The sequence below is a fragment of the Bacillus horti genome, assembly GCF_030813115.1.
GTDB classification, from domain to species: Bacteria; Bacillota; Bacilli; order Caldalkalibacillales; family JCM-10596; genus Bacillus_CH; species Bacillus_CH horti.
This window is the reverse complement of the sequence record NZ_JAUSTY010000025.1, coordinates 1-57,671: the sequence shown is the minus strand read 5'-3', so window position 1 is coordinate 57,671 and position 57,671 is coordinate 1. Positions and strand designations below refer to the sequence as shown.

At 37.4% G+C, this 57,671-nt stretch carries 64 protein-coding genes, 1 tRNA gene and 1 other annotated feature (1 of these 66 running past the window's edge); of the genes, 29 read left to right on the top strand and 36 right to left on the bottom strand.

Annotated elements, in window-relative coordinates; genetic code table 11:
* The 3 genes in view from J2S11_RS20455 to J2S11_RS20445 are tightly spaced (at most 27 nt apart) and all read left to right on the top strand, a layout consistent with a single transcriptional unit that may run on beyond the window.
* A protein-coding gene (locus tag J2S11_RS20455; protein ID WP_307397800.1) for an ABC transporter ATP-binding protein crosses the window boundary here: on the top strand, positions 1–725 show its 3' portion. Its footprint begins 211 nt before the window's first position; only the last 725 of its 936 coding nucleotides appear in the window; its start codon lies beyond the left edge, outside the window; its stop codon occupies positions 723–725.
* A gap of 27 nt (positions 726–752) precedes the next feature.
* On the top strand, positions 753–1,871 hold the full coding sequence (locus tag J2S11_RS20450) for an ABC transporter permease (protein ID WP_307397798.1): 1,119 nt from the start codon (positions 753–755) through the stop codon (positions 1,869–1,871).
* A gap of 1 nt (position 1,872) precedes the next feature.
* The gene (locus J2S11_RS20445) at positions 1,873–3,021 is read left to right on the top strand and encodes an ABC transporter permease (protein WP_307397796.1); all 1,149 of its coding nucleotides are present in this window, start codon (positions 1,873–1,875) and stop codon (positions 3,019–3,021) included.
* Between the two features lie 144 nt (positions 3,022–3,165).
* On the opposite strand, the gene J2S11_RS20440 is transcribed toward J2S11_RS20445, so the two are convergent.
* From J2S11_RS20440 to J2S11_RS20340, 21 genes are all read right to left on the bottom strand, one after another.
* A complete protein-coding gene (locus J2S11_RS20440) occupies positions 3,166–3,957 on the bottom strand; it encodes a phosphotransferase (protein ID WP_307397794.1) in 792 nt (263 codons plus the stop codon).
* A 126-nt stretch (positions 3,958–4,083) separates the two neighbouring features.
* Entirely contained in the window at positions 4,084–4,755 is a 672-nt protein-coding gene (locus J2S11_RS20435) for an SOS response-associated peptidase (protein ID WP_307397792.1), read from the bottom strand.
* 444 nt (positions 4,756–5,199) lie between these two features.
* Positions 5,200–6,336: an Ig-like domain-containing protein gene (locus J2S11_RS20430; protein ID WP_307397790.1), complete on the bottom strand. Its 1,137-nt coding sequence runs from the start codon at positions 6,334–6,336 to the stop codon at positions 5,200–5,202.
* Between the two features lie 449 nt (positions 6,337–6,785).
* Positions 6,786–7,124, bottom strand: coding sequence for a hypothetical protein (locus J2S11_RS20425; RefSeq protein ID WP_307397788.1), 339 nt, complete (start codon positions 7,122–7,124; stop codon positions 6,786–6,788).
* A gap of 139 nt (positions 7,125–7,263) precedes the next feature.
* Entirely contained in the window at positions 7,264–8,208 is a 945-nt protein-coding gene (locus J2S11_RS20420) for a hypothetical protein (RefSeq protein ID WP_307397786.1), read from the bottom strand.
* 136 nt (positions 8,209–8,344) lie between these two features.
* On the bottom strand, positions 8,345–8,662 hold the full coding sequence (locus J2S11_RS20415) for a hypothetical protein (RefSeq protein WP_307397785.1): 318 nt from the start codon (positions 8,660–8,662) through the stop codon (positions 8,345–8,347).
* 503 nt (positions 8,663–9,165) lie between these two features.
* Entirely contained in the window at positions 9,166–10,473 is a 1,308-nt protein-coding gene (locus tag J2S11_RS20410) for a phage portal protein (RefSeq protein ID WP_307397784.1), read from the bottom strand.
* Positions 10,474–10,524: 51 nt separating this feature from the next.
* A complete protein-coding gene (locus J2S11_RS20405) occupies positions 10,525–12,126 on the bottom strand; it encodes a terminase large subunit domain-containing protein (RefSeq protein ID WP_307397782.1) in 1,602 nt (533 codons plus the stop codon).
* A gap of 148 nt (positions 12,127–12,274) precedes the next feature.
* Positions 12,275–12,679, bottom strand: a complete 405-nt coding sequence (locus J2S11_RS20400) for a hypothetical protein (protein ID WP_307397780.1) — start codon at positions 12,677–12,679, stop codon at positions 12,275–12,277.
* Positions 12,679–12,864, bottom strand: coding sequence for a hypothetical protein (locus J2S11_RS20395; protein ID WP_307397779.1), 186 nt, complete (start codon positions 12,862–12,864; stop codon positions 12,679–12,681). The genes J2S11_RS20400 and J2S11_RS20395 overlap by 1 nt, the downstream gene beginning before the upstream one ends.
* A gap of 140 nt (positions 12,865–13,004) precedes the next feature.
* On the bottom strand, positions 13,005–14,492 hold the full coding sequence (locus J2S11_RS20390) for a TOTE conflict system archaeo-eukaryotic primase domain-containing protein (RefSeq protein ID WP_307397777.1): 1,488 nt from the start codon (positions 14,490–14,492) through the stop codon (positions 13,005–13,007).
* 13 nt (positions 14,493–14,505) lie between these two features.
* On the bottom strand, positions 14,506–14,700 hold the full coding sequence (locus J2S11_RS20385) for a DUF5659 domain-containing protein (RefSeq protein WP_307397773.1): 195 nt from the start codon (positions 14,698–14,700) through the stop codon (positions 14,506–14,508).
* Positions 14,701–14,753: 53 nt separating this feature from the next.
* Positions 14,754–15,566 (bottom strand): hypothetical protein, encoded by an 813-nt coding sequence (locus J2S11_RS20380; protein ID WP_307397771.1) that lies wholly within the window; start codon positions 15,564–15,566, stop codon positions 14,754–14,756.
* 194 nt (positions 15,567–15,760) lie between these two features.
* Positions 15,761–15,940, bottom strand: coding sequence for a helix-turn-helix domain-containing protein (locus tag J2S11_RS20375; RefSeq protein WP_307397812.1), 180 nt, complete (start codon positions 15,938–15,940; stop codon positions 15,761–15,763).
* Positions 15,941–16,025: 85 nt separating this feature from the next.
* Positions 16,026–16,895, bottom strand: a complete 870-nt coding sequence (locus J2S11_RS20370) for an SU10 major capsid protein (RefSeq protein ID WP_307397769.1) — start codon at positions 16,893–16,895, stop codon at positions 16,026–16,028.
* Positions 16,896–16,916: 21 nt separating this feature from the next.
* Complete coding sequence (locus J2S11_RS20365; RefSeq protein WP_307397767.1) at positions 16,917–17,342, bottom strand: hypothetical protein; 426 nt, start codon at positions 17,340–17,342, stop codon at positions 16,917–16,919.
* Between the two features lie 31 nt (positions 17,343–17,373).
* Entirely contained in the window at positions 17,374–17,580 is a 207-nt protein-coding gene (locus J2S11_RS20360) for a BhlA/UviB family holin-like peptide (RefSeq protein ID WP_307397766.1), read from the bottom strand.
* 1,735 nt (positions 17,581–19,315) lie between these two features.
* On the bottom strand, positions 19,316–19,522 hold the full coding sequence (locus J2S11_RS20355; protein WP_307397763.1) for a hypothetical protein: 207 nt from the start codon (positions 19,520–19,522) through the stop codon (positions 19,316–19,318).
* Position 19,523: 1 nt separating this feature from the next.
* Positions 19,524–19,766, bottom strand: coding sequence for a hypothetical protein (locus tag J2S11_RS20350; protein WP_307397762.1), 243 nt, complete (start codon positions 19,764–19,766; stop codon positions 19,524–19,526).
* A 13-nt stretch (positions 19,767–19,779) separates the two neighbouring features.
* Entirely contained in the window at positions 19,780–20,685 is a 906-nt protein-coding gene (locus J2S11_RS20345; protein ID WP_307397760.1) for a tyrosine-type recombinase/integrase, read from the bottom strand.
* A gap of 125 nt (positions 20,686–20,810) precedes the next feature.
* A tRNA-Val gene (locus J2S11_RS20340) sits at positions 20,811–20,885 on the bottom strand.
* 285 nt (positions 20,886–21,170) lie between these two features.
* Here J2S11_RS20340 and J2S11_RS20335 point away from each other — a divergent pair.
* Together J2S11_RS20335 and J2S11_RS20330 are read left to right on the top strand one after the other, a co-directional pair.
* Positions 21,171–22,364: a DUF5780 domain-containing protein gene (locus tag J2S11_RS20335; RefSeq protein ID WP_307397759.1), complete on the top strand. Its 1,194-nt coding sequence runs from the start codon at positions 21,171–21,173 to the stop codon at positions 22,362–22,364.
* Between the two features lie 575 nt (positions 22,365–22,939).
* Positions 22,940–23,356 carry a hypothetical protein gene (locus tag J2S11_RS20330; RefSeq protein WP_307397757.1) on the top strand — a complete coding sequence of 139 codons (417 nt, stop codon included), beginning with the start codon at positions 22,940–22,942 and terminating at the stop codon, positions 23,354–23,356.
* Positions 23,357–23,771: 415 nt separating this feature from the next.
* Here J2S11_RS20330 and J2S11_RS20325 read toward each other — a convergent pair whose 3' ends face one another.
* Entirely contained in the window at positions 23,772–24,311 is a 540-nt protein-coding gene (locus tag J2S11_RS20325; RefSeq protein ID WP_307397756.1) for a GrpB family protein, read from the bottom strand.
* Positions 24,312–24,385: 74 nt separating this feature from the next.
* Here J2S11_RS20325 and J2S11_RS20320 point away from each other — a divergent pair, with 74 nt between their 5' ends.
* Positions 24,386–24,631: a hypothetical protein gene (locus J2S11_RS20320; RefSeq protein WP_307397754.1), complete on the top strand. Its 246-nt coding sequence runs from the start codon at positions 24,386–24,388 to the stop codon at positions 24,629–24,631.
* Between the two features lie 102 nt (positions 24,632–24,733).
* A complete protein-coding gene (locus tag J2S11_RS20315; RefSeq protein ID WP_307397752.1) occupies positions 24,734–25,105 on the top strand; it encodes an iron chaperone in 372 nt (123 codons plus the stop codon).
* A 100-nt stretch (positions 25,106–25,205) separates the two neighbouring features.
* On the opposite strand, the gene J2S11_RS20310 is transcribed toward J2S11_RS20315, so the two are convergent.
* Both J2S11_RS20310 and J2S11_RS20305 read right to left on the bottom strand, forming a co-directional pair.
* The gene (locus tag J2S11_RS20310) at positions 25,206–25,421 is read right to left on the bottom strand and encodes a helix-turn-helix domain-containing protein (protein WP_307397750.1); all 216 of its coding nucleotides are present in this window, start codon (positions 25,419–25,421) and stop codon (positions 25,206–25,208) included.
* A gap of 13 nt (positions 25,422–25,434) precedes the next feature.
* On the bottom strand, positions 25,435–25,911 hold the full coding sequence (locus J2S11_RS20305; RefSeq protein WP_307397749.1) for a DUF2975 domain-containing protein: 477 nt from the start codon (positions 25,909–25,911) through the stop codon (positions 25,435–25,437).
* Positions 25,912–26,154: 243 nt separating this feature from the next.
* On the opposite strand from J2S11_RS20305, the gene J2S11_RS20300 reads away from it, so the two are divergent.
* From J2S11_RS20300 to J2S11_RS20280, 5 genes are all read left to right on the top strand, one after another.
* Positions 26,155–28,044 carry an SLC13 family permease gene (locus tag J2S11_RS20300; RefSeq protein ID WP_307397748.1) on the top strand — a complete coding sequence of 630 codons (1,890 nt, stop codon included), beginning with the start codon at positions 26,155–26,157 and terminating at the stop codon, positions 28,042–28,044.
* A gap of 442 nt (positions 28,045–28,486) precedes the next feature.
* The gene (gene trhA, locus J2S11_RS20295; RefSeq protein ID WP_307397746.1) at positions 28,487–29,131 is read left to right on the top strand and encodes a PAQR family membrane homeostasis protein TrhA; all 645 of its coding nucleotides are present in this window, start codon (positions 28,487–28,489) and stop codon (positions 29,129–29,131) included.
* A gap of 308 nt (positions 29,132–29,439) precedes the next feature.
* Positions 29,440–30,189, top strand: a complete 750-nt coding sequence (locus J2S11_RS20290) for a hypothetical protein (protein WP_307397744.1) — start codon at positions 29,440–29,442, stop codon at positions 30,187–30,189.
* A 6-nt stretch (positions 30,190–30,195) separates the two neighbouring features.
* Positions 30,196–30,570 carry a GntR family transcriptional regulator gene (locus J2S11_RS20285; protein WP_307397743.1) on the top strand — a complete coding sequence of 125 codons (375 nt, stop codon included), beginning with the start codon at positions 30,196–30,198 and terminating at the stop codon, positions 30,568–30,570.
* A complete protein-coding gene (locus tag J2S11_RS20280) occupies positions 30,570–31,262 on the top strand; it encodes an ATP-binding cassette domain-containing protein (protein ID WP_307397741.1) in 693 nt (230 codons plus the stop codon). Before J2S11_RS20285 ends, J2S11_RS20280 begins: the two co-directional genes overlap by 1 nt.
* A 124-nt stretch (positions 31,263–31,386) precedes the next feature.
* Here the strand turns inward: J2S11_RS20280 and J2S11_RS20275 are convergent, their stop codons facing one another.
* Entirely contained in the window at positions 31,387–31,734 is a 348-nt protein-coding gene (locus J2S11_RS20275) for a YflT domain-containing protein (protein ID WP_307397810.1), read from the bottom strand.
* Positions 31,735–31,950: 216 nt separating this feature from the next.
* Here J2S11_RS20275 and J2S11_RS20270 point away from each other — a divergent pair, with 216 nt between their 5' ends.
* Together J2S11_RS20270 and J2S11_RS20265 are read left to right on the top strand one after the other, a co-directional pair.
* Positions 31,951–32,238: a hypothetical protein gene (locus J2S11_RS20270; RefSeq protein WP_307397739.1), complete on the top strand. Its 288-nt coding sequence runs from the start codon at positions 31,951–31,953 to the stop codon at positions 32,236–32,238.
* A 70-nt stretch (positions 32,239–32,308) separates the two neighbouring features.
* Entirely contained in the window at positions 32,309–33,397 is a 1,089-nt protein-coding gene (locus tag J2S11_RS20265) for a superoxide dismutase (RefSeq protein ID WP_307397736.1), read from the top strand.
* Between the two features lie 53 nt (positions 33,398–33,450).
* Here the strand turns inward: J2S11_RS20265 and J2S11_RS20260 are convergent, their stop codons facing one another.
* Complete coding sequence (locus tag J2S11_RS20260) at positions 33,451–33,999, bottom strand: L,D-transpeptidase (protein WP_307397734.1); 549 nt, start codon at positions 33,997–33,999, stop codon at positions 33,451–33,453.
* 103 nt (positions 34,000–34,102) lie between these two features.
* Between J2S11_RS20260 and J2S11_RS20255 the strand changes: the two genes are divergently transcribed.
* Positions 34,103–34,321, top strand: coding sequence for a DUF2905 domain-containing protein (locus tag J2S11_RS20255; RefSeq protein WP_307397733.1), 219 nt, complete (start codon positions 34,103–34,105; stop codon positions 34,319–34,321).
* Between the two features lie 43 nt (positions 34,322–34,364).
* A complete protein-coding gene (locus J2S11_RS20250) occupies positions 34,365–35,180 on the top strand; it encodes a histidinol-phosphatase HisJ family protein (protein ID WP_307397732.1) in 816 nt (271 codons plus the stop codon).
* Between the two features lie 468 nt (positions 35,181–35,648).
* Here J2S11_RS20250 and serA read toward each other — a convergent pair whose 3' ends face one another.
* The gene (serA, locus tag J2S11_RS20245; protein WP_307397730.1) at positions 35,649–37,235 is read right to left on the bottom strand and encodes a phosphoglycerate dehydrogenase; all 1,587 of its coding nucleotides are present in this window, start codon (positions 37,233–37,235) and stop codon (positions 35,649–35,651) included.
* Positions 37,225–38,376 carry a pyridoxal-phosphate-dependent aminotransferase family protein gene (locus J2S11_RS20240; RefSeq protein ID WP_307397728.1) on the bottom strand — a complete coding sequence of 384 codons (1,152 nt, stop codon included), beginning with the start codon at positions 38,374–38,376 and terminating at the stop codon, positions 37,225–37,227. Before J2S11_RS20240 ends, serA begins: the two co-directional genes overlap by 11 nt.
* Positions 38,377–38,489: 113 nt before the next feature.
* Positions 38,490–38,724, bottom strand: a binding site (T-box leader).
* A gap of 243 nt (positions 38,725–38,967) precedes the next feature.
* Here J2S11_RS20240 and J2S11_RS20235 point away from each other — a divergent pair.
* The 4 genes from J2S11_RS20235 (at position 38,968) to J2S11_RS20220 (ending at position 43,221) form a co-directional block, all read left to right on the top strand.
* Complete coding sequence (locus tag J2S11_RS20235; RefSeq protein ID WP_307397726.1) at positions 38,968–40,119, top strand: YpbB family protein; 1,152 nt, start codon at positions 38,968–38,970, stop codon at positions 40,117–40,119.
* Positions 40,120–40,157: 38 nt separating this feature from the next.
* Positions 40,158–41,768 carry a RecQ family ATP-dependent DNA helicase gene (locus J2S11_RS20230; RefSeq protein ID WP_307397725.1) on the top strand — a complete coding sequence of 537 codons (1,611 nt, stop codon included), beginning with the start codon at positions 40,158–40,160 and terminating at the stop codon, positions 41,766–41,768.
* A 1-nt stretch (position 41,769) separates the two neighbouring features.
* Positions 41,770–42,354 (top strand): CPBP family intramembrane glutamic endopeptidase, encoded by a 585-nt coding sequence (locus J2S11_RS20225; protein ID WP_307397723.1) that lies wholly within the window; start codon positions 41,770–41,772, stop codon positions 42,352–42,354.
* Positions 42,355–42,423: 69 nt separating this feature from the next.
* Positions 42,424–43,221 (top strand): LysM peptidoglycan-binding domain-containing protein, encoded by a 798-nt coding sequence (locus J2S11_RS20220; protein ID WP_307397721.1) that lies wholly within the window; start codon positions 42,424–42,426, stop codon positions 43,219–43,221.
* Positions 43,222–43,371: 150 nt separating this feature from the next.
* Here J2S11_RS20220 and J2S11_RS20215 read toward each other — a convergent pair whose 3' ends face one another.
* Complete coding sequence (locus J2S11_RS20215; RefSeq protein WP_307397719.1) at positions 43,372–44,658, bottom strand: glycoside hydrolase family 18 protein; 1,287 nt, start codon at positions 44,656–44,658, stop codon at positions 43,372–43,374.
* Between the two features lie 204 nt (positions 44,659–44,862).
* On the opposite strand from J2S11_RS20215, the gene J2S11_RS20210 reads away from it, so the two are divergent.
* The 4 genes from J2S11_RS20210 to J2S11_RS20195 all read left to right on the top strand — a co-directional run bounded on the left by J2S11_RS20210 (position 44,863) and on the right by J2S11_RS20195 (position 48,586).
* Positions 44,863–45,126, top strand: a complete 264-nt coding sequence (locus J2S11_RS20210) for a phage holin family protein (protein WP_307397716.1) — start codon at positions 44,863–44,865, stop codon at positions 45,124–45,126.
* Between the two features lie 269 nt (positions 45,127–45,395).
* Entirely contained in the window at positions 45,396–46,637 is a 1,242-nt protein-coding gene (locus J2S11_RS20205) for a mechanosensitive ion channel family protein (RefSeq protein ID WP_307397714.1), read from the top strand.
* A 130-nt stretch (positions 46,638–46,767) separates the two neighbouring features.
* Positions 46,768–46,923: a hypothetical protein gene (locus tag J2S11_RS20200; RefSeq protein ID WP_307397713.1), complete on the top strand. Its 156-nt coding sequence runs from the start codon at positions 46,768–46,770 to the stop codon at positions 46,921–46,923.
* A gap of 304 nt (positions 46,924–47,227) precedes the next feature.
* Positions 47,228–48,586, top strand: a complete 1,359-nt coding sequence (locus tag J2S11_RS20195) for a hemolysin family protein (RefSeq protein ID WP_307397710.1) — start codon at positions 47,228–47,230, stop codon at positions 48,584–48,586.
* Between the two features lie 127 nt (positions 48,587–48,713).
* Here J2S11_RS20195 and clpP read toward each other — a convergent pair whose 3' ends face one another.
* The 3 genes from clpP to J2S11_RS20180 form a co-directional block, all read right to left on the bottom strand.
* Entirely contained in the window at positions 48,714–49,289 is a 576-nt protein-coding gene (gene clpP, locus J2S11_RS20190) for an ATP-dependent Clp endopeptidase proteolytic subunit ClpP (RefSeq protein ID WP_307397708.1), read from the bottom strand.
* A 99-nt stretch (positions 49,290–49,388) separates the two neighbouring features.
* Positions 49,389–50,153, bottom strand: a complete 765-nt coding sequence (locus J2S11_RS20185) for an RNA polymerase sigma factor (protein WP_307397706.1) — start codon at positions 50,151–50,153, stop codon at positions 49,389–49,391.
* Between the two features lie 176 nt (positions 50,154–50,329).
* Positions 50,330–51,652 (bottom strand): lysine N(6)-hydroxylase/L-ornithine N(5)-oxygenase family protein, encoded by a 1,323-nt coding sequence (locus J2S11_RS20180; protein ID WP_307397704.1) that lies wholly within the window; start codon positions 51,650–51,652, stop codon positions 50,330–50,332.
* Between the two features lie 128 nt (positions 51,653–51,780).
* On the opposite strand from J2S11_RS20180, the gene J2S11_RS20175 reads away from it, so the two are divergent.
* Positions 51,781–52,143, top strand: coding sequence for a hypothetical protein (locus J2S11_RS20175; RefSeq protein ID WP_307397702.1), 363 nt, complete (start codon positions 51,781–51,783; stop codon positions 52,141–52,143).
* A 42-nt stretch (positions 52,144–52,185) separates the two neighbouring features.
* On the opposite strand, the gene J2S11_RS20170 is transcribed toward J2S11_RS20175, so the two are convergent.
* The 3 genes from J2S11_RS20170 to J2S11_RS20160 all read right to left on the bottom strand — a co-directional run bounded on the left by J2S11_RS20170 (position 52,186) and on the right by J2S11_RS20160 (position 54,280).
* A complete protein-coding gene (locus J2S11_RS20170; RefSeq protein ID WP_307397701.1) occupies positions 52,186–53,190 on the bottom strand; it encodes a serine hydrolase domain-containing protein in 1,005 nt (334 codons plus the stop codon).
* Positions 53,191–53,558: 368 nt separating this feature from the next.
* The gene (locus tag J2S11_RS20165; RefSeq protein ID WP_307397699.1) at positions 53,559–53,948 is read right to left on the bottom strand and encodes a spore coat protein; all 390 of its coding nucleotides are present in this window, start codon (positions 53,946–53,948) and stop codon (positions 53,559–53,561) included.
* 23 nt (positions 53,949–53,971) lie between these two features.
* Positions 53,972–54,280, bottom strand: a complete 309-nt coding sequence (locus J2S11_RS20160; RefSeq protein ID WP_307397697.1) for a ferritin-like domain-containing protein — start codon at positions 54,278–54,280, stop codon at positions 53,972–53,974.
* Between the two features lie 147 nt (positions 54,281–54,427).
* Between J2S11_RS20160 and J2S11_RS20155 the strand changes: the two genes are divergently transcribed.
* Genes J2S11_RS20155 through J2S11_RS20140 form a run of 4 tightly spaced genes read left to right on the top strand, consistent with a single transcriptional unit; the run spans position 54,428 to position 57,064 of the window.
* On the top strand, positions 54,428–55,240 hold the full coding sequence (locus tag J2S11_RS20155) for an SDR family oxidoreductase (RefSeq protein WP_307397696.1): 813 nt from the start codon (positions 54,428–54,430) through the stop codon (positions 55,238–55,240).
* 18 nt (positions 55,241–55,258) lie between these two features.
* Positions 55,259–55,759 carry an NUDIX domain-containing protein gene (locus J2S11_RS20150; RefSeq protein ID WP_307397695.1) on the top strand — a complete coding sequence of 167 codons (501 nt, stop codon included), beginning with the start codon at positions 55,259–55,261 and terminating at the stop codon, positions 55,757–55,759.
* 41 nt (positions 55,760–55,800) lie between these two features.
* A complete protein-coding gene (locus tag J2S11_RS20145; RefSeq protein ID WP_307397694.1) occupies positions 55,801–56,253 on the top strand; it encodes a hypothetical protein in 453 nt (150 codons plus the stop codon).
* A gap of 1 nt (position 56,254) precedes the next feature.
* The gene (locus J2S11_RS20140; protein ID WP_307397692.1) at positions 56,255–57,064 is read left to right on the top strand and encodes a metallophosphoesterase; all 810 of its coding nucleotides are present in this window, start codon (positions 56,255–56,257) and stop codon (positions 57,062–57,064) included.
* 240 nt (positions 57,065–57,304) lie between these two features.
* Here the strand turns inward: J2S11_RS20140 and J2S11_RS20135 are convergent.
* Positions 57,305–57,671 (bottom strand): polysaccharide deacetylase family protein (locus J2S11_RS20135; protein WP_307397690.1); only part of this gene is annotated, 367 nt, incomplete at its 5' end.

The following is a 57,671-nucleotide window of genomic DNA, read 5'->3' as shown; positions in this document are numbered from 1 at the left end:
GCACTTTTGCTAAAAACAACATTGGTATTGTCCCACAGGAGCTAGCGATTTATGAAGATATGACGGCAGATGAAAATGTGAGTTTTTTTGCCGGGCTATATGGCTTGCGAGGAGCACAACTGAAGAAAAGGACAGATGAAGCACTGGAGTTTGTGGGGCTTAAAGATAAGGCTAAAAGCTTTCCAAAAAACTTCTCTGGAGGGATGAAGAGAAGGCTTAATATCGCTTGTGCTATCGCTCACAGACCAAGGCTGCTTATTATGGATGAACCGACCGTAGGGATAGATCCTCAATCCAGAAGCTATATTCTGGAATCTGTCAAAAAGCTGAATAAGCTGGGCTGTACCATTATCTATACAAGCCACTATATGGAGGAAGTTGAAGAGATTTGTAGCAGCATTGCCATCATCGATCATGGCAAAATTATTGCCGAAGGAACGAAGGAGCAGCTCAAATCGATTATTACGAATACAAAAGATATTTGGATCGAGGTTACATCTACAGAAGCATTAAAAGCGGAAAAAATAAAAGAAATAAACGGTGTAAATACGGTAGAAGTGGAAGAGAATCTGATAAAAATTAACTTCAATGCTGAGGTTAACAGCTTAAACAAAGTCATTCAGAAGTTGATGGAGAACGACATTGAAATTCGTTCGCTTGACGCTCATGAGCCAAATTTGGAAACGGTGTTTCTGACGTTGACCGGAAGGAACTTAAGGGATTAGCTAATCACGGTGAAAGGAGGTAGCCCCTTGAAAATTTTACACATTGCCCTAAAAGAATTAAAAGCGTTACGGGATTTACGTTTAACCATTTTTCTACTGATTCTGCCTAGTATAATCGTTCTGATTCTAGGAACCGCACTGTCGAACCTTTTTACAGGTCATGTGACAGTAGGTGACATTCGGGTGCTATATAAAAATACGGCTGCAGATCATGTGTTAGGAAAGCAGTGGGACGAATTTATGGAAGAAATGAATCAATCGGGTGTTCAAGTAGAACCTTTAGCCAATTTAATGGATGGGAAAAAGGAGGTTCAGACCAACCGTTACACAGCTTATATTGAAATGAATGATCAGGGTATCCATTATTATGATAGCCCAGTAAATCCAATAGAAAGCCATATTGTTCAGGGTATGCTTACTCAGTTTAAAGATCGCTATAACTTGGCTACAGAGGTGGCTCAGCTTGGCATAAGGCAGGACAGCCTGCCTCAATCTAGCGAGGGGGCTGCGTATATCCTGGAAACGTCACTGGATACCACAAAACAACCTAGTTCAATGGATTATTACGCGATTGCAGTGACAACATTGATCATTTTTTTCGGTGCAGCAGGAGCGGGTAATCTAATTGATGGCGAAAGAAAAAGAAATACGGCGATCCGTTTATTGGCCGCTCCGATTACAAAAGTTGAGATTTTTGCAGGAAAAATACTAGGAACAATCGCTCAGTACATCCTTTCCGCTCTCGTCGTTGTCCTCATTACTACATTCGTTTTCGGAGTGAACTGGGGAGGGAGCTATTTTGTTGTGGTGTTTTTTATCCTGTTGTCGCTCATTATTTTTGTGCTTAGCTTAGGGCTTGGAGTCAGCCATTTGATAAAAGGTGAAACAGCAAAGGTCGTCATTATGATCTTTATCCAGTACTCCTTGTTTTTTGGTGGGTCCTATTTTCCAGTAGATAGCATGACAGGACTAATGAAATGGTTAGCTTATTTGTCTCCGTTATACTGGACAAACACAGGAATCATGCAAACCATCTATGCCCATAATGTGCTGGCTTCGATTCCGGCAATCTTATTAAATGTAGGGCTAGCTGTATTATGTTTATTCAGCACAGTTTTATTGAATAAAAGAAGGGAGGGGCTATAACATGAAGCATATTGGCTGGTTAATCCGAAAAACATGGAAGACCACATTCCGTAACTATAGAAACTTACCCTTATACTTTGCTTTTCCCTTACTGGGTATCCTTTTGTCTACATTGATTCATGGAGCTTCGGGAGAAACAACCTTAAACGTTGGTATACTGAATCATGACGTAAATCAGAGGATTACTGAAGATACAATTAAATTCATAGAAGAATTGAAGCACGTGCAAATCCATACAGTTGATGAAACGGAGCTCAACGCTGCTATTGTGTCAGGAGAGCTTGATCTAGCCCTTATTTTAGCTAACGGATTTGCAGAAAGTGTACAAAATGGTCGCCCTCATCCCCTTCAAATTGTATCTATTAAAGGGGCGGAAGCTACAGGATACGTAAAGGCCTACTTGAATCAATATATGGACAATCTTGCTACCATAGGTCAAGTGACCGAAGGAAATCAAGAAGAGTTTAAGCAGCTGTATACAAATTATTTGGCCTCAGATTTTAAGCTATCAACAGAAACGCTAGAAGATATATCCGCTACCCAGAACATGAGCACTCAAACGGTAGGGTACCTGATTACAATTATGCTATTCTCTGCCGGGACATTATCTGGAATGATCTTGAAAGAAAAAGAGAATCGAACGTATTTCCGACTGTTAGCGTCCCCTGTTACATCAAGAGCGTATGTACTATCTAATATGATCGTTAATTTAGCAGTCATGACTCTACAGATTGCTTTAACCCTTGTGGTGATGGAGCGATTGTTTCAAATTGATACAGGGGTCCCGTTTTGGCAGGTATTCCTGATTCTAATCCTCTTTGCCCTGATTGCCATTAGCATTTCTCTTACCATTGTAGCCTTCGCCAAGAGCTCTAGCCTTGCCACGGCCATACAAAACTTGATCATTATGCCAACCAGCTTCCTCGCCGGGTGCTTTATTCCAATTGAAGTTATGCCTTTGGCGTTTCAGAAAATGGCTGACTTTCTACCACAGCGCTGGTTGCTTGATACGTTCGACAAGCTTCAGCAAGGAAGCAGCTTTGAGAGCATGTACCTAAACATCATTATTCTTTTTGCCTTTGTCGTAACCTTTTCTTTAATCGCGGTATATTTATTTGAGCGAAATAAAGATACCAGAACGTTTATTTAATCTTTTCACGCACCGCTCCAGTTCCCAGCGTGTGGTGTTGTGCTGTATGTTGGATGACGATTTACTTTATCTTGATTCTAATCACTAATATTAGAGAATTGTATTATTATTAAGAATACGGAGCTGGAGGGAACTGTTTAGCAATTAGCTCCACTCCTTTCCACGCTCCCTGAGAAATTGAATATCTTTTTGATAATGCCTAAGATGTCCTTGCTCAATCATCCTTTGAAACGCTAGATCACCTTCACTGGCTTTTCTAATCATTAATTGGCACAGCCCTTCTAGTCGAAGGATGACCATATCTACCAAATCATCCTTGAGCTCTTCACCGTACGCATCGAAAAACAATTGAATTCGTTTCCTTATACGCTCAGCATCTTGTGAAGGGGTGTATCTCTTTTTTTCACCTGTTTCCAAAAGGTAAAATCTACTTAAAGGGGCACATGTATAAAGAGTATAAGCGATATCCCATAGCCTAGGTCCAGGAGCCGCTACATCAAAATCAATAACACCTACTGGCTCTTGCTCCCTAAAGATAATGTTGTAGATAGCAAAATCATTATGACATATGATCTCATGCTGTAGAGGTGTGTTATCGAGTGGTGTCCAGCTATCGTCAAAGAGAAAGTCACTTACAGCATCATGATACAGTCGAAGCATTTTAGCCACTTTCATCAAGGTCTCGTCAGACCACATATATTCTTTTAAAGGATAATTGCCAGCTTCACCTTCAATATAGGATAAGACTTCTCTACCTTGATCATCAATTCCTAAGAACCTTGGTGAGAACTCATATCCTTTGCTCTCAAGGTGTTTTAAGAGAGAGTGCACCATAGGATTGGTAGGTTTTAAATCCCTTCTGACTGTATTGCCTGAGCGATAAACGTTAGAGATATTCCCTCCGGTTAATAGCTCCTCATTAGAATGCTTAGACACACAAGCCCTCCTTACTAGAAAAATAATAGATACAATAGCCTAAGTTCTCTAACATCAAATGTCAACAGAAACCCATTGAATTAAGAGATGCTCATCAATATTTGATTTAATCGTTTTTTAATCACTTTAAACCGCTTTTATTAAAGAAGGGTCATTATTTTTAGGAGAATTTACCGCATTTGATACAGGATGAGCCTTCATCTGATCCGCTGGAAAAGGTCGAAGTAACGTGTCTAACTGATTTGTGTCCTGAACCTCTCTATTTAGCCAAAGCTCAATTTGTTCAGCATCTAAAATAACTGGCATCCTATCGTGTATATCCTGCATCAGCTCATTAGGTTCAGTAGTAATAATGGTAGCTGTTGTGAGTGCTTTTCCATCAGCATCGACCCACCGCTCCCACAATCCAGCTAAAGCTATAGGCTCTTTATTTTTTAGTTGAATAAGCATAGGAGTTTTCTTTGAGCCTTCCTTTTTCCATTCATAGAATCCACTGGCTATAATGATGCAGCGTCTTTTTTTATAAGCCTCAGCAAAGCTAGGTTTTGAAGCTAAAGTTTCCACTCGTGCGTTAATTAATTTGTGACCCAGAGAAGCATCCTTTGCCCAGTACGGAACAAGTCCCCACTTTAAGAAGCCCATGCGATTCTGCTTCCCATCATTGACCACAGCAAGTAGCTGCTGAGAAGGAGCTATATTATAGCTTGGTGTTACCTCTAAATCAAAGGCTAATTGATCGACATAGAAACGTTCATAAAGCTCCATTAATGGGTGGTAGAGCAGGAATCTTCCGCACATGGTTTGGTCTCCTTGTTTGTTGGTGGATGGTATGTAAAGCAGTAATCTAATTTAATGGATTAATTTGTAATTAACAAAAGTGCATTCAATTATTTCTATTTTAACTTGTTTATTAAATTTGCCCAAGCATTAGAAGGAACATTTATCATATACGGATTAATTACTAAAATTAAATGAGGCAATATAAGATTAAGATGTTATTAAACAAAAAAACCTTGCTGTGCAAGGTTTTAATTAATAATTTAAATTATGAATGGTGACCCGGACTGGGTTCGAACCAGCGACCCCCACCCTGTCAAGAATGACAGGAATAATTCGTCATCACATTTAAGGATTAATAATACATAATTATCTACTGAATACGATCTAATTTAAATGTTAATTCCTATTATAAAGTAGTCCTTTTATTTGTCAAGTAGTTCCAATTAAATCTAAAACTCTAACTTAAAACACTCCCCGTAGTTGAATTCTCTTCCATGCGACAATACTGTTGTCACTATTTAATGTTGCTCTTAATTGAACATATCCACTGTTAGAATCGTTTCTTATCGAGCAACTGTTAGCATTTTGTGATGTAATTACTGCTGATGTAGTAGTGCTAGATTGATTGTCAGCAAATAGAGCGAATGTAACTGGCTCTGTGACTTCTTGGGCATTGTTATAAACAGTAGCAGCGTAAGTTAAAGTTTGTCCTTGTCTAATTGAATCTGAACCGTTAATGTGAATGGAATAATCATCTTCAACTATTTCCTCTACATTTATCTGAATAACATCATATACTCTAGGATCTCTTTGTAACCTTGCAGTAATTGATACGTTTCCTTCCTCATGTGCTGTAACAAGTCCATTCGTTCCAACTGAAGCAATTAATTCATCACTGGATTCAAATAAAACATTTTCACTAACAATTTGCCCATTAGCAGTAACAACAACATTTAATTGGAGTGTAGCACCTAGAATCATTGAAATATTATCGCTCGTAAAATAGACATTATAAGTAACCAATCGATCAGCATTTGCTATTTCATTTTCGATATCATCACCAGGAACAAATACATCTACATCACACGTTAAACGAATAAGGCCTTTTTTACTTTTATCCACTCCTACAACTTTCCAAGGACTACCCATTTTAATGAAACGTTGGTCACGTTCAATGTTATCAGTGATCTCGTTTTGTTGATGTGTAACAAGTATTTTACCTGTTGGCATAGTAATGTACTGCCCATTGTCAACATCAAACGTCCTAGATTCGATTATGCTTAGACCTTCATGCAATTGCCCATTTAATACAAACTTAATTGAATAGTTGCAGTTACGTATTATGGACTTGTATTTACTGTGTCTAGGTGAAACCGTTTCTGTGATGACAAAGTATTTATTATCGATATAATCAATCACATCACCACGTTTTATAGGCGAAAGAGTAGAGATATATCTATCATCATAATCAATTATCACATTAAGTTTAGGGTTCGTTATAATGGCTCTAGCAGGTGTATTGTTGATTAATATATCCTTCCCTGCCATTTGAAGAAGATTGTTAAAATCCTCATTGTCATTGTCAAATAGGTTGAACATATGCTTACCTCCTTATATTGATAATCTATAAAGTATCATTTTGTACACGGCTAAGGTTGAACTTCAACCTAACCTCTGCAATTTTGCCGACGTCGGCATATTTCGGTGATATGTGTCACCCAACCTGCAAAATTGCAGAGTCCTCGGCTTTGGCAAATCACCATATCCGAATCAGAAGAATATAATATTCGGCACTTCTGACGAAAGAAAAAGGACTGCTCAAAACTGAGCAATCCCAAAACTTAACAATCTCAACATCTTATCATATTTTTTGCTAATCTTCTTAGATGACTGTCTGATCAATGCCTTACGATCTATATCATTCATTTTTGTACCCCCATTCTGACTTCGTACAAGCCCCATACAGACGTTTTACATGTACTAGTTAAATTGTTACGAACTGTATGGAATGATCACTAGGATTAAACATATGGAAGCCTAGAAGTGATTTATGAGTTGAACAGCATGAAGAAGTTACTATCCGACTGTTCATCAGTTTTCATTGAGCGTATCTTGCGTTCTAACTGGTCAATTCTCGCCTGAACATTCTCCGCAAATTGACTTACACTCATATCATCTTGTTTATAGTCCTTCATATTAGATGGATTGTTAGCAATAGATTCAAGAATAGAGAGTGCTGCACGATAGATATTACGCTTATTTGTGGCTGATTGGGCTTGATAAGGTGAACTAGGAGTTAAATCTGATTCCATTAGGTAAATGGATAATTCATCTTCTGATAAGTTGATTCCCTTAGTTTCAAGGGATAAGCGTTCTAAATTTGTCATAGGTAAATCCTCCTTATAAAATATAGTTAGTGATGATCGACAAGACAATGCAGAATACAAATAAGATATTTTGACCTTTCATTTGTTAGCCTCCTTAGGTTGGAAATATTGACATAAAAAAAAGAGCCGTGATTGGCTCTTACTGACGAGTAGAAATGGAATCTAAAATACCGTCTCTAAAGTATAAATAATTTCCATTTCCATATACCCATTGTTCTCTTGTACCATATCTTGTTGAAGAATTATTTTTCGATTGTGGCTCACCCCAAGATGATTTTAATACATCTTCAGCAGCCATTCCAATAATGACTCCAAATTTTCCTTCATTCCCTTTCTTTCGTTCCTCAATCAAAATCTCTAATGAAGTTTTTAAATCCTTAATTTCATCTATCGGATCAATTATTTTTTCTAGAGAATACTCTGGTAATGATGGTATTCCAGGAATATACATATCATCATCTTCTTCAACATACCATCTATAAGCACTAGCAAGATTATATAAATCTTTAAAAGTTTCATTAGTACTAGACACAGTTGCCATAGTGACTTCACTATATTTTCCATCTTTGATTTGTTCAATATATTTATCAATTAATTCTTTTTCTCGTTGTTTTGCTATTTCTGCTAATCTTTTTTGCTCATCTTTCTCTTCTTGTATTAATTTTTGTTCAATGTCGCTTAATTCTTGCTTTATACCTTGATCCAGTTTGTCATAAAACGTCTTTGCATTTCCCCACTTTCCATCACTTATTAACTCATTTAATGATTCCGATACTATTTCAGTAAGTTTTCTAGTAAGATATTCGTCTTGGAGCGGATTGTCTTCAAATACTTTGAACATTAAAGTGTAATCATGAGTTTCAAATAATTTCACTACCTCATTAAACTGTGATATTTCATGATAGTTGTATTTATGTACATCTAGTTCCTTATTAATCAAATCGTATTCCTGTATTTTTGTTTCTGCTTCAGCCCATTTTTCCTCTTCGATTAATCCATTTACCTCTTCTACTTGTTTTTGTGTCTGACTACATGCTGTTAATAAAAACAAAATTGATACAAATACAAATACTCTTTTTAACATTCATCCACCCCCATTAGTAATTTTCCATGTAAATAATACCATTGTATAGTTCATTTGTCCTTATATTTCTGAAAATTTTTCCATTAAAGTGGTCAAAAGAAAAGCACTCGGTTAGGAGTGCCTAGTAATACGAGAATTAACTATTAAGTCCTTTAAAAAATTGTGCAGTTTTCTTACCCTGTTCAATCTTAGCGTCTTCTAACTTTTTAACGGATTTAACAGTTGCAGCGAGTGAATCAAAATTTACTAATGAGTAGGCTCCATAAGAGATGATTGAAGTTTTGAATGCTTCCTTTTCTGTTATAAACTGTTTAGTGAATTCTAGTTTGCTATGATTACTTTCTAGAAACACTTGGCAATCCGATAACCATTCAAAAATATCTAGGTTATTATTCTCGTGCTCAACATTCTTTCGTACTTCATCAATTCTTTCAACCAAGTTATTAATATCCATATCTTTCACCTCCCTTCTGCCTACATTATTAGACACGAGAGAGGAAATTCCTGCTAGTTTGTGTAAACTTTTAGGATGTGAAAAATTGAGTATACTAGGGCGAATATTTATCACTTAGGGGTATCGCCTAAACTAGTCAAAACACGAACATTAGCCCATATACTGGCAATGAATCAAGGGTATAATTGACGTTATACCTGCGATTCGTTTGATTGGCATTAATTAGGTCAAAATAAGACCACAATCTACCATAGAAAGTGGTCAAGATAGGAGGGAAGGGACGAAATTCAGATAATTACCAAAAATCCCCATCAAATTCGACTATGACCACCAATTTTTAAGTATAATAAAGCCCCATATAACAGGCGAAAAATTCTCAGTATCTTACCTTTACACTCAATCCCATGTTTCATCTACCTTCATAGTTCATCTATATATAATATATAAGTCAAATCAAACCACCATATATAGAATTAGTACCTACTACTAATTTGAATCCTACATCAATCCTCATCATCACTCTGATCAATGCTTTTATTATCCCCAAGTCTTAATAACTCAGATTGAACATCAGTTGTATAAGGACTATGATTTAATATACTCTCTAAACTAATGGCTTCCATATCATCCAACACTTTTAGATTGTCTATGATCTCCTTGTTGTTACTTGGCATAGCATACGAGAACACCATATCCAACGTATCATAATCTTCATCTTTAAATGTTATATTCCTATATGATAATAATCTTCTTATCTTATCATGTCTTTGTTCTATACCTTCACGCATAAACATTTCATTCCATCCTGCTTTAACACTAGCCAATGAGAACAGAAGTTTAATACTAACCTCACTCAGATTGCTTATGTCCGTCTTATTCATGCTGACAGCAGGAGTAGAGGAGATGTCCAAAAGGGCTTGAAGTAGAGTCTTATAGATATTTTCAAACGTACTAGAATCCAATTGATTCCCAACCATTTTAAAATCTGAACCATCATCAAGATTAATGCCACCACCAACAACTTGAGTAGGCAATCCACCGCCTTTTAATTGTTGTCCAATGGCTACAGGGATAGGATTCATAAACTTATAAAATCCATCTGTATATTTACTAATTAAATCTTCCATTGAATCAAGAATACTAATAATATCCTCTAACTCTGATTTACCGTCTGTATCGCTCAGTTCATTCTGAGAATGATAAATAATAGGGAGACCACTTACATTTGAATATTGCCCTGTAAGAGTCAATGAACCACCTCTATTATCATATTTCTCAACTACGTCATCCTTAATGACTGTATAGTAATCTACACCATCTACAGTATAGTACTCAATGAAAGCAATCAAATTGTTCTCATGATCATAGACAGGGTATGAGTCAGCAGGATCAATTACTTTACTTTTAATCTGCTTTCCATCTAAGTAAACATACTCTGCTACGATACCGTATTTAATTACCTTATCAAGAAGGTTAAAATTCAACCTGTCATACTTACCTTGCTTATGAATGCTCTTATACTCATGAACAACATCTTCACTACCTGTAAGAGTAATAGGATGCTGTAGTAAATAAGCGGTTTGATAGTTGAGAAGCGTCTTAGCATACTGTAAAACTATCTTACGAGGATAGAACTTCTTTCCGTTGTACTCTTCGACTTGTCTATTTAAAATGGCATGTTTACCACTTAGATATTCTTTCATGTCGATAATCCTATTAACTCTTTGTTGATTGTGAATGCTCTTTACTTCCTCAACAAACCAATCAGACCGTCCTTCATGATACTCATTAATATATTTTTCGATATTCATTATTTAGCCCCCTTATAAATAAAATAACCACCGTAAAATTACAGTGGTTCTCTAAGCAACATCTACATACCATTTTCCTGTTTTCATTCCTTGAATAGCCAATGCGCTACTAATAACTAAATCATCATGGTTATTTTCACCTTTCTTGTTACCCATTTTTCCGTCAGATTCCTGAAAAATCTGCATCTGCTGAAGTGTCTCTTTACATTCAAGATTAATCATTCCACACTCAAATTGTTCCTTGTAGTCACTTATTAAAATGGATTTGTTTGCTGCGGTTGTAGTCCAACCTAATTGAAGTTTCCTTTTACCTTTCATATCGAAAAGTTTTTGCTTATAAAGATTCATATATTGGTACTCTTTCCGCAATCTTTCAATGACAGGGAGACCATATGAATTTCTTTCCACACATAAAAACGCTTGGTAGTAATATCTCCCCAAAGCGTCAACAATCTCAGCAAATTTATAGATAGGTACTTTATTAGAATAGAAACTAGCCACTTGTTGACCTTCACTATTGAATATACTAATACTAGATGCGTCATTACTGCCCCCTGAACCGCTTGCAGAATCACAGCCAGCGTAGTAGCGTCCACGTTTAGGCAAATGATAAATATATAGCCCCCGATTAATAAACGCTCTCAGAACCTCTGGTAACTCGTCATACACTTCATTAGTTGCTAATGGATCTATGACATAGTTTAATCTTTCTAATACTTTAGATTGATCAAATACACTTTGACCTGTGCTTATGAAACTTTCCATTGGATTAGAAGGGTACTCCTGGTAAAACTCTTGTAATGACATATCGGTAAGTTTCCACCTACGCCACATCAAAAATCTTAAATTAGCACCCTTATCATATAGAACTTTCTCATCGGGTTCTAAATCCTTTGCTTGCAATCTCTTTCCCTTATTCTCTGATCTATACCATTTTTCCGCTTCATCATGTTCATGTTTAAATTGTATCTTATACAAAGAAGCATAGAAGGGGACGAAGAACGCTTTATACTTACTACCTTGTCCCTTGTATGCTTTCATAAATACCTTCTGATAGTTGTTGAATCCATTTGAAGTTGTTTCAATGACAACTCTTGAATTTTCATTTTTAGCCAGTGATTGTTCGGCAGATAATAATACCTTCTCCTGATTCTGATAGAATGCATACTCAGAAAGGAGAATATACTCATAAGTTGAGCCACGACCAACATCTTTGTTACCTGCTACAATACAAGTGATACGGCTGCCATTATCAAATAGCAACTCATTTCTATTGTCACGTTTTACCGCAGGAAAGAGAGAAGGATATTTATCTCTTTGGAGATATGTATTCATCATCTTTAAACGCTCAAATAGGGCACTAGATGAATCACCTTTATAGGAGACAATCAAATAGTTAGTATTAGGTTTAGTCAACGCATAAAAAAGGCACAGGCCAAGGGAGAGAGTAGAGAATCCTCCTTGACGTGCTTTACTAATGATATTAAATTTAGTCATTCCATCTACAAATTCATTCTGCTGATCATTTAATTCAAACTGAATCAAATCACCATTGTTATCTATTATTTTTAAGAAGTTCTTAGCATATTTTTTAAAATCAGATATGATAATCTGCAACTTTTCTTTCTTGCTTAATTGCTTTGTCCTAGCCATACTCTAACCTCCAATATAAAAAGGGATTGCAGATTTGCAACCCCTGCTTGAAATTTCAAGCACCATTTACTGGAACACGAAATTTAGTGTCCAATATAAAAAGGAGTGCCGTATTAGACACCCCTTAACCAACGGAAAAAGTCGTTTGTCACAACTCTAATCCATCATCTTCATCCTCAGTTTCATCGTTATCAGATATATCTTTAAATGCTTTATCCGCATTCTTTGCATGTTGCTGTATCTCCTTATGCAATGATAGAAACAACTTCACACTATTACTATCGCCTTCCTTTGCTTTAGTAGATACAACGCTATATATTTCCTCTAGGTCATTAGCCATCCTGCTATCAAGGTATATCGCTAATAATCCTTTGTATTCAGGTGACCTCTCCCACGCAAGATAAGGATTCATCGTTTTCTTATCTACTGATTTAAGAAACTGTTCCTCTGTTTTCTTCTCTAAACGCTGATCATATCGAATATCATGTTTCCACTTAAAGTATTCTCTTTTCTTCCAATCACGTACATTTTTTAAAGCGTCATATATATTCATTATTGCTCATCCTCCAATCGATCTAAGTTATCCTTAACCATTGAGCGAATATCCTCTAGCATTTCTTTCACCTGTTTAATGTCATTTTGTATTTCATCATTTATCTCGTTAAACTCTTGAAAGTCATCTTTGATCTCTTGGTAAAATTCTATCTTCTTGCTTTTAGATTTGAATAGGTTAAACACTTAATCATCCTCCATTAGATTAATATAATTTATCAGAATATTCACTCTTCCTCATTTTACCTATAATAGATTATTATTATATCTTTCCTGTATCCCATTAGTTAGGGAAGGCAAGTATTCCACCTATATCTAATACACTATTATCCTATACCTCTAAGATTCTTAAATTCATAGTATTGATTCTTCGTACATAATACTTGTAATTGCTTATCATCAAATAATTGTAAGATACAGTCATTGAATGAATCAGAATAATCCATATCATCACATACAAGTTTAAATGTTAAATTGTCTGCTGATTCTAATTGAATGTTAACCTTGTACTTGTTAGGCTTCTTAGTGACAAATTGACCTTTATTACCTTTGACCATTTGATTCCGTTCAACAACTTCTATAATTCCTTGTTCAGCAAGTTTACCTAATAAATTTCTAGCAGATTTCTCAACTAATCCACTTGCTTCAGCCATTTGTTTATAGGACATATAAAAAACGCCATTCTCCAATGAATAGCGTTTACTGTGAATCAGCATACAATATGCAATTAATTTTTCATTTTTACTTTTTAGCCCCATAATCTGTTCCATTTCGGAAAAGTCTACTTCGATTTCATTTTTGCTAATAGTCATTGATATTTCATTGTCATAAATGTACTGGACAATTAACTCAATATCCTTTAAGCAATCATCCCATTTAGTTGTATAGAATTTCTCATCCTGCTTATTCATCCACTCAATCAGCATATCCTTACATTCATCCCTTGTTACTCCAAGATAACGGTAATACTTAGCCAACTTGTACAATGAATTATGTCTCATGCCTGTTTGGGTAAGCCCATCACGTTCTAGTTGCTCAATGGCTTCAATTGTTGCAGATTCATCTACATTCTGTTTGTAAATGTCTAATGCTTGATACTGGCTGTCAATGTAACCCTTGGATTCCTCAACTTGTTCCGCTACAATTTCATCTAGCATATTATCACTTTGACGCTGAAGAATGTCATAGATTAATTGACTATCAATCTTTTCAATAGATAGGAAATAATCCATATTTCTAATTGGCTCTAAGCCCTTGTTATAATCAACATACCAGCATTTATTAGTAAACATATTACCATTCTTAAAATTGATGCCTAGCGGTAATTTAACGCCTTGTCCGTCTGTTGGTCTATATTCCACTTGTCCATAGTCAATATTGAGTAATTCAGATTGATTCATGACTAGCAGATATAAACTTTTAACATGTCTATTTTCTATAGGACTAGAAAAGTATAGATCAACATGATAACCTTTATTTCCGCTATGAGATATATAAATCTTATCCTGTGGTATGCCAATTTCAATTAGCGCATGAACCAGTTTATAGACCGCCCATTTAGCCTTTTCCTTATCTGGTACATCTACATCAAAACATAAAAACTTAGTCAAATATTGGCCTGCAAACACGCCTAGCGTTGCCTTACCTTCTAGGTGACGTTTAACAATTCCATCATTTAATTTAACCGCTTTTTTAGATTGATAGGTATTGATAGTCATATATTCGGCTTTATCATTCATGATTAGATACTTAAATCTGGGTAATATGAACAAGTCATTTATTTTATCTATAATTAGTTTTTGGTTATTCTTCATTGGCAATCCCCTTTTATTTTAATTTCCTATAATCCTCAATTCTATTGAGTAAATCCTGACTTTTAGTAAAGAAGAAAACATTCCTACCGCTGCCACAATCGGATTCTTTTAAAGCATGTAACTTAAAACCTTGCATCATTAAAAAACCTGCTAACCGCTGTGATCTTACGATATAAGTTAAAAATGGCTGTTCTATAGATTGATTCATTGTTTGTTCCTCCAATTATTAAAGTGAAAGAGGGCAGGAAAATTCCCACCCTTTTACGCAATTGTATATTTGAATTTCTTTTTACCAGTTAAAGCAAAACTGATAATTTTACCTTTTAATTTACTCTTAGATTCAATGGAATGAGTATTTCCTATATGATCTCTAAGTTCCCTCAGTAACGTAAATTGTCTTTTTGGCAGTTCTATCGGAACATCAAAAAACCCCTGCAAATCTGCAAGGGGTAAGGTAGTTTGTAAATATCCTTCACTATTCAGTTGTATTCTTGCTTTAGTTTTGTAACATTGCTGAATACTTTCAAAGTCACTTTTACTATGTGCTTTGAGTAGATCAATTAATTTTGTAAACCCCATAATTTCCAAGTATTTAGTATGAACATCTTTAAACCTATCGTCATAATGTCCTAAATAGCCACTATCTATGCCTAATAGAAGGGCTTTTCCTTCATCACTTTTAGGTAAAGGTAAGTCATAGTATGACCACATGGTTAGAACTGTACTCATAGCATATTTATTAAAATAATTTCCACTATGAATATTATATATTGCGTTGATATTGGCTGTCTGAGGATTGACGTAATCATCCTCATGTATCCGAACAACATGATTGCACCAGGATTTACCTTTGTGAAGTGCTAAATCAATACCAATTGCTTTACGTTTATCTGATTGTTGTTCTACATACAAATTACTAAAGTTATAAAAATAATTAATATCATTTCCTTTTACCATTTTTTCAATAGAGCAACCTAGTAAACTATCTAGATCATCCTGTAAGATTGTAGTGTGTTGACCTTGGCTGTAATCATTACACCACTCAGGGAATTTTTCTTTTAATTCTTGCTTCATATTTTAGCGAAAGAGGAAACTCTCCCACTACCTTCAACTTTATAAATCCTTATCCTCTAACCGTCATATTTGACGACCAGATTCCTCCTTTTTCTCCATCAGTCATTATCCTTTATGACTGACCATTAAAAGAAGGAAGTGGTCATGACGAATTTATTACTACTTTCACTTTTTCACCGACCTTTCGTTATTATTTATTCGTTATCAATATAAGTTTGATATTTTTCTAACTTGTCTGGATGTAGGCCTGTTTCTCCCATTTCAAATCGAGATAGAAGGGACTGACTACATCCGATTACTTTGGCTATCTGTGTTAAACGTATCTTTTTGCGTTTACGTTTTATTGTGTATATTTCTCTCTGTTTCAAATCCATTAACTCCACTTTCTTTAACCTTCCTTTCAGAATTATGAATAAAAAAAGAGACAGGTAAGAATTTACCCATCTCTTAGCCTATAAATTAAGCAACGGTTACTACTGCTACACCTTTAGGAGAACCTACTTTTAAAGTTGCTTCAGCAATAACATGACCTTTAATAGAGTCACCCGTTTTTGCTAACGGCTCAAAGTGTGGCTCACGAAGATATACAAGATCAACATAAGCATCATTAAATACAACCATCTTATCAGCAGGTACATGTTTAGATAGAACAAACTGTAAATTTCCATAATTTGTTGCTATTTCATCTACAATTAAACCGAATGAATTTGTCTTATGTTGGTAAGAGTAACGGTCTTTATAGATAGTATCAATTTGCTCCTTAATGTCTGCCCCTACAAGTGCATAGAACGAACCTTCAGCAAGGTCTTGATTCCAAAGATTACGCATAACCTCTTTAACGTGTTCTTCTGTAACATCACCAGTCACATCTACTGCGTTAGATGAATCAGCAAATTGAATTAATCCACTCAATTGACGTTTAAATGGAGTAGTAGAACCATCATTTCTAAGCCCATTGATTAATTTTTTCTCAATATTAATTTTTAACTCAAGCAGACGGTCATTAACTTCCTCTGCAAATTGATTAGATTTCATGGATAAAGCCGTTCCAGAAATACTTGCACCCTTTTTGAAAATCTCCAGAATGTTGTTTAATTCTGCTCTTGCAGTTTCGAAGAACTCTGTAGTGTCTGCACCTTCCACTGCACTTAAATCTTCTGTGTTGTCCAATGTCTTTTCTCTGAATGAATAAACTGTACTAAGCGCTTTCTCAATGTTTCCTTTTGCCATCAACATTGAAGTTAATGGAGTTGCTTGTACACCAATTAGTGCAATCTCTTTTGCCAATGAAATACTCTCAGCATCCGTAAAATTAGTTGATTTAAACATATAATTTCCCCCTATAGTTTTTTATTTAAAAATTTTAGATAACTTGCTGCCAATCATACCAACCGTATTTCCATCTTTCTCAAACTTTGAATATGGATCTGTGTGCTTATGATCATTTGGCTTATATGAGTTGTCTATTTTCATTTCACCAAGTAGTGATTGAAAAGCACTCATCTTTCCCTTTAAATCATCTACACTCTCAACAACAAAAAAATCAGCAAACTTTTCGAGTCCTGCTGACTTCAATTCAAGAGACACTTCTTTTTTAAATAACTCTTGCTGTTTAATTTGGATTGCCTTTTCCTCATCTGTTAAATCCTTTGGCTTAAACTGTAATAGGCTATCACGTTCAGTCACCAATGGATTTAAGACTTCATCATTCCATTTTGTGCGTTCTTGTTGCAACAAATCATCGACTTGTTCCTGTGTGAATACTTGATCTGACATTTGTTAATTACCTCCAATTATTATTATTTGTTTATTGTAAAGCAGTAATTTGCTTTTCCAATCGTTCAATGGCTTGGACAATTCTGTCCTGTGATTGATTTTGCTTGTTAATTTGATCTAGCAACTTTGCTTCTCGTTGCTTAGATTCTTTACGACTATCAGCAAAGAGCCAGACAAACAAGATAGCAAAAATCCCTTGCGAGATTATCATCTCAATTGGAATACCTCCAACATCCATTTAATCCACCTCCTGATTCAAAATGATGAGTAAAAAAGAAACAAAAAAAGAGCAGACATTATATCTGCTCACAGAAAATGGAGGTAATAAATTTGATGAAACTATGTACAGAGAAGGGGAGATACCCTTCATTAGTATTACTGCAAGCAATATGACTAATGAAAAATGTCTCCTCAATTCTTAAAGTGAAATTATTGGTTTGTATTCATTTATTTTGTCAACATAGTTAAATAAATACCCCTGTATAAAATATAGTGATAAGTCCGATGATAATTATAGTTTTTTGGCAGGGTATACTTTAGTCCCCTTAAATACTATTAAGAAATATTCCCTTCAATCCCTTATGTACCAACGCTTAACAGTGGTTTCTAGATAAAATTTATGAGAGCGAAAGGAGACTCATCCCTTGTGTATCAAGGGTTTGTGGTTTTTTCTAAACCGCTAGTTTTTCTCTACCATTAGTAACAGAAAAACTAAAAATGCTGTAAACCCTTGTGGGAGTTTGGATTACGGGTTCGCCAAACTTCAAAATATTATTTTTGATGATATTTCCCTAAAAGACGATTATCTCAAAATTCAATGAAGCCTCTATATGTATTGGTGTATAAGAGGTCACAGAAGTACTAGAATAGTTCATGATGTTATTCTGCGTTACACTTCCTTACCATTAGTAACAGAAAAACTAAAAATGCTGTAAGACCTTGTGAGAGTATGAGTGATCGAGTTGTTCTGAATATACACAGTGCTATTTCTATACTTTCCCTTAAAGGCTATTATCGATTTATAGTAGAAAAACGACTCAACCATTGCCGTATATAGGATCGTCCTACAGCACTATATTTTAAACATGTTCTATTTCAAAATTTCTATATCATTAGTAACAAGAAAATTAAAAACGCTGTAATCCCTTGTGAGACTTAGTAACTCACCCTGTCTCATTTTCGCTAGTGACTCTTTCCCTAAAAGACTATTATCTCCCTCGATTGAAATGTGGCTTAAACCTTGCCGTATCAATATTGTATCCATGTACATATATTGTTAGGTGGTTCATTTTATCGAGGAATTGTATTTCTATATCATTAGTAACAGGAAAAACAAAATCCAAATTGGAAGTTGACTTCTAATCATTAGTAACAGAAAAACTAAAAATGCCGTAATCCTATGTGGGAGTTGAGATGTAGGATTTTCAAATACCGTTACATTAATTATTGCTAATACTCCCCTTTAAACACCATTAAGGAAAAATGGCGGAATTCGTTGGTACATAAGGGATTGTACTCATTTAGATATATTATTAGATAGGTGCAATCTCTTAAGAACTCAGTTATATCAAGGGATACGAGCGTTTTCTAAACGTCGACTTAGATCACGCTGTCTTTACCATTAGTAACAGAAAAAACAGAAATGCTGTAAAGCATTGGGGCAGTAAGGATATAGTAACTCTTTCGAATAGGTAGTAGTATTTACTCTCTTTCCCTAAAAGACTATTATCTCTTTTTAAAAGAATGTGGAATAAACGTTGATATAGAGGTAAATCTATTGAACCGTTTTCTATCACCTGTGTTCGTTTTCGCTAGTTTGTTTTCTTTATCATTAGTAACAAGAAAATCAAAAATTAAGGGAAGCGTTGCAGGAGTAAGAGAAAAGAGGGGTCTCTAAAACTTCACACGACATCATGGGATTGTTCTTTATTTTATGCCAAAATAAAAAAGCAGGAAGTTAATCCTGCTCACTTTTAACTCTCATCTTCGTCATTATCAAAGAATTGCTCTACTGACACATCATAATCGTGGATTTTAATATCTGAATCTTTAAGTGATTGTTCTTCACACCACTTTTCAAAACGATGAACAATAATTTCTAGTGCTTCAGTTACCACTTTACCCTCGGCATTTGTTGATACTGCAAATGTAATAGTTCCGTAACCTTCAATATTAGACATTTCAAATTACCTCCATTTTTTCTGTTTGAGTTCCATCAAAAAACGATAAGATATAGTCACGTTGTAGTTTTAACAAACGAATCTGCTTCTGAATTACACTCTTAGATGAATCAGATAGGTTATGACGATGAACCAGTAAATCACGTTGTAATTGTGTTGTACGGTGCGTAATTTTAACAAGGTTTTCAGCAGTTTCTTTATCCTGCATGGCTAGAAAAACGGTACGACTAGAGTAGTTTGACATAGTACATTCCTCCTTAAATGTCCAATGAATTTAATGGGCTGTATTTTTCTGCTTGATCTCTCAATGCCGTACCCCACAAGGCTACATAACGCATAGTCATATCGAGTTTAGAGTGACCAAGTAATTTTTGTAATGTAAATACATCCATACCAGCCATTAGACATCGGTGAGCAAATGAGTGACGGAAGGTGTGTGCCGACAATCTGCAATTTTTAAAGTTCATTATAGCCTTTAAACGCTGAAATATTTGCTTACCAGCACTTGTTGTCATCTTATGGTTGAGTGAATTAGTGAATACATATTGTGGTTCGAATCTGAAATGATTATCTACATAGTGTTTGTATGCAAGTAGTTCCTTTGTTAATTTGTCAGTGATAGGGATACTTCTTGACTGTCTCTTTTTACCAAAAACAACAATAGTACCAGTATCTAAATCTACATCAGACCACTTGAGATTACACATTTCCCCTAATCGTACACCTGTAGCAAGCAGAAATATAATAATTGTATGATCACGATAAGCAAAAAATGATTTATCTCTGCCTTTTAATCGTCTGTAATAGGCTAACATCTGTCTAATTTGCTCATCTGAAAATACTTCAATTTGAACATCTTCACGAACATAAGAGATTTTCTTCATGGGGTTCTTTGCTTCTATAATGACTTCACATGAGAACATAAAATTGAAGAAGGATTTAAGCGTTCTGATTCTGCTATTCCTAGTTGATGGTGCATCATTTTGAAAATTCATCAAAAAGGATTTAACATGATTTGAAGTAACTTCTTCTACATTGATAACTTCATTTTCAGTCATATAGTTGTTAAATTGATTAAACTGTTGCTCATACCGCCTAATGGTATGCTCTGAAACATTCATGAATTTTCGCTCATTAATAAACTCATCTATACCAAATTTCAAATGCAAAAAAGACCACCCCTAACTTAAATTTTCATTTAAATTAGAAAGTAGTCTTATAAGATAATTATGTAATTCACCTTAACCACTTTTACAGGAAAGTAATTAATATGTGATATTCCCTTATTTGGTGACTCGGACTGGGTTCGAACCAGCGACCCCCACCCTGTCAAGATGGTGCTCTCCCACTGAGCTACCGAGTCAGGTAACATATAAAAATATAGCATTAACGACATTACATTGTCAATTAGCTGTAATAGGATTTTATAATGAAACTCAAAATAAAAGGAAAATTAAAATAGAAAAGAAATAGAATGAAAATGAACATAAAGAAGAAAATGAAGAAAAAGATGAGTAAAAAGGTGCTCTAATCAAGTACTTTTCTTTTTAATGTTTTTTTGGAAAAATTTTCACGTATTTAGAGACAATATACCTATCTCTATAGTAAAATTTAACTAATAAATATTTAAATATTTGGGGGGAAAGATTTGATTATTTGTAAAAAATGTAATGCTGAATTGCAAGATGGAAGTATTTTCTGCAACAAATGTGGGGCAAATTTATCTGAAAAGAAAAATCATCTGTTCAAGCCAAATCTTAAATTAATCATTCCTAGTATAGGTGGGTTAATTCTTATAGGACTGATACTATTTTTACTAATTGGTAATAATCCTATCTCTCAATTCCAAAAAGCAATTCAAGTAAACAACTATGTAGAAGCAAATGAAATTTATGAAAATGAGATACAAGGAAATTTACAGAAAGAAAAGGACTTAGAAGTAATACTTAAAGAGGACTTAGAAGATATTAAGAAAAGATTTATTGCAGGTGAAAATGACTACAGTTCTACAACTACAAAACTGGAAACTATACAAAAAACGGAACTTCTTAAATCAGAGGTAAGTGCTTTACTATCTTATATTAACAAACTAAACAATTCTAGGACTGCCTTTCAAACAGGTGAAGAACTATTAAAAAACAATAATATTAAAGATGCTTTAGTAGAATATAAGAAAGTTGTAGAAGAAGATGAAAATTACTCTAGGGCTCAAGATTTAATTAAAGATAAATCAAATGAATATAAGATTACTGTATTAACCGAGAGTGAACAGAAGGCTTCTGAGCTTAATTATACTGAAGCAATTGATTTGCTGAATGATGCATTGAAAATTATTCCAGGTGATTCTGATCTTGAAGCCAAGAGAACTGTATTTGAGAAACAGAATGAGGAAAAGTTGATCGCTGAGAGAAGAGAGAAAATGGAGGAGACAAGAACACAACAAGAAGTTGAAGTTCAGTCGGCTGGTATAGTAATTCAGAGTACGGAATACAAATCACTATATCCAGATATGATACAAGTAATTGTACATAATAATACAGATAAAACAGTTAAAAGTATGCTAGTATCAATGTTAGGATTTGATACAAATGGATTGCCAGTAAAAATTGAACGGAGATTTGGTAATTCCTCCTTTGAATTTATCGGTATGGCTGATAATGTAAATATTATATCAAATGCTACATTCGGCAAAGATAACGGCTGGGAAGTTGATAAGTCTCATGGTATAAAAACTGTTCTTGCTTGTGTTAAAGAGGTTGAGTATTATGATGGGACTAAATGGGAAAACCCGTATTATGAATATTGGGTTGAGGAATATAAAGAGAAACCTTTAACAAATTAATATTGCGAACAACTATAGAGCCTACCATTAGGTGGGTTTTTATTATTTCTTCTTACGTAGTAGTCAATGCATGGCGAATCTCTTTATTACTAATTTTTAAGGAGGTTTTCAAAAATGAAGTATCAAAATATCCTGTTCTATTTTGCTTCGTCTTATCGATCATCACTAAATATATCATTCAAGGAGGTTTTACCTATGACAAATTTAGAATGTCTACAACTTGAAACTAAGGGGATTACACTACTGAGCAATGAATTAGGAGTCTCTATCTCATGGAATCAGATTAGCGCCTAGTGCAGAGTATCAAGCCCAATCAGCCAACAAATAAGCGTAACATTTATCGTGCTGCATCCTCCATTCTTGGTTGTTACTGCAAATGGGCAAATCGTATCTCAAATTAATGATTTTGTATTTCTCAAATTTCAAAATATATTTCTCCTTTTGTTAAACTACCCATAATCTCATTCTTGTAATTAAATATAAGAATAGAATAAATTGAGTATAAAAGGATGTAAAGAAGGCATTTCGTACAGTGTTAGAATTACAGTAATCTTGATTTTTGGAGGATATTGCAAATGAAATATTTAATAGTAGTTATTATTGTCACTAGCACCTTAACCGGATGCTCATACGAAACTTTGGATAAAGCCATAGAAAGTAAATGGAATCAATCAATTGATATTGTTAACAAAATAGATAAACATCAGGTTGTCTTATTTAAATCTGGTGAGCTATACGTACTTAGCACATATGAAAAAGATAAAAGCAGGTATAAATATTCAACAAATGACGAAGAGGGGTGGAGTTTTTCTGGGGAAACTAATATCTCATTTCTAATTAAAGTAAGCCAAATAGAGCAGATAGGGAACGTAGTGTGGGGAGGGTTACTTACTGATTTAAATATTGACGAAGTTGTCATTTGGTTTAATCATATGGAAGATCCCGAGAATTCGTTTGAAATAAGATTAGAAGTATTAAATAACACTTTTTAGGGGAAGTCCCTGAATTGTATAAATATGAAAATTTTTATTCGAGAAAATGGGAACATCAATTAGAAGTTAGAGATGTAAATGGTCAAGTTATTAAATTAGATTAGTACTAATACTCGCTAATCAAACAGGAAACGATAATTCGGTTCTTTTTACCGCCCTTTCAATGGGGCGGTTTTTTTAGAAAATTCAACACGTTAAAGTTTAACATGGACATTATTTAAAAAAACTCTTCATTTAAAAAAATTTCCAAAAATAACTTTAAAATTGTAGTACTACGGTATTTCTTCTTTTATTTTTCGCTTACCCTAGAAGTTTTCGTGGAGATCTTGGGGACAAAACATAGAAAACATTCCAAAAGAGAACAAATACGAACGAATAAACCTTAATTCACAAGGGCTAATGGAATCTTTGAAATTTAGTAATGCTTGTTATTTCGGCTCCATTCAAGCGCCCTTTGTTCTAAGCCTTGGACAAAATCATGTTTTCCACGACTATATCCCTCAATGTCTTTAGGAAATAGCACCGCAAGTCGCTCTTTTAACCTCCCATATTCAATCCTATCTTCTTTATGGCTTCTGAGATAATCACGTACGGCAAGATGACGTTTAATTTCATATGTATTATCATTTTGAAAGATATGAATTTGGTGGGTTCTATTTTCTCCGCCTTTTCGAAAGTACCTTCTCCCTGAAATTCCTAGCTCTCCAAGGGGCTCATAGCCTATTTTTTGCATTTCTTCATTGAACTGATCTACTTTTTCAATGTCCCTGACGATGGGCATGATGTCGATGATTGGTTTAGCTTTTAAATTCGGTACAGCTGTACTTCCTATATGATAAATTTCAATGAGTTCCTCTTTTAATATATCTTTGATCAATTTTGCTTCCTTGTTATATAGTTCAACCCATGTCTCATTATAATCTGTAACAATAATATTCATTGATCGATTAACCATTAAAAAATTCCTCCCTTTACTACATATTATAATAAACTATAGATAAGTAATGATCTATATTGGAGGTCTTCATTTTGTTAGGTAAAGTCAATTTAAAAGAAGTAAAAAAGCAAGATAGAATTAACTACTTACAATATCTGAGCTTAGCCGATGAACGAGAAATGATTAACAGGTATATTGATCAAGGAGAATTGTATGAAATAACTTTAAATGGAGAAACAATTGGTCGGAATTTTAACAAGATGATTGTCGGGACGGCAAATAGTAGCATAGATAATATGGCATTTTATCAAAAGCAGGGTTCAGAATGTCTAGTATAGACAAAGAGTTCTTTCTAAAATACCCCGAACCGATTTATGAAGGTGGGATTCAAGCAATGGATATGATAATATTTGAAAAAAGAACTGTAAGGAGAGAATAGCATGGAAACTTTTGAAGATTATTTAGCTACTATAGATCATCCAGAACACAGGGCACAAATTGAAGAAGTTTTGACCTGGGTAAAGAAGAAGTTCCCGAATCTTGAGCAAAAAATAGCATGGAAGCAGCCCATGTTTACGGATCACGGAACCTTTATTATTGGCTTTAGTGTAGCGAAGCAGCATTTTGCTGTATCACCTGAAAGAGCAGGGATGATTCATTTTGAAGATGATATCGTACAGGCTGGTCATAGTCACACTAAGGAGCTAGTACGTTTCAAATGGGACAGTCCTGTCGATTACTCCTTACTTGAGAAGATGATTGAGTTCAATATTATGGACAAGGCAGATTGTACAACCTTTTGGAGAAAATAGGAAGCTAGCAATTGTTTGTAGCCTTCTGCAAACAAGGTTACCGCCCTTGCAAGAAGACACTCCATATATTAAAGCTATGGAATGTCTTTTTTGTTGTATGTTAAGTACGATCCTCATTCCTATACTCCAAAATATCTCCTGGCTGGCAATCTAACGCTTCACATATTGCTTCCAATGTTGAAAATCGGATAGCTTTCGCCTTGCCATTTTTCAATATAGAAAGATTGGCCATAGTGATCCCAACCTTTTCCGAAAGCTCCGTGACACTCATCTTCCTTTTAGCTAACATCACATCAATATGAACAATAATAGACATAATTACACCTTACCTACACGGTTAAATCATTTTCTAATTTTAATTGCAGGGCACTATTAAGTAACTCCTTAAGCAGGGCAGAAAAAAGAGAAATGACACTGGATGCAAAAATAATGGCTATACCCATCAGTAATACTCCAGGGTGTAAAGCATTTAGTGAATATAATCCTAAAGCACCGAAGATGTAGATGATACTAATGGCTATGGCATAGTATTTGATATGGTTTAAAGACTGAACGGCTGCTTCTGAAAAAGCATTTTTTCTTTGAATATATCCTAAAAGCTTAAACCCTTGATACAGAGCAGCCATAAAAGGAATCACTGTGACATACAAACCGATAAGAACTGGAAAGCGTAAATAGGCATATTCAGGATGCATCTCCGCTGATCTCTCAGCTACCCATGGTAACCAGAATATACTTAAAGCAAGTACAAGAGTACCAATCACAAATATAGCAAGCTTTAAAAAGACTATCATTCCACGTTTCACTAGCACAACACCTCCCTTTGCTTAAATCATTAAGATTATAATTTAGCATAGCACTTAATTTATCGAAAAACAATAAATTAATATTCTTTAACAATATGTAAAGTTGTTTATAAAAAATGCAAAGGCTTACAATAGTAGGCGTCACGACCTGTTCACAACTATTACTATATCTTATAGAGTAATTTATGATATATTAAACCGAAAGAGATTCTTTTAGATATATCTCCAAGATGGAGGACGAGTATGACTTCTGATATGATGATTACTTTATCTGTGCTGGCCATTACAGCTGCACTGTTTATGAGTGGAAAGGTTCGTTCGGACCTTGTGGCCATTTGTTCATTGATTGTCCTTGTATTATTTGATATTTTAACGCCTGACGAGGCTTTATCAGGGTTTGCGAATTCTATTGTTATTATGATGATTGGCTTATTTGTCGTCGGTGGCGGAATATTTCAAACGGGCCTAGCAAAAATGGCTAGTGGTCGTCTGCTTAAGCTTGCGGGTACAAGTGAAACACGTCTGCTAGTTACGATTATGCTGGCTTCGGCAGGGATTGGTGCCTTTGTTAGTAATACAGGCACTGTAGCGGTTATGCTGCCGATTGTTGTGAGTATGGCGATGAGCTCAGGCATCAGTCCTAGTCGCCTATTAATGCCCTTAGCGTTTGCAAGTAGTCTTGGTGGGGCCCTTACTTTAATTGGTACACCACCTAACCTCGTCATTAGAGAAACGTTAATGAACGCTGGCTTTGAGGAGCTTTCCTTCTTTTCCTTTACACCCATCGGGTTAGTCTGTGTGGGCCTGGGAACGATCCTAATTGTTGTTCTAAGTAAATTTCTGCTACCTAAGGGAGCGAAGAAAGCAAAGGGTACTCGCGGAGAGGGTCGTTCATTAGAGGAGCTAGCGGGACAGTATCAGCTATCTCAAAACCTGTATCGAGTACAGGTTGGTGAGGGATCACCGATTACATCAAAAAAACTAATCGATTTAGATATTCCAAAGCGTTATCATGTACATATTATTGAGCTCCGGCGTAGAACCTCCTCGAAGAATCCGTTTTTCAAAACGATTAATCAGGAGATTGCTGGACCAACTACGCTTCTTCAAGAGCAAGATATTCTGTACGTGTATGGTGCCTTTGAACAGGTTGAACAATTTGCGAAAGAAAATGGTTTGGATCTCCTTGATCAACAAGTTGTAGAAAGAACGGGAGATAATCCTTCAAAACCGTCAAGTCAATCAAATGGCTATGCTTCGAGGGAGATTGGGATTGCTGAGGTGTTGCTACCTCCAAATTCAGCATTAATTAATAAATTGGTGAAGCACTCTGGCTTCCGTGAAAAATATAATGTTAATATCCTTGGGATTCAACGCAAGGGAGAATATCTTCTACATGACTTAAAGGATGAAAAAATCCGTTCTGGTGATGCGCTGCTTGTACAGGGAACGTGGGAAGGAATATCCCTGCTTTCAAAGGAGCAGACAGATGTAGTTGTTGTTGGACAGCCGTTAGAGGCTGCTGCTTCTGTAACACTAGATCATAAAGCACCGATTGCTGGAGGCATCATGCTCCTAATGATCGTGCTGATGATTCTAGATATTTTTCCGGCTGTGGTATCCGTTATGATTGCAGCTGTTCTGATGGTTGTGACAGGATGTTTACGTAACATGGAGGAAGCGTATAAGACGATTAATTGGGAGAGTATCGTCCTCATTGGAGGAATGATTCCTATGTCCATAGCGATCCAAAATACAGGTGCTGCTGCACTACTCTCTACGCAGCTGGTAGAAAGCTTAGGAAGCTTTGGTCCGCTTGCCCTGTTGGCCGGAGTTTACTTTACAACGTCTATCCTGACCCTTTTTATTAGTAATACGGCTTGTGCTGTTTTGTTTGCACCTATTGCTCTAACAGCTGCTGTCGAATTAGGAGTAAGTCCAATGCCATTTATGTTCGCTGTGGCCATTGGAGCAGGTATGTGCTTTGCTGTTCCTTTTTCAACCCCTCCTAATGCGTTGGTTATGTCTGCTGGTAAGTATACGTTTAAGAATTATGTACGATTGGGGCTCCCGTTGCAGCTAATCCTTGGAGTAGTGATGGTGATTTTACTTCCATTCTTTTTTCCTTTTTGATTTATTTTTATAAGTGTATGATCTCTCTGCCTCATAAATAAAGTAAGGGGTAACGAAAGCTGTAAGAGGCATAAAAAAAGGACCTAAGAAAAGCCTTAGATCCAATTAAAGGAGATGCGAATGAGAGGGTCTAGATTGCTATAAGCAAAACTATTCCATAGAACTGGCCTTGAATAAATTGCTAAATAATAACTAGGAAAGAAACTTAGCTTTATCTATGATGGTGTCTTCTTTTCACAACAGCGACCAAAACTTGACCAGGTCTAAGCTTTACAAAAACAATACGACGTTTACGTCTAGACATATTGAATCACCTACCTTTGTATTGGATACTCTATACTATGAAAGTTGATCCAGTATGATTGGACGTATCTGCTAAAGCAAGCATCCATTTTTGAAATAAAGGCGTAAAACCAGAAACTGTACGGGAAGGGGAAAAGAGATGGCAAATACTCATACTTATTCTAGAAAAGAAGAAATGGCTAATGCTGCTACTCATGCTGTTGGTGTAGTCCTCAGCTTAGCAGCTCTTACGATTCTTATCGTATTTGCTAGTATCTACGGAACGTTCACACACGTCATTAGCTTTATCGTTTTCGGTGTAACTATGCTGCTGCTATATACAAACTCTACTTTGCTACACATGATGCCTGCAGGTAAAGTGAAGGATTTGTTTGAGATTTTTGATCATGCATCTATCTACTTATTTATTGCAGGGACCTATACGCCCATTATGCTGATTGTTGTTCCTGGTGCTATGGGATGGGTGATTTTTGGAGTCGTTTGGGGTCTTGCTGTAGCTGGTGTCGTTTTTAAAGTGTTTTTTGTGAAACGATTTTTGTTTATCTCAACCATTCTTTACATTCTACTAGGCTGGTTGGCTATTGTCGTGATTCGACCGATTATGGAGAATATGTCTAGCCTAGGGCTTGTATTGCTCATAGCTGGCGGAGTTTGCTACACAGTAGGGACCATTTTTTACATGTGGAAGCTATTTCCTTATCATCATGCTGTGTGGCATGTATTTGTATTAGCGGGAAGTGCGTGTCACTTCTTTATGGTTCTTTCCATCTTGCAAATTTTTTAAGCTTCCTCTAATGATGGACTAGGTTACTTCTTCGAAAGTTCTACAATAGAACCTTTTCTTAAATAGTGTGTAACATTCGTTGAATAGTATAAAAAAGGTAGCCCAAGTGGTTGCCTTTTCTTTTTTGCGTAAGGGCTTTTTAAGCAGGATAAATGGTAAAGATCGTGCAAAAGAAAAATTTTTAAAATAAAAAGTTGCAATCACTTCTGTTTTAGTGTACTATCTAAATAGAACACTAAAACATAACAACAATCATATTGTTTCTATCTAATGAACAGGTGATTATAAATGAAAGGTGAGATGCCAAAATGAATAGTTGGGTTGGATTATTAAAGAAGGAATTTAGATTAACAAGGACATTGACGATTGCGGGGTTAGCGATTATAGCCGTGGCCTTCATCATTGCTTACTTTATGACGCTTCGCTGGGAGCTTTATCCTATTATTCTTGGGATGACGGCTTTAACGGTGATGGGTCATGTGGCATATTTAGCTATTTATATGTTTGTAAGTCTGCAAGCAGAGTCAAATAAGTTGCATTTATGGCTGCATAATCCACAACCATCTCTACGATTATTGGGAGCAAAGCTTGTTAATGGAGCTGCAGCAAACTTCGTTTCCTTGGCTGTTAGTATAGCCCTATTGATGTTCAGTTTAAATTTTGTAAGTGAAGGTATAGAGACACATCTTCCCTTCAATATAGGGGTTGTGTTTCAGGAAGTCCTAATATTTGCTGGATTTCTTTTCCTAACATCCATTTATATTTCTCTTTGGCTGATAGCGGCTTGGACCGTTTACCAATTCTGTAAGGCATATATCGGAAAATGGAGTTTCATCATTGTATTAATTGGTTTCCTAGCTATATCAACACTTCAAGGAATGTTTGAAAATACAGCGATCTTCGAAACCCTAACAAATTGGGGATATATTTCTGTTACTAGCTTAAACTCTCACTTCTTTGAAGGGATTCACGTTGGAGACATTTTATATTATCTAGTTATTTCTGTAGCATTATTCGGATTTTCTTGCTTTCTATTGGACAGGAAGGTGGAGGTGTAAGAGCGTATGCAGCAGTTTCAGGCATCTAAGCCTATTTATGAGCAAATTGCAGATCGAATTAAACGGCAAATCATCCGCCATGAGCTTAAAGCAGGAGAAAAGCTCCCCTCTGTTAGGGAAATGGCTGTTCAAAGTGGTGTGAACCCTAACACGGTACAGCGTACCTATATGGAGCTAGAACGTGAGGAAGTAGTAGAAACTAAAAGAGGGCAGGGGACGTTTGTGACGGAAAATAAAAACATTTTAGATGAAATGAGAGAGCAGATGAAAACGGAGCAGATCAAAAGCTTTGTAGAGCTTATGCAGGAGATGGGCTACGAGCCTAAGGAAATGCTCAATAGTTTAAAGGACTATATTGCTAAGGATGGAGGGATTGAATAATGATTACGTTTGAGCAAGTAAGTAAGGCGTACCTAGGAAAATATGCTATTAAAGATATTACGACCACATTACCTAAAGGCAAGATTATTGGAGTAGTAGGCCCGAATGGAACGGGGAAATCGACAACGCTTAAGCTTATTGCTGGATTAATTCGTCCGACAAAAGGTCGGGTGACAGTAGATGGGATGGAAGTAGACCGTAAAATAAGCAAGCATGTGACGTACCTTTCTGAGTTAGACGAATATTACACCATGTATTCAGTAATGGAGACTGTTCAGTTTTTTGCCACTCAGTTTGAAGACTTTAACCTGAGTAAAGCAGAAGAAATGATTCAGTTCATGAAGCTTGATCCAAATACGAAGGTAAAGCACCTCTCCAAGGGAAATAGAGGGAGACTAAAAATAATTTTATCCCTAGCGCGTGACGCCTCCTATATCCTAATGGATGAGCCATTGTCTGGACTTGATCCGATGGTTAGAGATACGATAGTAAAAGGATTAGTATCCTTTATCGATCTTGAGAAACAAACGGTTTTAATCTCAACTCATGAAGTCAGTGAGATTGAGCCGATGCTAGATTATGTAGTAGCTATAAAGGACAATCAATTTGTGGAAGTGGCCGATGTTGATCAGCTCCGTCAAGAGGAGCAGTTAAGTATTGTGGAGTGGATGAAAAAAATATATGCTTCCTGAATTTCGTGCAATAAAACCCCAAAGAAAGGTACCCAATAAACGTATGGGTACCTTTCAACACTCTAGCCTTTTATTTATATTTTATGTCTCTAACCTCAAATTAAACAAAAATTCTATCTATCTGTTAAACCCAATCCTGAACCTTTTCATGGTCCATGATAAATAGTAAAATTTTACCCTCATCAAGCTTCTCTTCATACAGCTCAGCTTCAACAGAGCTGAGTCCAATCTCTTCAATCTTTTTACGGAGCTCATCACCTTTGCTGACAAATATATTGCTTACAGCACTTCCTAAGCCAAGCTCTCTAACGCCTATTGTGTTCGCTTCTGCACTGTCTGCAACACGATTTGTACGGTCGTCATCATGAGATAGAATAAACATGTCATTTTTGTCAATCCCACGGTTAGCCAGCTCTTGAACGTCATGGACGAGCTTTTCATCATTCATATATTCTCTGACAACAGGTTTCATCATTAATCCCTCCGTTTTAGTTTCTAGTAAAGAATTACTAGTATTCTATATGTACACGTTCTTCAAAATTCTTAAACCTTTTTGTATCGGAATCCCGTATAAATTAAGAGGGATTGGTATATTTTAGATATATGTGCTTTCCTTGATCGGCTTTTTATAGAAGGGTGAAGCAAAGATGGAGTAAGCAGGAGAAGAATGTTAGGAGGAAAAAGAAGTATGTTGTATTTACAGCCCCAGTTCCGCACAAATTCAGGAGAAATTTTTAATGTCATATCTAGTAAAGAAAAAATATTAGGGTATCTATTATACATTTACAAGGAAAATGATCATCTGTACGTGCTCGGGCACTTGGATGATATTGGAGAACGGCAAAATTATGTGGATGTGCTGAAGCATTTTGTAGAAGGCTTAAAGAAAATTTGCGGAGCTAAAGAAGAGCCATTCGTAAAAATCTATTGTGGGGGAGAGCAGATCGATCTTTCAAAAGAAGAAGGGAAATCATAACTCATATGTCTCACCAACTCCTAGGCATTTACATATAGTAAAGAAACATGATTGGCTTAGGAGGGAAAGTATGTTTGATGCTCAACGAAATCAAGCCTACCTAACAGAATTATTAGATTGGGCTAAAAAAACGAAGCAAGCCGGTTGGGAAAATGGTAGGGAGCTAAAGGAACATGAAGCGAGAATTTTAAGTAACTGGCAAAATGAGATGAATACACTCATCGAGCATATTCACATTCAGCTTAAGAAAGAGGCAAGTTTATCAGAGACTGCTTTAAAAACTGGGACGAGTAAGGAAACCTTTCGCCCTTCGTCAAAAAAAGGAGAGCAAGCAAAGTCCGTTGAAATAATGGAGCTTGAGCAGAGAGCCTCCTCTTTGTATTATATGCTGATGGATTTACTTTCGAAAAAATCAGCTACACCATTCAGCCAGGTCTTTAAAAAAGAAGAAGAAACTAAGGCGGTTCCAGCTCAGGGTATGGAGTCTAGTAGCTCAGGTACACCGCATATGGAGCAAGCTGTTCCAAAGCGTAGTGTTCCTATTGGTGAGCAGCGTCTACCGCCTTTACCTTATGCGTATGACGCATTAGAACCGTATATTTCAGAGGAAATCATGAGGCTACACCATGATAAGCACCATCAAAGCTATGTCGATGGCTTAAATAAAGCTGAAAAAATGATGGCTGAAGCGCGTAGAACGGGGAACTATGATCTGCTACGTCATTGGGAAAGAGAAGCCGCGTTCAATGGATCAGGACATTATTTGCATACGATCTTTTGGCATAATATGAAGCCGAATGGAGGAGGGCGTCCAAGTGGTGAGCTAGCCCATCAAATTAATGAGAGCTTTGGAAGCCTTGACCGGTTTATGCGTCATTTCTCTGAAGCGGCAGACCGGGTAGAGGGCATTGGTTGGGCTATTTTAGTGTGGGCGCCTCGTGCTCAGCGTCTGGAAATCCTGCAGGCTGATAAGCACCAAAATTTTGCTCAGTGGGATGTAATTCCATTACTTGTACTAGACGTTTGGGAGCATGCGTATTATTTGCAATATCGTACAGACAAAAGAGCATACATTCAAAACTGGTGGAACCTTGTGAACTGGGATTATGTAGAAAAACGCTTTAATGAAGCTAAAGAGCTTAGATGGCATCCATACTAAAGGGGGAAAAGCTAGGAGTGGTACAATGTTATCAAACACTCCACTCCTAGCTTTTAACGCGTTTTAGATGAATCCTTAATGATTACGGGCGTACCAATCTGAATATGCTGATACAACCATTCTACCTGTTTGTTTTGTAATCGAATACAGCCTTGTGTGACATGGCCACCTATAGAATAGGGATTATTGGTGCCATGAATACCATATTTATAACCGCTAGTGTAAGGTACGTCTAACCCTAACCAACGTGTTCCTAAGGGATTTTTCGGATCTCCACCAGCGATGTTTTTAGGTAAATACCAAGGCTTTTCTACTTTTGTTACAATTCGAAATTTCCCTAAAGGAGTATGAGTTTTGTTTTTCCCAGTAGCTACCTTAAACGTATACATCAGCTGTGTGTTAAGAAATATCTTAAGAACATTGGTGGCAATATCTATTTCTAGATGGACACCCTCAAATTCAGCTTCTATAGCTGGCTGTTGATTTAGTGGACTAGCTTGTTGAGCCTGACCGATTGCCGAAACAGGAATAGGGTGAAGGAGCAAGAGGAAACATAGTGTTAAAACCCCAATATAACGGGTATGGTACTTCATATGGAACATAGAAAACACCTTCCTTTAATTTGTAGCTCTTAAGCGTTATGCCTAACAGCTACGGTCATCTTATGGTTGAAATTGAGTCAAAAGTATGAGGTGAGACCAGATTATGAATCCAATAGCTAAATGGTTGATCATTGGTGGTATTGCCCTTATTCTTGCAGGTTTGATCTGGCAGATATTTGGTCGATTCATCCCCTTTGGTAAGCTGCCAGGGGATATCGTGATTAACCGTGAAAATGTTAAAGTGTTTTTTCCTATAACAACGATGATCATCATTAGTATTGTCCTTTCTTTGTTATTTTCATTAGGGCGTTTTTTTCGGTAGCTAGACATGTTATGATAAAGCAAAAAGAACAGGAGTAATAGGGATGCGAACAGACTACCATGTACATATGCATGAAACAGGCGACTTTTCCATAGATTGGCTAAAAAAATATATAGAAAAAGCCAAGCTAGAAGGTATCTCTGAGCTTGGTATTTCTGAGCATGCTTACTTCTTTAATGAAACGAAGGGTATTCTATCCAATCCCTGGGTCGATGGAAGAAGGGGGCTACCAATTGCTTCTTACTTGAGTATGTTTGAGCAAGCCCAAAAAGAAGGCTTACAGGTCAAGATGGGCATTGAAATGGATTACACACCTGAGAAAGAAAATGAAATGCAAGCGTTTATTGAAGCGTACCCCTTTGATTATGTGATCGGTTCCATCCATTGGATTGGGGATTGGGGCATTGATCTTATGGAGTATAGAAGTGAATACGAACGCAGAAATATCCTTGAGGTGTATGAAGCATACTTTGATCAAGTCGTGACTTTAGCAGAGTCCAAGCTATTCGATTTTATAGGACATATTGATTTGGTGAAAATCTTTAATTATCGCCCTACAGATACAGTTTTTTTAGAGCAGCAGTATGATCGAGCTGTTCAGGCCCTAGCTGCTTCAGGTACAAGCATTGAAATTAGTACGGCTGGTTTACGTAAGCCTGTCGGTGAAATCTATCCAGATACCCTTTTATTACAAAAATGCTATGATGCTGGAGTGACGATTGTATTGTGTTCGGATGCTCATCACCCTGATCATATTGGTTATGCGTATGATCAATCCATACAGCTTGCTCAATCGGTAGGATATACAGAGGTACAGACATTCTCAAAAAGGAAAAGAGAAGCTTTTCCTTTGGGTTAACAAAATGGGGAGCTCTAATGGATATAGTTGCATAGATATATGTCCAATGAGAGCTCTAATGGATATAGCTGATAGATATATGTCCAATGAGAGCTCTAACGGATATAGTTGCATAGATATATGTTCAATGAGAGCTCTAATGGACATATTTGCACCTTAGAGGTGCTTTTCGGAGTTCTGCAAATTCTAACGGACAAAATTGCACCTTAGAAGAGTATTTAGATCGAAATGGTTAGATTTTTTCGCTCTAAGAGTCTAAAATGACCGCTAGAAATAGAATGAGCTAAAAATCACCCTCTAAGGGTCTAAAATGACCGTTAGAAGAAGATGATGGTCAACCAACCGTCATCATGCAGTGCTACACCGTGCGCTGGGAGCTGGGCATGGTGCGGAAGCAGGCAGACAAAAGAGCCGTTTCCTAACGTAGAAAAAACTACTTTTGGGACAGCCACTATTGAATTCATCCTATCACAAATCAATTTCCGTTACATTCACAATCTCTTCAAGCTCTCCTAGGTGATCTAATACTTCCTTTCTAGCTTGCTTATCAATGGTGAGCATCATGATCGCAGCACCCCCAACGTCTGCCCGCCCAACCTGCATTGTAGCGATATTCACATCATGGGTGCCAAGAAGTGTACCTACCCTGCCAATAACTCCTGGTTTATCCTGATGGCAAATGTAAATTAAATGTCCCTTTGGAACCACATCGACCGAGAATTCATCAACCTTAACAATTCTTGAACCTAATCCATTTAACAGAGTACCTGACACGGTTCTTGTTTCTTGATTTGTTTTTAGCTCGACAGTAATTAGATTAGTAAAGCCTTTATTAAGGGTATTTTTCTTTTCACTAATTGTTATATCCCTAAGCTTGGCTAGGTGAGGAGCATTTACATAATTCACCTGATAGCCCAAATGATAAGCAAGTAAGCCTTTAATTACATTTCGGGTCAGCGGAGCAACATCCAGCTCAGTTAAATCACCTGAATACTGAATATCAATCTCCTGCGGAGCACCGATCGTAAGCTGAGCTAAAAATGATCCCAGATTTTCACTTAGCACAAAGAACGGTTGTACTTTTTTCATAATGTGACTAGGAACAGAAGGAAGGTTCACTGCATTTTTAAAGGGTAGATCTCTTAGGATATGCAGGACCTCATGGCTGACATCAATAGCCACATTTTCTTGAGCTTCTACTGTACTGGCTCCCAAGTGTGGAGTAGCAATTACCTCTGGAAGCTCCAAAAGGGGATGATTTACAGCAGGTTCAATTTCAAAAACGTCTAATGCGGCACCCGCCACTTTTTTATTCATGATTGCATGATACAAAGCATCTTCGTCTATGATTCCACCACGGGCACAGTTAAGAATATGGACACCCTGCTTCATCAGCTCAAATTGCTTATGGCTAATCAAATGCTTAGTTTCCTTAAGCAGTGGAGTATGCACAGTTATAAAATCTGCTTCAGCTAATACAGTTTCTAGCCCGGCGTAGCGAATACCAAGCTTTTCCGCTTTTTCTTGAGTGAGAAATGGGTCGAAGGCTACAATTTGCATGTTGAAGCCTTTTGCTCTCTTCGCTACCTCTGCTCCAATACGTCCTAACCCCACAATACCTAATGTTTTTCCATTCAGCTCTACGCCAACAAACGATTTCCGATCCCATTCATTTTGCTTTAGCTTGAGGTAGGCTTGAGGTATACGTCTTGATAAAGACATAAGCATGGACATCGTATGCTCAGCCGTTGAGATCGTATTTCCGTCAGGGGCGTTAATCACCACAATTCCTAGCTCTGTGGCCGCTTGAAGAGCAATATTATCTACTCCGACCCCTGCTCTACCAATGACCTTCAATTTTGTAGCATGAGATAGCAGGTCTTTAGTTACTTGAGTTTGACTTCTGACTATGAGAGCGTCAAAATCAGCAATGATGCTACACAGCTCAGCCTCCGAAAGACCACTCTGACGATGCACCTCAACGTCTTCAGCCTGTAACAAGACCTGTATCCCATCATCGCTAAGGGGATCACTAATCAATACTTTAAATGGCATGATAATAAACCTCCTGTGCAGCTTTTAAACCCTGACCTAATTCAATCTCTACCTTCAGTCTTTTTAAAGCAATTTCAACAGCACTGATATACTGAAGTACATCGGAAGGAGCACAATAGCCCATATGCCCAAGGCGGAAAATCTTGCCTTGAAGCTGCTGCTGGCCGCCAGCAATCGTGATCCCAAACTCCTTTTTCAAGATACCTCTCAATTCATCTGCTTGAAAATCTATTGGTCTTATTGCTGTAACCGTAGGAGAGGCGTCTTCATCAGATGTAAGCAAAGGAAGGTTTAACGCTCGACAGGCTGCTCTTGTCATATCTCTCATAAGCACATGTCGTTTAAATACCTGCTCTAATCCTTCTTCTTCAAATAAATTTAGAGTCTGCTGTAAGCCTTGAATTAAGGAAACAGCAGGGGTAAAAGGAGTAGAGAATTCCTTTATGCTATCTCTATATTTCCGTAGATCTAAATAGAAGCGAGGCTGCTTATTCTGATCTATGATTTTTTGAGCCTTCTCACTAATGGCTATGAAGGAAAGACCAGTAGGGAGCATAAATGCCTTTTGTGAACCCGTAACGACGATATCAATACCCCATTCATCCATCTGCATAGGTACAGCACCGACACAGGAGACTCCATCAACAATCACCAGAGCGTCAGATACGTCATGAATGGCTGTAGCTATCTCTGCTACTGGGTTTAGCACAGCCGTAGAGGTCTCACAATAGGTGACAAATACAGCTTTTACCTTTGGATATTGCTTAAGAAATTCGCTTACCTGCTCTGGCTGAACAGAACGACCAAGCTGTACATCAAGACGGTGAACATGAGCCTGATAGGTCTCGCAGATTTTTACAAAACGCTCACCAAAAGCTCCAGTGACCAAAACAAGCACTTCATCATGTGGTTGAAGTGAATTAACGACAGCCGCTTCTAGACCCGCCGTGCCACTATTGGTCAGCAATAAAACCTCATGTGTGGTGCCAAAGATGGGCTTTAGTCGTGGACTTATTTCCTGTAAAAGCTGCTTAAAATCAGAGCTGCGATGTCCAATCATTCCTTGTGCCATAGCTTTTTGCACACTAGGTGGGATTGGGGTGGGGCCTGGAATACGTAATGTTTGATGATCAGGTAACATGTTTCTCTCCTCCTCATTTCTCTTTAACTAATCCATACTAAGACTTACACAAAGCAGAGTGGATTTATTTGGAAGCTTTAGGTATTAAAAAAACCTCCCACCACTTACTCTAGGTAAGGGGCGAAAGGTTAACTCACGCGGTACCACCCTTTTTCTCTATAATGACGAAAATTATAGACTCATAGGAAAATAGCGGATAACGGGGCTATGTCCCGATTAGATCTACTCAATATCTTTCGATCTAGCAACTTAAAAGGGCTAAGCGTAAATGGAATCACTGGTTTGCAGCACCCACCAGCTCTCTGGAGATTCTAGAATCTACGCTCATGACTTTGTCATCGTTATTTAGATATAAATAGCATAATTTTCGTACATTCATAACTGTCAAAAAATTTAGCACATTAATTTAGTAAATAATCTAACATGCTAGCGTTGCATCTGTCAATCCTTTTTTAATAAAAGATTTCCAGGGTATTTTTTGAAAGCGCTATCTATTACAGGAGCGGCAAAAAGTCGTTTTTTGCTCACAACTTATAGTAGAATAGAAGCAAACAAATGGAGATGTAAAGCGTCAAATAAAAGAGAACTAAGATGGATGTGAATAGGGGAATGAATGGAATCCACATCATTTTGTTACATATGCTACAAAGGATGAATGGTGAGAGAACGGTGTCCGGATGCTACCACATTTTGAAAGGGAAAAAAAGTGGACAAGCGATTCAGGATGCAGCTCTTTATGGATATAAAAGCTGGTTCGGTATGCTACCAAGGCTAACAGAACATGAGTGGCATGCGATAGTTAAAGATTCAATTAAGAGAGGTTACATACAGAAGGTAGAAAGAATTGAGGACAGCCCTGAGGTTTCTTACTCAGCATCAAGCCAGAAAAAAAAGGAGTTCTATGACATTACTCCAGCAGGAGAATCGCTACTAGCTCATGCGGTAAGTAAGTTTCAAATCAGTCAACGTGCTTTTTATCTTGAAGATAGTTTGTTAGGTTATCAGGAGGTCATCCTTTTCTGGAAAAAGCTTCAGTTGCTTACACAAGTGCTCTCGCACTACTTATACAACTCACAGCATTACACTCCAATCATTGAAGATATCACCATTCAGCAATGGTTTAAAGCGTATTGGAGTGGAATTAAAGATAAAGAAACCTACGCAAATGAGCTTTTAGCTGAAATCAATATTTTATTAGGGGAAATGGAGGATGAGCTTATTCCGGAATTGCTGGTACAAAGGCTTACAGGCTTTCAGGTAGCTGGTCAAACCCTGTATCAATTAGAAAAGAAGTGGGGCATTCCAGAGGCATTGCTACATGTCTTTCATTATCAAGGAGTAGGTCGGTTATATAAAGAGATCCTTCGTAATAAAAAATTAATAAAGCTTACCCCTTTGTGTCAGTCAAAGGGGACCGAACAGATACGGTTGACTGTCTCTACAAGAAAAACGTATGAGCTTTTAAAAAGAAAAATGACTCTAGAACAAATTGCAAAGAAGCGTGGTTTAAAATTAAGCACTATAGAGGATCATCTTGTAGAAATTGCTATCTACGATCCCGATATGGATATAAGCTACTTTTTACCATTGCCCCTTAGGAGAAAGATAAATCAAACAAGCCAAACCTTACAATCAAAGAAACTAAGTGACATCAAAAATTACTTAGATGAGGACGCAAGCTATCTGCAAATACGTTTGGCTTTATTAACAGGGAGTGCCTATAAAGGAGGGGAGTTAGCCTGAACAAATTTAGTATAGATCAAATCGCTACGGAGCAGTATTTGCTCCGGATACTAAAAAAGGAATTTGGTTATTCCTCCTTTCAACCCGGACAGCTTGAAGTGATTCAATCTATTTTAGCCGGAAAGGATACCTTTCTTATTCAAGCGACAGGCGGTGGAAAATCCTTATGCTATCAGCTCCCATCCTTATTACTAGAGGGTATTACTGTTGTTATCTCACCATTGATTTCGTTAATGGAGGATCAGGTAAAGGAAGCGCGTCGTTTTGGACGCAAGGACATCATTGCTTTTCACAGTGGGCATAGTGTTGAACAAAGAAAATACATCCTAGCTCACCTCCACCAGTATAAGCTGATTTTAATATCTCCTGAAGGCTTGCAATCAGACTATATGATTAATGCTTTGCAGCGAAGGAGGGTAAGCTTATTTGTTGTAGATGAAGCTCATTGTATCTCACAATGGGGACATGATTTTCGAATGGAATATCTTACTTTGAAGGAAACTAGGGACCATTTAGGAAGACCAGTATGTCTTGCTTTGACGGCAACGGCTACCTCTGAGGTTAAGCAGGATATTATTCATTTTGGAGGCTTGATTGATCCACAGTTATTTGAGCACACCGTGGATCGACCTAAAATCAAGCTTGAGGTGGAGCATGTAGACACTGAGGAAGAGAAGCGTAGACAAATTTTGAGCATAGTTCAAGCTCGTCAAGACGCAGGTTTAATCTATTGTTCAACTCGAGCAAAAACGGAAGAGCTCGTCGAATATTTATTTCTACATGGTATAGAACAGGTTGCCTATTATCATGGTGGCTTAAGTGCAGAGGAAAGATTTATGATTCAAGAGCAATATCTTAATGGAGAACTGAAGCTAGTTTGCGCTACAAACGCTTTTGGTATGGGTGTCAATAAGTCTAATATCCGCTATGTCATACATTATCACTTTCCTAACCATATTGAGCAATATGTACAGGAAATGGGCAGGTGTAGTCGAGATGGGAAGGATGGTCTTTCCTATGTCCTTGTACAAAATGGAGATGAGCATATCCCTTATCATTTTATCGAAAATGAATTTCTGACGAAGGAGCAGCTTAAGGTTTTCCTACAAATACAGCACACCTCAGAAGAGCAGGGTTCCGTAATAGAGCTTGAAGAGTGGAAGGAACTGCTTTTCTGCTCAGAGCAGTCTATCTCTGTGGTACTACATCATTATAAAAATGCGGTATCCTTATCTAGAGAAGCACAGCTAGAAGCGCTAGACTGGCAGTTTGAACAGCTGAAAAGGAAAAAAAGAAACAAAGTAGCGAGTATGATCAGGTGGTTACAATTAGAAGCTAGCGCTTGTCGGAGGAAGGAGATATTGGATTACTTTTCTCAAAGTATGGAAGCTCCTCCGCTAGTCTGCTGTGATTTATGTGATCAAAATAGAGCTATGGCTCAAAATCAAGATAAGCACAGCCTTCAAGCTCAAGAGAGTGCTCAGGATCAAAATAGAGCTGTAGATCAAAATGGATCTCGGAGTAGATACGAGGACATTGACTCACATAATAACCCTACTGTGCAAAAAGAGTCATTTCAACGAGTAGAACAATTATGGTCAGAGAAACTAAAAAGATTGTGGCCAATCCCAGCAAGAGATGGTGAATAGAATGGATATGAGGAAGCAATTAAATCAAGTATCTAACAGAGTTCTTTACTTAAATCTGGCTGTCACTCAGGCTGGATTAGCATTGATTGGAGGTATCATTTATTTTTTCTTTTTACGGCAAGATTTACCGCTAAAAGAGCTCTATCATTTTGATGAGCTAGGCTTTGCTTTGCTAGTGGGAGCAGGCTTTGCTGTATGTGTGGTTACTCTTGATGTTGTTCTTATGAAGCTACTACCAGAGGATTACTTTGATGATGGTGGAGTAAATGAACGGCTATTCCGTGATGTCAATGTGTGGCAAATTGCCATCATTGCCTTAGGTGTGGCTGTTGTAGAGGAATTCCTGTTCCGTGGAGTTTTACAGAATTTAATCGGTCTTTTTTGGTCAAGTGTTATTTTTGCTTTGTTACATTTTCGCTATTTAAAAAAGTGGCTTTATAGTGTGCTTATTATAGGAATTAGCCTTGGCTTTGGCTTTATGTATGAATGGACAGGCAGCCTATGGGGCATGATCTTAGCTCATTTTTTAATTGATTTTATCTTAGGGATTCTGATACGATATCGCCTTATTTCATTCGAAAAATAAATTGCAGGAATTTATCGAAGAACAAAGAATTATATATACAGGAAGTTTTAGAAAAGGGTGATCATGATAATGAGTAAAAGAGATGAGCAGCTGACATCACCTGTCTATTCGGAAGATGAGCTTTTAGAGCAAATACGAGCATTGCCACCGCGCAGTGTTACCCATAAAAAAAGACAAGAAATGAGAGAGGCAGCTCGAAAAAGAGCTAAGAAAGACCAGCTTGAGGAAACTCAAGATTTCGAGGATGACGGGCTAAAGGATCCTACTTCAGAATTTGAAGAAGAAGAGCTAGAAGAAAATGAAGAAGAGGAAAGAAGACCTAGGGGAAAGAGAGCATTTTTATGGATTCAAGTGTTTCTCTTCACCTTTCTTGCTCTAATTCTATCGTTTCTTCTTGTTTGGTATTGGCAGGAAAGACAGAACCAAGCGACTGAACCGCATCAGGATCCCTTTGATCGCTTACTAGAGCAAGGAGCACTTAATCCAGGTGGGACAGGTGTGGGTGCAGACGATGATGATTCAAATGAGTCAAACCAGCCGGAAGCCAATGATGGAAGCGTTGATTTTGGAGAAGGATCAGAAATAGAGGATAACTCTTCGCCTGAAGGTGATTCTGTTGACGCATCTGAAGAAGAGACACCAGACCAAGAGACAGATGAAAGCCGTGATGAAGATGAAGAAGAGGATTCACCTACAGATCGTAAAATACTAGCCACACATACCATTCAGCCTGGGGAAGGTCTGTATCGCATAAGTATAAATTATTATGGTCAAAACTATGCTGACGAATTAGCGAAGTTTAACGGCATTTCAGATCCAGGTAACATTCAAAGTGGAACAACAATTTTAATACCAGAAATGCCATAGAGGCAACCTCATAGGTGAATCTTGACGTTTTTAATAGTTCATATATGTGCGTTACACGTGAATAACAAAAGAGCTGTTCCAGAAAAATGTACTTTTCATGGACAGCTCTTTTCGTATGATTAGGTCATCCAGAGTTTTTTGTTTATATAGCTATACCCTTTTTCGAACAACGAAATTATCCTGCACAAGGAGCCAATTCTGTGGAAATTCAAATCTCAATACCCAGTAGAAAAAGCCACGAATGCCTAATTCCTTTACTAGATCAAACTTTGCTTGAATACTCCTAGCGTCCTCAAACCATACCTCGTGTTCTCTGCCTTGTTCATCAGTATAGTTAAAATGAGGGGATTGGGCCGTTTCATCGTATTGAATTTCAACGCCGTATTGATCAGCTAAAAGGATAGCTTGCTGCGGACTAATGGCTCTAGCAAACGCTCCTCCCTGGACATAAGGTAATGTCCAATCATAGCCATACAAAGGGATCCCCATCATAAGCTTTGAGGTAGGGATTTGTGACACAGCAAATTCCATGACTCTGCGTACCTGGTTTAAAGGTGACACGGCCATAGGAGGTCCTCCTGACCAGCCCCATTCGTAAGTCATGATAAACGTGAAATCAACGATTTCGCCATGGGCCTGATAATCATGCCCCTCATAAAGAACTCCCGTTTGAGTTACACTCGTTTTTGGAGCAAGTGCAGAAGATAGGAGAAATCCTTCAGCTTTTAACCGAGCAGAAGCTTTACGAAGGAGCTCATTGTATTTTTCACGATTGGCTGCCCCTACATACTCGATATCGAAATCAAGCCCTAAATAGCCTTTTTCTCTCATGATAGCTAATGACTCATCAAGCAGTCGATCCTGTAAGGCCGGGTCATTTAAAATGGTTGTGATGAGTTCCGTACTAAAGCCACCCTCTGGAGGGATATTTGTTAAAACCATAAGCGGTACAACTCTATTTTGATAGGCAGCGTTGATGGATGGCTGATCGTTCATTGGTCTTAACGTTCCGTCAGCATTGATCTGATAGCTAAATAGAGTGATGAAGGTCAAATTCTCCCCCACACTATTTATAATAGCTGGCTCCTGATTACCGGTCGGGCGAGGCTCTAAATAAGCGCTGACATCTCTTTCAGGTCTTTGTTTCTGAGGAATATATACACGAAATCCTACTTGTAGCTGCTCAGGTGAACTAATTTGATTAATGCGTTGTAGCTCTTCAACAGGAATTTCATACCTCCGACTCAGCTGATAAAGAGATTCACCAGGCTGTATCCAGTGATAACTTCCCCAGATCGGGATCACAATTGTTTGCCCCGGGACTAAGCGGTCTGCATTTGGTATTTGATTGGATTCCTCCAAGCGAGCTGCCGTTACATTATATGTGTTAGCGATTCCTTGTAGGGTCTCGCCTTGTTTGACAACATGTATCTGCAAAATAGCTCTCCTCCTTATCTCTTTACCTAGTTCTTCATAGCTTATTCATTTATTTTCGGATGGGTGCCTGCCCAATGATATTTGTATTATCTTTCTACTAAATTTTTATTGGGATTGGTTAAATGGAGTGCAAGGACATTAAGAACTACATTAAAATCACTGTTTGACAAGCCCAAGCATATAATAAAATAGGAGGTGAGGAGGGTGGACTTTGTTCAATTTATTCGAGAGGAAATGTACATTCTTATTCCTGTTCTATGGACCATTGGGCATTTTTTGAAAATGACACCTTATGTGAAAAGCTGGCTGCTTCCTTGGATTTTACTTGTCATCGGCTGTGTATTTTCGATCCTGCTTCTTGGATTTAATATTCAGGCTATCATTCAAGGAATATTGGTTACGGGTGGGGCTGTACTGACTCATGAGTTATTTAAGCAAACAAGCATGAAAATCCAAGGAAAAGTATAAATACAGGTTTTGAAACAATCATTGATTTTTGTTACAGTATAAGAAAGTATAAAGGCTTTAAATCATGTTTCCTTCAAGTTTTATACTTTCTGACAGCATGGAGAGCTTCCTCTAATGATGGATTAAACGACTCTTCGAGAGGGCTTCAAAAAGAAGCTTTTCTCATAGCTAAGAAAAAAGGAAAACCCTTAAATAACAGAGTTTTGACTTATAAAATTTAGGGGCAAATCGTCGAGAACTCGAGAAGTCAAATGTATTAGGAGAGAGATATGAGTGATTGGTTAAGGAACTGGCAAGGCATCCAACAAAACCTGACAAACAATAGTTTAGAAATATTAGGTGTTATAGGTATAAGTCTTCTTATTTTTATTGTATTCTGGATCTTCCGTAGGATTTTTACGACGTATATCTTTAAGTTGTTTTTACGATTAACGAAAAAAACCAAGCTAGGCTATGATGAGTCAATATTACTTGCCTTTGAGAAGCCAATGCGTACGTTTTTCATTTTTATTGGATTGCTAGTATCCATTAATTATGCTGTGGCAGAGCTTCCAATTAGCCCAGTTGTAGCTGCTGCTTTGACCTCTGGAACATTAACTCTTTTTAGAGCTTCTATTGTCTTTTTAATTGCCTGGGGATTATTTAACCTTTCTAGTGAATCCTCTGCATGGTTAACCAAAATTGGGAACAGGTTTAATTATGAATTAGATCAAATTTTATTGCCCTTTATCTCAAAAGCCATTCGTTTTATTATTATTGCTTTAGCCTTTGCTATTATTGCAGATGTATTAGGCTATGATGTGAACGGATTTGTGGCAGGTTTAGGTTTGGGCGGGCTGGCTTTTGCTCTAGCTGCTCAGGATTCAGTCAAAAACATATTTGGCGGAATAGTGATTATTACTGAAAAGCCTTTTACCATTGGGGATTGGATTCAGACACCAACCGTAGAAGGAACAGTTGAGGATTTAACATTCCGGAGCACGCGGATTCGTACCTTTGCTGATGGATTGGTGACAGTCCCTAATTCAACGCTATCTAACGAGGCTATCACAAACTGGTCAAAAATGGGTAGAAGGCAAATTAGCTTTCAGCTAAGAATTCCTTTTACAACACCAAGAGATAGGGTAGATACAGTAGTAAAAGACATTAGACAATATTTACAGAACCATGATGCTATTAATAAGCAAACCTTATTTGTTCACTTTGATAAGTTCACGGAAAACAGCCTTGAAATCATGCTTTATTTCTTTACCAATACAACAAACTGGGGAGAATGGTTAGTGATTAAAGAGGAGGTTCACTTTAAAATTCTTGAGGTGCTTGAACGTGAAGAGGTTTCTCTAGCTACACCAGCTCGTACGATTATACTAGATACAGATGAGGATGAAGCAGAAGAGCTAGAAGAGAAATTAGAGCAATTGCAGAATAAGGATGAGCAAGAGAAAGGGAAGAAAGAGACACAAAGAGAAAATGAACAGGATACGAACACAGAGAAAGGGAAACGGTCATAACGTTTCCTTTTTTGATTATATTGGCGTAAAACGGAGCTAAAACCCTTTGTTTCGGTTTTTGACGGGGTAAATAAAAATATAGTATGATTATTCTATTATATGTATAAAGGAGTGAGGCGCCGATGGGAAGTTGCAGCGACTTGGACAGTTAGCGGCAGATAGAGGTATGAATAATCAGTGGAATGCTTTTTATACGTACATGGATCTGCTCTCTGCTCATAGATCTGAAATGAACATCGGTACTTCCCTATTCGGGTATACCCTTCAAACCGCTAATAAGAATTAAAGTGCACACCCTTAGAGATGAGTACGGTTTTGGTATAGGAACATGCATCTCAGAAAAGGATTAAATGCACATAAATAAGCATAAGCATATAAAGACACAAGGAGTTTAGCTTAAAGCCATAATTTCCTTATCTTGAATTATTAAAGCTACAAAAGGTAATGGTTTGAAGATAGATATATAAGCAACTATGTAAGTAAGAGAATGTAGAAGCAGATCCCTTTTCAACTTTTAGTATGTTATAGACAAAATTAGAACAAGTTAAGAATTCTATAATGATAAAGTAAAGGGGACTGATGATAACCAGATGGTTACCATTAATTTAATAGCAGTTTTAATATTGATACTAGCGACGGCGTTTTTTGTAGGTGCGGAGTTTGCCTTTGTAAAAGTTAGGACAAGTAGAGTAGATCAGCTAATCCAGGAGGGAAATAAAACAGCTTTATTGGTTAGAAGAGTTATTTCTAACCTAGATGGTTACTTAGCTGCCTGTCAGCTAGGAATCACGATAACAGCCTTAGGATTAGGTTGGTTAGGAGAACCAACCATTGAAAAGCTGTTACATCCACTTATTGAGGAGTTAAATCTCCCTGATCAAGCTATAACATTGATTTCATTTATCATTGCATTTGCGATCATGACCTTTTTACACGTGGTATTTGGTGAGCTAGCTCCTAAATCTGTAGCGATCCAAAAGGCAGAGAGGCTTAGTCTGTTGTTAGCTAGACCGCTTATTTGGTATCATACCCTAATGTATCCATTCATCTGGGTACTGAACGGTTCAGCGAACCAGTTTCTTAAATTATTTGGAATGAGATCGTCTAATGAGCATGCAGAAGCTCATTCTGAGGATGAGCTTAGAATCATCCTTTCCGAAAGCTTTGAGAGCGGAGAAATTAACCAATCTGAGTATGGTTACGTACGTAAAATCTTTGACTTTGATGACTTACTAGCGAAAGAGATTATGATTCCGCGTACGGATATGGTTTGTTTAGAGCTAGATAATACCTTAGAACAGAATATGAAAATCATTAAAGAGGAGCAATATACACGTTTCCCGGTTATAGCTGACAATAAAGATAGCATTGTTGGTATGGTGAATACGAAGGAATTTTTCTTGATCCTGGCAGAAAAGCCAGATCTAGATCTTAAAGAAATTATTCGTCCAGTTTTAACGGTCATCGATGCTACACCAGTTAAACAGCTTCTCAAGGAAATGCAGAAGCAACGTAAGCATTTAGCTATCCTGGTTGATGAGTATGGCGGAACCTCTGGACTTGTAACTATCGAAGATATACTTGAGGAAATTGTTGGCGATATCCGCGATGAATTTGATCAGGAAGAAAAGCCAGAAATTGAAAAGCTTAGTGAAAACCATCTTATTGTCGATGGTAAGGTTCCTATAACCGAAATTAATGAGCTTTTAGTTCTTCATATAGAAAACGATGACTTCAATACAGTTGGTGGCTGGCTCTACAGTCAAAACCAAGCTCTACGTGAAGGGCATGAGGTAGATTATGAAGGATATACGTTCAAAGTCTTAAAGAAAGAAAAGCACAGAATAAGAAAAGTTGAAATTACAAAAGCAGAACCATCTATTGAAGATGATCAGAGTGAATCTGAGAATCGTTCAGAGGAAGAACGATACCAGACGGAAAGTTCGTAATCTGATAGTACCTGATCATGATGAATGTAAAACACCCTTATCCAATGAAAAGGATAAGGGTGTTTTTCTAACGCTTCTTTTCTTTCTCTGCATAAACTTTAGGAGCCTTCAATGCAACTAGCTGAAGTTAAGTAATGATTTTATCAATGACCCCGTAGTCCAAAGCCTCTTGCGCTGTCATAAAATAATCTCGATTTGAATCCTGTTCGACTTTTTCAATAGGTTGCCCTGTGCGTTCAGCAATGATTTTATTCAATAGCGCTTTAGACTTTAGAAAGCGCTTAGCCGTAATCTCTAAATCACTAGCTTGCCCCTGAGCTCCGCCATGAGGCTGATGAATCATTATTTCGCTGTTCGGTAAGGCATATCGCTTTCCTTTAGTGCCCGCCAGTAGTAATGTTGCCCCGTAAGAGTATGCTGCTCCAGTGCAGATTGTTGAAACATCGGGCTTTATATGCTGAATCGTATCAAATACGGCAAAGCCTGCTGAAACAGATCCTCCAGGGCTATTAATATAAAGGGATATATCCTTATCTGGATCGTCAGCTGCTAAAAATAGCAGCTGAGCCACAATGGCATTTGCGACCTGATCATTAATTTCTGAACCTAAGAAAATGATACGATCCTTCAGTAGGCGAGAGTATATGTCATAGGACCTTTCTCCACGACTTGATTGTTCAATCACATATGGAATTACAGACATTTTGCATCCTCCTAAGAATTAGCTGATTCAAAAGGAAGGAGTAATCACTTAAAAGAGCATAGCAAATAAAAGGTAGGTCCCTTTTTTCAAAAAAGCTGATTAAGCGGCTTGGCTTTGGATACGTAATGATGACTTAATAGGCTGTCTTGTCAGCATCTTACCTACAATTTTTGTTTGTACAGTACTCTTAGCTTGACTTGTATGAGCAGTACTCCTCGCTTGCACAGTAGAGCTTGTCGTAAGCCCTAGCACTGGAATATAACGCAGTAGAGCTTGCGGATCTTGAGTAATAATAGCATGCGACATCACCTTAACAAGCTCTGTCTCCTGCTCTGATAATGGCATTTGAGCATGCATTTCAAATGGCGTTTCATCCATAGTAGACCGAGTTATTGGTTGTTCCTCAGCATATCTTTTCAGTGCATTTCTTGCACGGTGTAAAGCGGCTTTAATAGCTCCCTCAGAGGTTTTCAGTAGGAAACTAATTTCTTTCGCCTTATAATCAAAAACATCATGCAGGAAGAAGGTCACACTTTGCTTTAACGTAAGCTGCTGAACAAGCTGTTCAAGGGTATGTTCGACATCAAAGCGATCCTCAAAGGATGAGGCCTTATTTGAATCTACTAGCTGTTGTTCTTGATGCCTTTGCTTCCTTTTCTGATCGATCCAGGTATGAATAGCCATTTGATATAGAAACGCTTTGGATAGCTTCGGGGTGCTTTTTGTATTCTTTTGAAACGTGTACCACCGAATAAACGTATCCTGTACAAGGTCGTCCGCTTCCCATATTGAAGGGGCTATAGCGTGACAATAACGCTTTAAAATAGGGAGTACCTGTAGGATGTCGTCCGAATGAGTAGCCACTTTTAATCACCTACACTTCCTTTACTTGTTTGCTCTTAAGCTCCTTTTAAATTCAACCGCAATAGACTTAAAAAATCTATATAATTAACGTTAATAATCCTCAAAAAGATACGTCTTCATAAATATTTTTATCATATCTTGAGCAAAGATAGCTACGAACCTGAATTGTTCCTGCTTTATGACGTGGATATGGGTTTGAATTGCTGAAAAATAGAACGTTTAGGAATCGGGTAAATTTGCTTTCTAGCTATAGAGTTAATTATTTTTTGATTTCCTAATACGGATAGCACAAGGTTTGTAGCAGCTGTCCCGTGCGTATGCTCTGTATCCACCTGTGTGTAAATGTGGTGGTCACGCTTTTGCTTGAAAACGAGACGATAATCCTCAGCAACCTTAAAGCGCTCTGGTGCTTCTTCCTCATAAGTCAAATCATCTTTAAAGCGGGAAAGCCATTCAGGATAATAAGGCTTGTAGCCTGTGGCTAGAACTACTTTTTCTGTAGTATGAGTAAAGGCTTCCTCAAGCTGCCATTGCTTACATTCGAGCTCATAGTTTTTTTCTTCGGCTGAGGCTGTTATATCTTGTACATCTGTGAGTGGTTGTATCATAACGTTTAGCTCCTGATCAATAGAGCGATGATATAACAGGTTATAAATCGAGACAAGGGTTTCTGGATCTATTCCATTTCTCACATGGTCGAGGTGCCCAAGCGCGTTGACACTTTGCTTGTAGGTTAAATTTTGAAAATAATCAACATATTCAGGTGAAAAAACCTCTCTCCCTAGCTTAGCCGCTTCTTGTTGAAAAAAGCCAGTCTCTCGTGTGTACCAGGATAGAGAGTAAGAATAGTCCTTTTGCTCATTTAAAAGATCTAAAAAAACTTCAGCTGCACTTTGACCAGAGCCAACGATGGTAATACTTTTTGAATGGAGCAAATGGCTTTTTTGCTTTAAATAACGGCTTGTATGCACAATATCCTGTTCAGGGAGCTGAGTAAAAGATTTTGGAATATTAGGTATGCTACCGGTACCAATGACTACATTTTTCGTAAGAAATACTTCTGTTTCCTCTGAACTAACATGTCGAACATGCACCTGATAAAGCGGCTCTTTTTCTCCAAGATCAACAACATTAATGACTTTACGATGAAAAAGGCAGGAGGATAGCTGCTTGGCAACCCATTTTCCATACTGATTATATTCTCTTCTAGGGATGGTTGAGCGGTTAAAGAAATAGAATTTATATAATCGTTCATGCTTGTGTAAGTAGTTTGTGAACGTATAGGGACTTGTTGGATCAGCAAAGGAAACAAAATCAGCTAAAAACGGAGATTGCAAATCAGTGCCCTCAATCAGCATGCCGGGATGCCAGTTGAATGAAGCTTCTTGCTCAAAAAATAAAGCATCTAGCTCAGTCTGATCTACTAATGCAGCTAAACTAAGGTTAAAGGGGCCAATACCTACTCCAATTAAATCATAAACCTTATTATGCAGGTTCATGCTACCACATCCTTATCTATAGGCTTTTTTAGATATCAAAGTAATACCCATCCATCTATAAAAGCAAACAGACTCGTTTTTTAGCGGTATTTTGTCTATAATAGTATACGTGTAACGGGGGGATTAAGTTGGATAAATTTTTGAGTAATAGTAGATTCATCATGAATACTGGGGTTTGGATATCAGTCATAGGAATTGCCTTGAGTCCAAAAATGGGCTTTTTTGAGACAGGACCATTACTAGTGGTATTATCGATATTCTGCTTGACAAGTGGGCTATTTATTTCAACGTTTGCCAATATTCTAAGACTAAAGGAGCGCCGCGCTCTAACACCTGTTATTATCATATCTCAATGTGTGACAACAGGTTTTGCGGCTGCCTTTATTATTGCCTTCTTTATTTATGATGTACTAAATCTGTGGTTGGTAGCAGGAATTTTGGGTGGTCTTGGTGTACTACTTTTCGGCCGGACTGTTCAAGAAAAAGAGTAAAATGATTGGGTCGTTCTTCACTTGAAGGAACGACCCTTTTTATTATGCATCAAATAGGATATTAGCTAGCTCATGGCCTGTCTTGGCAGCCCATGGGATCTGATAATTACTCAATACTATAATGGTCATCTTATCTGTCAAGTAACGCTGCATATGAGTTGTAAAGCCGCAAATTCCACCTCCATGCTCTACAACCTGTTGACCATGCCTTTCAAAAATTCTCCAACCGTATCCATAGTTCTCTTTGTTTGGAGTATATAGTTTATTTAATATCATTGTGGAGATAAAGGATGGGGAGAAGAGTGCCTTATCCCAAAGCAACAAATCCTCAATTGTGGAATATAACCCTCCTCCTCCGAAAGGAACCTTCATATCTAGGTAATCGGCATTTTGCAAAATATTATGCTCTTGGTCAATTTTATATCCTCTCGCACGATGAGATAGTATAGTCTCACTAAGGTCATAGCCTGAATTGTTCATTTGTAAGGGGTTGAAAATTTGATCAGTAAGAAAAGCTTCATAGCTCTTCTGAGATACTTTTTCAATAATTAAAGCTAACAAGTAGTATCCTGTATTAGAATAAGAATATTGCTTGCCAGGGGATGTTACAAAACCCTTAGGATTTAGAAGTTCGATTAATTCTTCGGGAGAAAAGCCATTTTTCTCATAAAGATTCCGAAACTCAGGAAAAAGTACAAAGTTAGGTATACCAGAGGTATGACTAAGTAAGTGGTGAATTGTCACTTCCTTGCCATACAAAAGCTCAGGAATATAGATATTTAGGGTGTCAGTAAGATTCAGTTTACCTTGCTCTTCCAACATTAAAATCCCTAATGCTGTAAATGCCTTGCTGAGTGAACCTATGCGAAATTTGCTCTGAGGTGTATGTGGTACATTGTGCTCAATGTCTGCTAGCCCATAGCATTTTTGGAATAAGACATTCCCATCTTGAGCAATGGCTATGTTCCCACTGAAGGAAAATGGATGGGTTATTTCGTCCATGTGCTTCCCGATTCCTTTTATCGAACCCTCTGCTTTTCTGATCAATATGTTTCCCCCTCATTGTATAAATTTCTATCCTTACTCTAAAAAGTCTAAATGATTGTTGAAAGCAATATAAGACTTATTTTTCATATCCAGTTTATGGTATAATAATGATATAAGGTAATTAATATAACAAAGAGGGTCTTCCCAAATGACAAAAGTATATGCCATTTGGGAAGACCCTAATTAACTTATATATTATAAGATTGTTCTACTGGATAAAATTATGCTTTAGTCTTTGATTGCTTTCCTGTTTCATACAAAAAAAGCATATCCATAAAAGATAATGCTTTTTCGTAACTAGATATGTTTACTCATATTGTGTGAAAGTTTTTAAATTAATCCTTTCCAACCGTTTTGGAAATTCAGGCTTAATGTGTCTGACCAGTATAAGGCAGCTGAGAAGAATAGCCAGTAAACTGCTGATAAACCTGATCTAGCTTTTGTTGCTCAGCCGCTTCAAGCTTGTACCAGCCCTTCTGAAACATAAGCTCATATAAATCCCTATGATACTCCTGTAGCTCTGTACAGATCGTGAAGATGTCCTGATATAAATCCTGATGGCTAGCCTCCCAAGCAGCTGTATTGGAAGAGGTGATCAGGTACTTTTCACTAGCTAACACGTCTGTGACTCGATCTCTGTCAGTCATTTCAGTTCCTTGCATGTTTGTGGTGGAGCTAGGATTAGCAATTTGATTTTGATTCTGGTTCTGTGTTTGCTGTCCTTGATTATTATTAGCCTGCTGTTGATTTGGATTCATTTAAGTAATCCCTCCTTTTTGATTTAGTTTGTTTGCTGAGCTTGCTGTGCCGACCCTTGCTGCATTTGCTGCTGGACACTAGTCATCATTTGCGTGTTATTGTTTTGACAATGCTTAAGAAGAGTTTGGTAGTGTCTTTGATGCATTTCTCCAGCCTGATTTAAAAGCTGTTGAACCATAGGGTCTGTAGACTCCTGAGCGTAATGGGAGCATTTTTTAACGATGTTTAGATGCCAAGATAGCTGATCCTCTAGGTAGCTTAAATCCTTAGTTGTAATGACCTTAGGTGGCTGTGACAGAGGAACGGACTGGCCAGTATGAAGCTGTTGCATACAATATTGCCTCCTCAAATATTTTTTTAGTTCAGGATTTACTATGCCCATTTTTGCTTAATTCATGTGTTTTACGTTGTCCTGTGGTACAATCTATGATAGATTTCATATTCCTATCTATACCTTTCTTGAAAGAAGGCTTCTACAATGAATCGATCTGAGGTGATTGCTGTGAAGAGAAGAGTGGCACTGGTTACAGGAGGTGCGACAGGACTAGCTGTGCAGATTGTGCTTGATTTAGCCAAGGCAGGTCATGATATTGTGATCAATTATCGCTCTAGTGAACAGCAAGCTCTGGATTTACAGCAGCAGGTGGAGCAGCTTGGTGTAAGCTGTGCTGTCATTCAGGGTGATGTGACGAAGCTAGAGGACTGTGAACGATTAATTGAACAAGGATTAGCTAGGTTTGGTACGATTGATATTTGTGTCCTAAGTGCAGGACCTTATATGTTTGAGAGAAGAAAAATGGTGGATTACAGCATAGATGAATGGCAGCAAATAATAAACGGAAATCTCGATTCTTTTTTTTATATGACACGTATGCTTATACCCCAAATGAGAGAAAAGAAATGGGGGAGAATTATTACATTCGGCTTCCAGCAAGCAGGACATGCTTCTGGCTGGATGTACCGTGCCGCTTTTGCCGCAGCAAAAAGTGGATTAGCGTCTCTAACGCGCTCTATCGCTGAAGAAGAGGCTGATGCTGGGATTACCATTAATATGATTTGCCCTGGAGATATTGTGGGGGACAACAAGGAGAAACGGATCAAGGATGTTAAGGATCACCAATCGGTGGATACTGCTCCTGTAGGACGACCAGGTACAGGTGAAGATATTTCTAGAGTTGTCGAGTTTTTGAGCTCACCTCAATCCGACTTTATCACTGGGAGTATTATAGAGGTGAGTGGAGCTTTTAATATATTTGCTAAGCATGGAGGTACTACAAATTCCGATGAATAGGAATGGAAGGAAATAAGCATGAAGCTGAAAATATCAGGTACGGAACATTCTTTTCAATTTAAAGGTGCCTATGATCACCAGATCAAGTTAACTTTATTCCCTAAAGCCCCGTTGCCGGCTGGTCATGTTGTGGTTCTAGCCTTTTATCAAGACCAGCTTTTGTTTACGAAGCATAAAAAAAGAGGGTTAGAGTGGCCGGGTGGGAAGGTTGAGCCTAATGAGCAGCCTGTGGAGGCAGCAATAAGAGAGCTTTATGAGGAGACGGGTGGTCTAACTAGTGAGATATATTTAGTTGGTCAATATGAGGTTAGTTCTCCTGATACATCCTTTATGAAAAATGTTTATGTTTGCCATGTTCAAAGCATTGAGACCCACACCGGAATTGATACGGAGGGAGCCATTTTGTTACCAATAGACGTAGAGCCTAGTGTGTCTAAAGGTTTTTCAGCCCTTGTTTTAGACCCTGTATTTGAGCATGTACTTCGGTCAGTTGTTATAAACCCTGCCCCAAACTCATAGTATGTTGGAGAGAGCCTTGTACGAAAGAAGGGGTATATACGATGAAGTTATGGTGGCTATGGACTATGGTAACACTTGCTTTCCTATTAAGTATTGTTGCTCAGGGTGTCTGGCCCTCAGTATTGGATATTAATCAGAGCTATGGCCTCCCCGTCTTAAAGGAAATTCACCTGTCCAACAAAGAGGATATCTTAGCTATGATAGTGCTGAAGCCTTTTCATTATTTGATTAGTGGAATTCTTTTTATTTTTTCCTTACTCATGCTTTCCTTAGTCTTAAAAAAGGTCATTTATGAGTTCAAGGTGTCTTTGATTCTCAAAAAGAAACCCTATGAGGCTGTAGCTGTTGCTACACTAGCAGTTGCCGCTTATGTTCAAATACTGCTTTTTTTTCCTGCTCTTATTCTGACATTGAGCTTAATCATTCTACTTTATGAGGGCAGTATTTTACGCTTAAATCGAAAAAAAGATGTGGTTTATGTAAGAGAGGGATAATATGTTTACTTTTATAATGATAGGGCTTTCTATTTGTTTATTAGGCTTGGGACTTATCTACGTCATGTATAAAAAAGCGAAGAATCTAAAGCTTCGTCAGCAGGAAATTACAGTAGATGGCTGGCCTCAGGGCTTTGATGGGGTGAATTTTTTATTTATCTCTGATTTGCACAGAGAGGTTATTTCTGAGGAGATGAAGGAAAAGCTTAAAGGTCTGGCCATTGATGTAGTATTAATTGGGGGCGATCTTACTGAAAAGGGAGCCTCTCTTGATGTAGTGAAGCAGCATGTACAGTTTTTCACTTCGTTAGCTCCTACTTATTTTGTTTGGGGAAACCATGACTACGAAGCTGATGATAGAGAGTTAGACCTACTTCTACAGCTTAGTGGCGTGCATATTCTTGATAATAGGGCCATATCCTTTGAAGCGGGTGAGGATCGTCTATGGCTGCTGGGAGTAGATGATTTAAGCAGGAATAGAGCTCAATTACATTATGCTCTTCTTGATATTGAACAGTCGCCAGGCTTTAGAATCGTGCTTGCACATGACCCTAAAATCGTCTTATCCATTGAAAAGGAGCATCAGATTGGATTAGTTTTTAGTGGTCATACTCATGGTGGGCAGATTCGCATCCCATTTATAGGGTCAAAAATATTTGGAGCGTTTTATAGCAAATACTCTGCTGGGTTCTATCCCTTTAAAGAAAAAGGCTTAACATTATTTATCAGTCAGGGTGCTGGAACGTCTCATATCCCATTACGCTTAGGAACAGAATCTGAGCTACATCTTTTTACAATACGATCAAAATAAGAAAAGCTTCTATCGAAGCCCTCTCGAAGAGGTTGTCTAATCCATCATTAGAGGAAGCTTTCACACAAAGTGGGCAAGTGACGCTAAGCAACTTAAGTTGCAAGTCGTCCTATGTCCTGCAGTCAGAAAGTATAAAATTTGAAAATAATCATGGTATCAAATTTTATACTTTCTTAGACTGTAAAAAAGGAGCCTCGAGTGTAAGTCCAGCTATAGGACAAACATACGGGGCTCCGTTTGTTATTGCTCCTCTCCAGGCAAAATGACCTCAGTAGGAACAACGAATTTGTAGCCTTGAGCTTTAAGCTCCTTTAAAATAGGCTCTAACGCTTCAGCTGTAATTGTTTTATCATGGAATAAAATATTATCGCCATTTTTCATGTTGGAGAGCACTTGCTCTACAATTTCCTCAGGCTGCTTAAGCTCCCAATCTAAAGATCCATTAGACCAATTCATGGTCTGCATTCCTTCTTCACGAATGATTTCAAGAGAAACGTCTGAGTTTTGTCCAAAAGGAGCCATTCCTGTAATGAAGTAATTTGAGGTTTGAGTAGAAAAGCGCCACTTGGTATACTGGGAAACGTTCCAAGCAGAGAACAAATCCCAA

What these genes read in the sequence shown, in the direction of transcription:
- J2S11_RS20445 (WP_307397796.1), top strand. Translation starts at nt 1,873, where the DNA reads ATGAAGCATATTGGCTGGTTAATCCGAAAAACATGGAAGACCACATTC.
- J2S11_RS20435 (WP_307397792.1), bottom strand. Translation starts at nt 4,755, where the DNA reads ATGTGCGGAAGATTCCTGCTCTACCACCCATTAATGGAGCTTTATGAA.
- J2S11_RS20430 (WP_307397790.1), bottom strand. Translation starts at nt 6,336, where the DNA reads ATGTTCAACCTATTTGACAATGACAATGAGGATTTTAACAATCTTCTT.
- J2S11_RS20425 (WP_307397788.1), bottom strand. Translation starts at nt 7,124, where the DNA reads ATGACAAATTTAGAACGCTTATCCCTTGAAACTAAGGGAATCAACTTA.
- J2S11_RS20420 (WP_307397786.1), bottom strand. Translation starts at nt 8,208, where the DNA reads ATGTTAAAAAGAGTATTTGTATTTGTATCAATTTTGTTTTTATTAACA.
- J2S11_RS20415 (WP_307397785.1), bottom strand. Translation starts at nt 8,662, where the DNA reads ATGGATATTAATAACTTGGTTGAAAGAATTGATGAAGTACGAAAGAAT.
- J2S11_RS20410 (WP_307397784.1), bottom strand. Translation starts at nt 10,473, where the DNA reads ATGAATATCGAAAAATATATTAATGAGTATCATGAAGGACGGTCTGAT.
- J2S11_RS20405 (WP_307397782.1), bottom strand. Translation starts at nt 12,126, where the DNA reads ATGGCTAGGACAAAGCAATTAAGCAAGAAAGAAAAGTTGCAGATTATC.
- J2S11_RS20400 (WP_307397780.1), bottom strand. Translation starts at nt 12,679, where the DNA reads ATGAATATATATGACGCTTTAAAAAATGTACGTGATTGGAAGAAAAGA.
- J2S11_RS20390 (WP_307397777.1), bottom strand. Translation starts at nt 14,492, where the DNA reads ATGAAGAATAACCAAAAACTAATTATAGATAAAATAAATGACTTGTTC.
- J2S11_RS20385 (WP_307397773.1), bottom strand. Translation starts at nt 14,700, where the DNA reads ATGAATCAATCTATAGAACAGCCATTTTTAACTTATATCGTAAGATCA.
- J2S11_RS20380 (WP_307397771.1), bottom strand. Translation starts at nt 15,566, where the DNA reads ATGAAGCAAGAATTAAAAGAAAAATTCCCTGAGTGGTGTAATGATTAC.
- J2S11_RS20375 (WP_307397812.1), bottom strand. Translation starts at nt 15,940, where the DNA reads ATGGATTTGAAACAGAGAGAAATATACACAATAAAACGTAAACGCAAA.
- J2S11_RS20370 (WP_307397769.1), bottom strand. Translation starts at nt 16,895, where the DNA reads ATGTTTAAATCAACTAATTTTACGGATGCTGAGAGTATTTCATTGGCA.
- J2S11_RS20365 (WP_307397767.1), bottom strand. Translation starts at nt 17,342, where the DNA reads ATGTCAGATCAAGTATTCACACAGGAACAAGTCGATGATTTGTTGCAA.
- J2S11_RS20360 (WP_307397766.1), bottom strand. Translation starts at nt 17,580, where the DNA reads ATGGATGTTGGAGGTATTCCAATTGAGATGATAATCTCGCAAGGGATT.
- J2S11_RS20355 (WP_307397763.1), bottom strand. Translation starts at nt 19,522, where the DNA reads ATGTCTAATATTGAAGGTTACGGAACTATTACATTTGCAGTATCAACA.
- J2S11_RS20350 (WP_307397762.1), bottom strand. Translation starts at nt 19,766, where the DNA reads ATGTCAAACTACTCTAGTCGTACCGTTTTTCTAGCCATGCAGGATAAA.
- J2S11_RS20330 (WP_307397757.1), top strand. Translation starts at nt 22,940, where the DNA reads ATGAAATATTTAATAGTAGTTATTATTGTCACTAGCACCTTAACCGGA.
- J2S11_RS20325 (WP_307397756.1), bottom strand. Translation starts at nt 24,311, where the DNA reads ATGGTTAATCGATCAATGAATATTATTGTTACAGATTATAATGAGACA.
- J2S11_RS20315 (WP_307397752.1), top strand. Translation starts at nt 24,734, where the DNA reads ATGGAAACTTTTGAAGATTATTTAGCTACTATAGATCATCCAGAACAC.
- J2S11_RS20310 (WP_307397750.1), bottom strand. Translation starts at nt 25,421, where the DNA reads ATGTCTATTATTGTTCATATTGATGTGATGTTAGCTAAAAGGAAGATG.
- J2S11_RS20300 (WP_307397748.1), top strand. Translation starts at nt 26,155, where the DNA reads ATGACTTCTGATATGATGATTACTTTATCTGTGCTGGCCATTACAGCT.
- trhA (WP_307397746.1), top strand. Translation starts at nt 28,487, where the DNA reads ATGGCAAATACTCATACTTATTCTAGAAAAGAAGAAATGGCTAATGCT.
- J2S11_RS20290 (WP_307397744.1), top strand. Translation starts at nt 29,440, where the DNA reads ATGAATAGTTGGGTTGGATTATTAAAGAAGGAATTTAGATTAACAAGG.
- J2S11_RS20285 (WP_307397743.1), top strand. Translation starts at nt 30,196, where the DNA reads ATGCAGCAGTTTCAGGCATCTAAGCCTATTTATGAGCAAATTGCAGAT.
- J2S11_RS20280 (WP_307397741.1), top strand. Translation starts at nt 30,570, where the DNA reads ATGATTACGTTTGAGCAAGTAAGTAAGGCGTACCTAGGAAAATATGCT.
- J2S11_RS20275 (WP_307397810.1), bottom strand. Translation starts at nt 31,734, where the DNA reads ATGAAACCTGTTGTCAGAGAATATATGAATGATGAAAAGCTCGTCCAT.
- J2S11_RS20270 (WP_307397739.1), top strand. Translation starts at nt 31,951, where the DNA reads ATGTTGTATTTACAGCCCCAGTTCCGCACAAATTCAGGAGAAATTTTT.
- J2S11_RS20265 (WP_307397736.1), top strand. Translation starts at nt 32,309, where the DNA reads ATGTTTGATGCTCAACGAAATCAAGCCTACCTAACAGAATTATTAGAT.
- J2S11_RS20260 (WP_307397734.1), bottom strand. Translation starts at nt 33,999, where the DNA reads ATGTTCCATATGAAGTACCATACCCGTTATATTGGGGTTTTAACACTA.
- J2S11_RS20255 (WP_307397733.1), top strand. Translation starts at nt 34,103, where the DNA reads ATGAATCCAATAGCTAAATGGTTGATCATTGGTGGTATTGCCCTTATT.
- J2S11_RS20250 (WP_307397732.1), top strand. Translation starts at nt 34,365, where the DNA reads ATGCGAACAGACTACCATGTACATATGCATGAAACAGGCGACTTTTCC.
- serA (WP_307397730.1), bottom strand. Translation starts at nt 37,235, where the DNA reads ATGCCATTTAAAGTATTGATTAGTGATCCCCTTAGCGATGATGGGATA.
- J2S11_RS20240 (WP_307397728.1), bottom strand. Translation starts at nt 38,376, where the DNA reads ATGTTACCTGATCATCAAACATTACGTATTCCAGGCCCCACCCCAATC.
- J2S11_RS20235 (WP_307397726.1), top strand. Translation starts at nt 38,968, where the DNA reads ATGGATGTGAATAGGGGAATGAATGGAATCCACATCATTTTGTTACAT.
- J2S11_RS20225 (WP_307397723.1), top strand. Translation starts at nt 41,770, where the DNA reads ATGGATATGAGGAAGCAATTAAATCAAGTATCTAACAGAGTTCTTTAC.
- J2S11_RS20220 (WP_307397721.1), top strand. Translation starts at nt 42,424, where the DNA reads ATGAGTAAAAGAGATGAGCAGCTGACATCACCTGTCTATTCGGAAGAT.
- J2S11_RS20205 (WP_307397714.1), top strand. Translation starts at nt 45,396, where the DNA reads ATGAGTGATTGGTTAAGGAACTGGCAAGGCATCCAACAAAACCTGACA.
- J2S11_RS20195 (WP_307397710.1), top strand. Translation starts at nt 47,228, where the DNA reads ATGGTTACCATTAATTTAATAGCAGTTTTAATATTGATACTAGCGACG.
- clpP (WP_307397708.1), bottom strand. Translation starts at nt 49,289, where the DNA reads ATGTCTGTAATTCCATATGTGATTGAACAATCAAGTCGTGGAGAAAGG.
- J2S11_RS20180 (WP_307397704.1), bottom strand. Translation starts at nt 51,652, where the DNA reads ATGAACCTGCATAATAAGGTTTATGATTTAATTGGAGTAGGTATTGGC.
- J2S11_RS20165 (WP_307397699.1), bottom strand. Translation starts at nt 53,948, where the DNA reads ATGAATCCAAATCAACAGCAGGCTAATAATAATCAAGGACAGCAAACA.
- J2S11_RS20160 (WP_307397697.1), bottom strand. Translation starts at nt 54,280, where the DNA reads ATGCAACAGCTTCATACTGGCCAGTCCGTTCCTCTGTCACAGCCACCT.
- J2S11_RS20155 (WP_307397696.1), top strand. Translation starts at nt 54,428, where the DNA reads ATGAATCGATCTGAGGTGATTGCTGTGAAGAGAAGAGTGGCACTGGTT.
- J2S11_RS20150 (WP_307397695.1), top strand. Translation starts at nt 55,259, where the DNA reads ATGAAGCTGAAAATATCAGGTACGGAACATTCTTTTCAATTTAAAGGT.
- J2S11_RS20145 (WP_307397694.1), top strand. Translation starts at nt 55,801, where the DNA reads ATGAAGTTATGGTGGCTATGGACTATGGTAACACTTGCTTTCCTATTA.
- J2S11_RS20140 (WP_307397692.1), top strand. Translation starts at nt 56,255, where the DNA reads ATGTTTACTTTTATAATGATAGGGCTTTCTATTTGTTTATTAGGCTTG.